Origin of the sequence: Niveibacterium sp. 24ML, from assembly GCF_026586805.1 — a bacterium.
GTDB lineage: Bacteria > Pseudomonadota > Gammaproteobacteria > Burkholderiales > Rhodocyclaceae > Niveibacterium.
This window is the reverse complement of the sequence record NZ_JAPFHA010000009.1, coordinates 57,672-115,342: the sequence shown is the minus strand read 5'-3', so window position 1 is coordinate 115,342 and position 57,671 is coordinate 57,672. Positions and strand designations below refer to the sequence as shown.

Sequence of the window (57,671 nt, the reverse complement as noted above, 5' to 3'; positions counted from 1 at the left end):
CCCTGTTCGCCCACCGGCTTGCTGGTCTTGGCATGGGCACCAAGGTCGCCATCAACGTCTCGCGCGCCCAGCTGACCGCCCCCAAATTCTCGCAAGCCCTGCATGCCGCACTGCTTTGCAGCGACGTAGCACCCGAACTGATCGAGCTCGAGTTGACCGAATCCCTCTTCATGGACGTCTCGGAGGTAGTGCAAAGCAACCTGCTGGCAGCGAAAATGGCCGGCGTGTCACTATCGATCGATGATTTCGGCACCGGGTACTCTTGCCTCGCAACGCTCAAGGACATCCCGGCCAGCAAACTCAAGATCGACCGGGCCTTCGTCAAGGTGCTCCCGCACGATTTGCGTGCGCTGGCGATTGTCCGCGCAATCACCCACATGGCACGCGAGCTGGGCATGACCGTGGTGGCAGAGGGCGTCGAAACGCGCGAGCAGCTCCAGTCACTGGAAGACGTCGGGGTCGACGCAATCCAGGGCTTTTTGCATGCGCGCCCGATGGATGGCGACTCGCTGGTAGCCTGGATGCAAAAAAGGAAGGCGACATGAGCCCCGAGCAAGCAGCAGGGATCGACGGTGTACTCGACAGTGCAATCCGCGACATCGGCATCCCGCCGCGGCCGCGCATTCTCGACAGCATCGGCGCCGAAATGCTCAAGGACGCGCCGGACTTCAACCGCCTTGCGACGCTGATCTCCAGCGATGTCAGCCTCGCGGCGGGGCTCATGAAGACCGCCAACTCGCCCTACTTCGGCTTCCGCTTCCGCGCCCGCACCGTCTCGCAAGCCTTGATGATGTTGGGGCTGGATGTCGCCAGTCGCGCTATCGCCGGCCTTGTGCTGCGCAAGGTCTTTGTGTCGGTGCCGGCACTCGAACGTTTCTGGGACGCCTCGGCCCGGCTTGCAATCGTTGCCGGGTGGCTTGCACAGGAACTGGGCACCCGCAACGGCATCCGTGCCGAAGAGGCCTACACCTTCGGGCTCTTTCGCGACTGCGGCATCCCGGTCTTGATGCGCAAATACAGCGACTACGGTGCCACGCTCAAACTGGCCAACGAAGCCCGCGAGCAACGCTTTACCGACGTCGAAGAGACGCGCCACCCCACCAACCACGCCATCGTGGGCTGCCTGCTCGCCCAGAGCTGGTGGATGCCGGAAGAGACCTGCCTTGCGATCCGCCACCACCACGACGTGATGGTCCTGTCAGGCAGCAGCGGGCTTCCCGCAGCATCGCAGCGAATGATCGCGATGGTGCATCTGGCCGAGCATCTGTATCAGGACGCAACCGGACTGAGCGTCACCTGCGAGTGGGAAAAGCTCGGCGAAGCCTCGCTACGCCTGCTTGAGGTGAGCCCGGAGGGGTTCGCCTCACTGCACGAGCGCGTCAAGCCGGTGCTGGCCGAAATCGACCCTTGAGCCGCTCAGAAAGCCCCGAGCCCCTTGAGCATCACCAGCGCAATCAACACCGGCGATACCCAGCGAACCAGCACGAACAGCGCCCCCGCAAGGGCCTGATTCGCCAGTGCGCCATCGTTGGAGAGCTCACGCAACCAGGCCCCGCGCCCCCAAGAATGGCCAACAAACAGCGCAATCAGGATGCCCCCGGCCGGTAGCAGCAGGTTCGATGAGACAAAGTCGAACAAATCAAACGGATTGAGCCCGAACAGCTTCCAATCCGCAGTCAGGCTGCCCGACAAGGCGGCCAACGACCCGACCGCGCCAATCACCCCCACGCTGATCAGCGCCGCCTGCCAGCGCTTCAGACCGAAGCGCTCGGCAATGACGGCCACCGGCACCTCAACGATCGAGAGCATCGCGCCCAGCGCCGCAAACGCCGTCAGCACAAAAAACGCCACCATGAAGAATGCGCCGCCAGGCATGCCGGCGAACACCGCCGGAATCGTGATGAAGACCAGCGAAGGCCCCGCCTCGGGCTTGAACCCAAACGCGAACACCGCCGGGAAAATCGCAATGCCCGCGAGCATCGAGACGGTAAGGTCCGCGAGCATCACCCGTGTTGCGGTCATCGGGATGTTCTGATCGGCGCGGAAGTAGCTGCCGTAGGTCACCATCGTTCCCATGCCGATCGACAATTTGAAGAAGGCCAGGCCCACCGCAACCAGCACGACCGCGGGCGTGATCTTCGAAAAATCGGGACTGAACAGGAAGGCAAGGCCGGCGCTCGCGCCTGGCAAGGTCAGCCCGCGCACACAGATCAGCACCAGCAGCAGGAACAGGATGGGCATCAGTCGCTTGGTGACCGCTTCAATTCCGCGCGACACCCCGAACGAGAGGATGCCCCCCACCAGCGCCAGCACCACCCACTGCCACATCAAGGCACTGACCGGGTCCGCAACCAGGGCACCAAACGCGTCGGAGAGCAGCTTCGGGTCACTGCTGAGCAGACCACCGGCCGCCGCCTTCGCGACATACGCGAATACCCAGCCGGCCACCTCGCTATAGAACGCCATGATCAACAATGCGGCCAGCAAGCCCATCACGCCAATCATGCCCCAGCCACGCCCGGGCCGCAGGCGTTCGAATGCGCTGACCGCGTCACCGCGCGCCGCGCGCCCGATCGCGATCTCCGCAATCATCACGGGCAGGCCCACCAGCAAGGTGGCCAGCAGATAGACCAGCAGAAAGCCCGCGCCACCGTTGCTGCCGGTCAGGTACGGGAACTTCCAGATGTTGCCAAGGCCGACCGCCGAGCCAAGGGTCGCGGCAAGAACGCCAAAGGTAGAGCTGAAACCATCTCGATTTGAGGACATCTGGGCTCGCACAACAGGGGCGTGAGGAATGAAGGCCGCAGGCTAGCATCTGCCGCCTTGGCAGGCTTTGATCCAGCCTAGGATGGGCGGCGTGCGCTGAGCAGCAGGTTTCGCGGCGTGAGGCGCCGATCGCAGAACTCACGGATGCCGACTTCAAACCCCGCCCCGAGCAAAGGCTCGGCAAGATCACAAACGAGCCAAAGCTCCATCACGCGGCGAAAGGCCAGCCGCACTGCCGATCGCCGCATCATCACGTTCAAGCGATGCAGGGCCTCACGTTCCAAGGCCGGCACCGCTGCCTCCGGTGGCGGTGAAATGCCCTCCCGCTCACACATTCGCGCCAGGAAGTCCGCCAGATCACGCCGCATCCAGGCCTCCGGCACCGGTTTGAAGCTGCGGTAGGGCTCACCCAGCGAACGCTCGCGCCAAGCCACAAAGGCAAGCTTCCAGCTTGTTTCACGATCGCGTCCACGTATCTCGCGTGCTGGCGCCGTAACCGTTTCGGTCACTGCAAGGTGCAAATCGTCACGCGTCAACCGCAGGCGAGACGCGCGAGAGAAAGGCGAATACTCGGGCGTACTCAAGCGGTAGTAGCAGCACGGTGCAATATCGACCCCCAAACTGCCCCTTGCCGCGGCGTGTTCGGCGAGTCGGCGATGCAGGTCACCGCAGGCGTGTAGCGCCAGCGCATGACGCCCCTTCAACAACAAGCCCGCATCGGGCGCCAGCGCGTCACCGCAAACGAACCGGTGCGCAGTAGCACCCGCCCGCGCCGCCAGCGCCTGCCCCTGCCTGCACAGGGTTTCATCAATTTCAAGCGAGACGACGGGCGCATGGGTTCGCAGTTGATGCAACCGCCCCAGATGCCCTTTGCCGGCGCACCATTCCAGCGCATCACCCGTCAGTTCACCAGCGCTGCTGAGAAAAGCCTCAATCTGTTGCAGTTTGCGCCCGGGAATCCCCCAGACTTGGCGTGGATCGCCGGCATCCGCCGCGGCGTGCGACACGCGCGGCACGGCAATCAGCCCCGCAAAGAGCGCAGATAACCCGGCGCGCTGCGTCAGCCAGGTCACCAACGCAAGATTGTTGTCCAGCAAGGCAGCCAGGCCTTCGCTCGACATCGCCATCAACTCGGCATCGATTTCTGGATAGCGATCAACCCAGCCCGGCCGCGATACACGAAAGGGCATCTCCCGCCAGAAAATCTCGCCGGCGAGCAACGCTGCCTCCAGCGCGACACGCCGTTCGCGCAATGCGTCTCCGCAAAGGATCTTGGTTTCTGGATTCGTTGCGCAATGGGTCACGCTTTTGCAGCCTCGGCAGAATTAAGGGTTAATGCGCGACCTCCGATATAATCGTGGGTTCGCTACAAGGAGACTGTATATGGGTTTTCTCGCCGGCAAGCGCATCCTGATCTGCGGGTTGCTCAGCAATCGTTCCATCGCCTATGGCATCGCCAAGGCAATGCACCGTGAAGGCGCCGAACTGGCCTTCACCTATCAGAACGACCGCTTTCATGATCGGCTTTCAAAATTCGCAGCCGAATTCGGCTCGGACATGGTTTTCCCATGTGACGTCAGCGAAGACGACCAGATCACCGGCCTGTTCGACGCCCTCGCCAAGCGCTGGGACGGCCTCGATGGCATCGTGCATTCACTGGCTTTCGCACCGGGAGATGCGCTCGAGGGCGACTTCCTCGACGGCTTGTCGCGCGAAGCATTCCGCATTTCGCAAGAAGTCAGCGCCTACAGCTTCCCGGCGCTGGCCAAGGCCGCTCGCCCGATGATGAAGGGCCGCAACGGATCGCTGCTAACCATGTCCTATCTGGGCGCCGTCCGCACCATGCCGAACTACAACATCATGGGCCTCGCCAAAGCCAGCCTTGAATCGTCCGTCCGCTACATGGCAACCTGCCTTGGCCCGGAAGGCACGCGCGTCAACGCAATTTCGGCAGGTCCGATCAAGACGCTGGCGGCCTCCGGCATCGGCAACTTCAGCAAGCTGCTTGGTTTCAATGAGAAGCACGCTCCGCTGCGCCGTAACGTGACGATCGAAGAAGTCGGCAACGCCGCCGCATTCATGTGCTCCGACCTGGCCTCCGGCATCACGGGCGAAGTCATGTACGTGGATGCAGGCTTCAACACCACCGCATTGGGTACCGCCGACTGACACCAGCCAGCGGCATCAATACAAATGAAAACGGGCCCGATCGGGCCCGTTTCTTTTTGACAAACGCCGGACTTACTCCTTGGCGTCGCCCGCTGACTTGCTCAACTTCACCGGATAGCGGTCCCGCAGGGCGGCCACGTAGGCACGCAAATCCTCTTCCGCCAACAGGCGCCCGTACTGCGACGCGAGATCAGCGCGACGCGGGTCGTTCGGCGCCAAGGCAGGCTTGGTCACCTTCGAGATCTTGAACACCGCGTAACCCTGCCCCGGAACTTCGATGCCAGCGAATGCAGGCAACTTGTCGACCGGCGTGCGGAACACGGCCTTCAGCGCATCCAAGGGCAAAGGCCCCGGCTTGGCGCGCGACACCTCACCCGTTTGACCGAACTTGGCTTCAACAGCCTCACCCTTGCGAAGCTTGGCGATCTGCGCCTCGCCATCCTTGGCTGCCAGCTTGATTGCCTCGTCAACCGTGAGCTTCTGCTCGATCGCAGCACGCACCTCTGCAAACGGACGGATCGCCGCTGCTTTGTGCTCCAGCACGCGAAGCGAAACCATCGAGTTGTTGCCAAGATCGATCGCCTCAGTGTTGCGGCTATTCTTGACCGAGTCAGCCGAGAACACGGCCGCCATCACCTTCTCATTGTTGAAGGGCGCCGGGAGCCCACGGCCGCCTTTGGCAATCCAGTCGCTTTGACGAAGCACAAGCTTGTACTTCTCCGCAGCAGGCTTGAGACTATCGGGTTGCTCGTAAACCGTATTACCGAAGCTGTCGGCGACTTCCGCATAGCGCTTTGCGGCAGCCGACTGCTTGAGCTCGACGGCGATCTCACCCTTGACCTGATCAAACGACTTCACACCGCCACCGCGTACCTCTTCGAGCTGAATAATGTGATAGCCATAGTCGGTCTCGACAACTGCGCTGATCTGCCCAACCTTAAGGCCGAAGGCGGCATCCTCGAAGGGTTTCACCATCGCGCCACGCGCGAAGAACCCAAGATCACCGCCATTCGCCGCCGAGCCGGGATCCTGCGAATTCGCCTTAGCCAGCACAGCAAAGGAATCGGGCTTGGCCACAACTTGCTTATGCAGCGCCTCTGCCTTGGCCTTGGCCGCAGCGCGCTTGTCGGCGCCGGCATCCTTGGCGGCCTCGATCAGGATATGCCGTGCGCGACGCTCCTCCGGCGCCGCGTAGCGCTTGGGGTCCGCATCGTACTGCTTGCGAATCTCATCGTCTGACACGCTAACCTGAGCGCCAAGCTCATCCTGCGAAAGCACCAGATACTCGACCTTCACCTGCTCCGGCGTTTCGTAGCGAGCCTTGTTCGCGTCGTAATCCTTCTGGGCAGCATCTGCAGCCAGCTTCACCTGTGGCAGATAAGTCGCCGCAGACAATGACCACATGGAAACTTCGCGCGTCTCATCCTGCAACGTGAGCCAGCGGTCAACAACCGCGGCCGGCACAATCGCAGAACGCCCCACGCCAGCAATCAGTTGCTGCTGCGCCAGATCCTGCGCAAGGCCGGCCTCAAAGCGATCGGGCGAGTACCCGCGAGCGGCAAGCATTTGCTCATAGCGCTTCTGCGAGAATTTGCCCTCTTCCTGAAACGCGGGGATGCCCGCAATCATCTGCCGGAGCGATTCAGGCGTTGCACGCATGCCGCTTGAGTCCAGCTGCAAGCGCAACAAGCGCTGATTGACCAGACCATCCACCACCGAGCGCTTGAGCTCCGGCCGCTGCATGATGGAAGGATCAAACGCCTCACCGAGCTGACTGCGCAGCCGGTCCTGCTCTTCACGCAAGGCTTGATCCAACTCTTGCGCGGTAATCTTGCTTCGACCCACCTTCGCAACGTAATCATCCTTACCCAGAAACTGCAGGTAGGACTCGATACCAAAGAACGCGAAGGTAATCGCGATGAGCGCCAGAATGACCTGGACAATGCGTTTGTTACTGCGGACGGCGTCGAACATGCTTCGAACGGGGGACCAAGAAAAGTGGATACAAAAAAGGCGAACTTCCGTTCGCCTCGTGTTGGCGGAGTGGACGGGACTCGAACCCGCGACCCCCGGCGTGACAGGCCGGTATTCTAACCGACTGAACTACCACTCCGCGCTTGATTGTCCAGCCAGCCATGGCTGGTGGGTGCTGACGGGCTCGAACCGCCGACATTCGCCTTGTAAGGGCGACGCTCTACCAACTGAGCTAAGCACCCGCCTTGCCGACCCGCAACCGATTCAGCAGCGAGCCAGTAAAGCGCATTAGTTTAGCGCATCCTTCAAAGCTTTGCCAGGGCGGAACTTTGGCACCTTGGCCGCCTTGATCTTGATTGTGGCCCCAGTGCGCGGATTGCGGCCAGTTCGCGCCGCGCGCTTGCCTACCGAGAAGGTACCAAACCCAACAAGGGTAACGTCATTACCCTTTTTCAACGATTGTTTGACGGCAGCAATGGTTGCGTCCAGCGCGCGCCCCGCCGCAGCTTTTGAAATTTCAGCCTGCTTTGCAATGACTTCGATCAGCTCGGATTTGTTCACAAAAGCCCCCTCATTTTTTCGGTAGTGGGAAATGGAATCCTGCAAGCCAATGCTGGCGCGGGTAAATGCCAATTCCCACGCATCCAAAAGCCTGTCAGGACTTTATAAACGAGCGGAAAGCGCGGTGTCAAGCCGCTTTGCGGCGGATCCGACGGGGACGGCGCAGGCCAAAAATGAGGAAGGGGCGATCCGCCGCAAAGCAGATCACCCCCTTGAATTCCGACCCGGGAACTCAGTGCTTCAGAATTACACCAGCAACGTCTTCAACCGCTTGCGGTGGCGTCGCATCCCCATCCGAAACGAGTTCTGCGATCGGCTCTGGTGCGCGCTCAAGCGCCAGTTCAAGCACCTTGTCAATCCATTTGACCGGAATGATCTCCAAGCGATCACGAATTTCAGGTGGAAGATCCTGCAGGTCCTTCACATTCTCTTCTGGAATCAGGGCCGTACGAATGCCGCCCCGCACCGCCGCAAAGAGCTTCTCCTTCAAACCGCCAATCGGGAGAACCTCGCCGCGCAAGGTGATTTCGCCAGTCATCGCAACATCCGCGCGAACCGGGATACCAGTCAAAACGGACACAAGGGCGGTCGCGATCGCGATCCCTGCTGACGGGCCATCTTTCGGGGTGGCACCCTCGGGCAGGTGAATGTGAATGTCGCTCTTCTGGTAGAAATCGTCTGAAATCCCGAGCTGCTTGGCACGCTTGCGCACCACAGACAGCGCGGCCTGGATCGACTCCTGCATGACTTCGCCAAGCTTGCCCGTTGTCTGAACCTTGCCCTTGCCGGGCAAAACAACTGACTCGATGGTCAGGAGCTCGCCGCCAACCTCGGTCCAGGCCAAACCGGTGACTTGGCCAACCTGGTTTTCCTTCTCGGCGACACCAAAGGCATAGCGACGCACGCCGAGGTATTTGTCTAGGTTTTTCGCATTAACGATGACTTTGCTCGTCCTGGCACGCAGCACGATAGCCTTGACGACCTTGCGACAGATCTTCGAGATCTCGCGCTCTAGGCTACGAACACCCGCTTCGCGCGTGTAGAAACGAACGATGTCTCGCACCGCATCTTCAGTTACAGACAACTCTTCGCGCTTGATCCCGTTGTTCTTCATCTGTTTCGGAATCAAATAGCGCTGAGCGATGCTGACCTTTTCATCTTCGGTGTAACCCGACAAGCGAATGATTTCCATCCGGTCCAGCAAGGGCGCAGGAATGTTCAGGCTGTTCGCAGTCGCCACGAACATTACATCTGACAAGTCGTACTCGACCTCGATGTAATGGTCGACAAAGGTGCTGTTCTGCTCAGGGTCCAACACTTCCAGCAGCGCCGAACTTGGATCACCACGGAAGTCCGCACCCATCTTGTCAACTTCGTCGAGCAAGAACAACGGGTTGCGAATCCCGACCTTTGTCATGTTCTGCAGGATCTTGCCGGGCATCGACCCGATGTAGGTGCGGCGATGCCCCCGGATTTCGGCCTCGTCACGAACGCCGCCAAGACTCATCCGGACAAACTTGCGGTTCGTGGCTTTGGCGATCGACTGCCCAAGCGAAGTCTTGCCAACGCCAGGCGGCCCAACCAAACACAAGATTGGCGCCTTCAATTTGTCGACGCGCTGCTGCACTGCCAAGTATTCGAGAATCCGCTCCTTGACCTTATCCAGGCCAAAGTGGTCTTTATCGAGCACCTTCTGTGCTTCGGCCAGATCCTTGCTGATCCGCGACTTCTTCTTCCACGGAAGCCCAACCAGGGTTTCAATGAAATTGCGAACGACGGTCGCCTCGGCAGACATCGGCGACATCATCTTGAGCTTCTTGAGTTCGGACTGCGCCTTCGCAGCCGCCTCTTTGCTCATACCGGAAGCCTTGATCTTCTTTTCGAGCTCTTCGAGATCCGCACCCTCTTCGCCTTCGCCAAGCTCCTTCTGGATCGCCTTGACCTGTTCGTTGAGGTAATACTCGCGCTGACTCTTCTCCATCTGGCGCTTGACGCGGCCACGGATGCGCTTTTCAACCTGAAGAATGTCAAGTTCGGTCTCAAGCTGCGAGAGCAGCTTTTCCATGCGCTCAACAACGCTCGTCAATTCAAGCACGCCCTGCTTTTGCTCTAGCTTGAGCGGAAGGTGTGCGGCAATCGTGTCGGCCAGGCGCCCAGGCTCGTCGATGCCAGACAGGGAGGTAAGGATCTCCGGCGGAATCTTCTTGTTCAGTTTCACATACTGATCGAACTGCGCAAGGATCGCGCGGCGCATTGCTTCGACTTCGTGGTTCTGAACCTCGTCGCCCCTGAGCGGCGTTACTTGGGCAACAAAAACCGAACCTTGGTCTTCTACCGCATCCAGTTGGGCACGCTGAAAGCCCTCGACAAGCACCTTCACGGTGCCATCGGGCAGCTTGAGCATCTGCAGAATATTGGCCACGCAGCCGATGTCGTAGAGATCCTCGGCGGTGGGTTCATCCTTGGCTGCTGACTTCTGAGCAACAAGCAGAATGCTCTTGCCAGCCTCCATCGCGTTCTCAAGCGCCTTGATTGACTTCGGGCGCCCGACAAACAGCGGGATGACCATATGAGGGAACACGACAACATCCCGCAGCGGCAGCAACGGGAGTTCAATCTGTTCCGGAGGGAGGTCGGGCAAGCTTGACATGTTTGTTTCCTTGTAAGCGTGTTCCGGGGATATGGGGATCCCCGGTGCGCGTTTCAAGCCGACCAGTCTGTCGGGTCAGTTTGCGCCGGAGACTTTGGGCTGATCCGCGTAAATCAGCAGCGGCTTGCCTGTCCCGTCGATCGTACTGTCGTCGACGACGACCTTCGAGACGTTCTCCATTCCCGGCAACTCGTACATGATGTCGAGCAGTGTGCTTTCAAGAATCGATCGCAAACCACGCGCGCCGGTTTTGCGCTTCAGCGCCTTGCGGGCAATCGCCTGCAAAGCGGTGGGACGCACCTCAAGCTCGACACCTTCCATCGAGAAGAGCTTCTGGTACTGCTTGACCAAGGCGTTCTTCGGTTCGACCAGAATCTGGATCAACGCCGTTTCGTCCAACTCCTGCAAGGTCGCAACGACCGGCAGGCGCCCGATGAACTCGGGAATCAGGCCGTACTTGATCAGATCCTCAGGCTCGACCGAACGCAGTGCCTCACTGACGTTACGACCGTCACGACTGGTCACAGCAGCACCGAAACCGATACTTACCGCCTCGGCACGATTACGGATGACCTTGTCGAGCCCGTCGAATGCACCACCACAAATGAACAGGATATTGGTCGTGTCGACCTGTACGAAATCCTGATTCGGGTGCTTCCGCCCGCCTTGGGGCGGCACGGCCGCGACCGTACCTTCGATCAGCTTCAACAGGGCCTGCTGAACCCCCTCACCCGATACGTCGCGGGTAATCGAAGGGTTATCCGCCTTGCGCGAAATCTTGTCGATCTCGTCGATGTAAACAATACCTTGCTGGGCCTTGTCGACATCGTAGTCGCACTTCTGAAGCAACTTCTGGATGATGTTCTCGACGTCTTCACCCACGTACCCGGCTTCGGTCAGGGTGGTTGCATCGGCCATCACGAACGGTACGTTAAGCAAACGGGCCAGCGTTTGCGCGAGCAACGTCTTGCCCGACCCGGTAGGTCCGATCAACAGGATGTTGCTCTTCGAAATCTCGACATCGTCGTTCCGGTTCTGATGCCGCAGACGCTTGTAGTGGTTGTACACCGCTACAGAGAGAATGCGCTTGGCCGGATCCTGTCCAATCACATACTGATCAAGGATGGCACCGATCTCTTTGGGAGTCGGCAAATCGGTCCGATCTGCCTTCGCGGCGGTGTCGCCACCGACCTCATCACGGATGATGTCGTTGCAAAGCTCGATGCACTCGTCGCAAATGAACACCGACGGGCCCGCGATGAGTTTGCGGACCTCGTGCTGGCTCTTGCCGCAGAACGAGCAATACAGCAGCTTCTCGCTACCGGTTTTCTTGTCAGCCATGCTCGCGCTCTCGTTCAGTTACGTACAGATTACCCGCTGACCTGCGCACGGTTCGCCAGAACCTTGTCGACCAGTCCGTAGGTCACCGCCTCATCGGCGGACATGAAGTTGTCCCGATCCGTGTCGCGCTCAATCTGCTCGACCGACTGCCCGGTGTTGCGGGCAAGGATGTCGTTGAGCTTTTCACGCAAGGAAAGGATCTCGCGTGCGTGAATCGCGATGTCCGAGGCCTGCCCCTGGAAGCCGCCCAAGGGCTGGTGAATCATGATCCGCGAATTCGGCAGAGAAATCCGCTTGCCTTTGGCGCCCGCAGACAGCAGGAATGCCCCCATGCTTGCGGCCTGCCCGACACACAAGGTGCTAACGTCCGGCTTGATGAACTGCATGGTGTCGTAAATCGCCATGCCGGCAGTAACCGAACCCCCGGGAGAGTTGATATAGAAATAGATATCCTTGTCCGGGTTGTCTGCCTCGAGGAAGAGCAACTGCGCGACCACCAGATTGGCGGTTGCATCATTGACGGGTCCAACGAGGAAGACAATGCGCTCCTTGAGCAGACGCGAATAAATGTCGTAGGCGCGTTCGCCACGACCACTTTGTTCGACGACCATCGGGACCAGACCGAGGCCCTGAGGATCCCAGTCTGACTGCCATGAAGCGTTGGTTCGGTTGCCGTTCATATAACCCTTCCGCTTAGCGGTTGGTGTTTCCCATCAATTCGTCGAAGGCCACCGGCTTGTCGGTTGCCTGCGCGGTCTTGAGAACCCACTCAACCACGTTGTCTTCAATCACGATAGCTTCCGCTTGCGCCAGGCGCTGCGGTTGCGAGTAGTACCACTTTACGACTTCTGCCGGATCTTCAAAGCTCGACGAGTAGTCATCGACCATAGCGCGAATCTGTTCCGGCTTGGCGTGCAACTGATTCTTCTTGACGACCTCAGCAAGAACCAAGCCAAGCTTCACGCGACGCACAGCCTGATCGGCGAACCATGCCGGCTCGATCGGCATCTTGGCAACGTCCATGCCACGCGATGCGAAATCCTGACGGGCATTCTCCGCCAACTGGGCGCTTTCCGTCTCGACCAGCGCCTTGGGCACTTCGATCGGATTGCTTTCCAGCAGCAGGTTCATCGCCTGCTCCTTGACCTTTGCCTGAATGCGGCGACGCACTTCGCGCTCAAGGTTGGCCTTCACTTCATCGCGCATCTTCGACACATCGCCGTCAGCAACGCCGAGCGACTTGGCAAATTCCGCATCGATTTCGGGCAGCTTTGGCGCTTCGACCTTCTTGAGCGTGATCTCGAACTGAACGGTCTTGCCCGCCAGATCCTGCGCTTGATAGTCAGTCGGGAAGGTCAAATCGAAAGACTTGCTTTCACCAACACTGACACCCTGAACCTGGGTCTCGAAGTCGGCCAGCATGCTTCCGCCACCAATGACGAAGGGGAAGTCTTCTGCCGTGCCGCCCTGGAACGGCTCACCGTCCTTCTTGCCAACAAAGTCGATCGTGACTCGATCACCAGCCGCTGCTGCGCGATCTGCTGCCTCGAACGTGGTGCGCTGCTTGCGCAGGATTTCGATCGTGCGATCGACTTCCGCATCGCTGACAGTCAGAACCGGACGCTCGATCTGCTTGCCACTGATGTCGGCCAGCTCGAACTCGGGATAGACCTCGAACACGGCGGAGAATTCCATTACATCCTTCGCATCGCCCGGCTTGGCTTCGATGCGCGGATAGCCTGCAACGCGCAGGTTTTGTTCGCGAACTTTGTCGCCGAATGCCTTCTCGACTGCGGCGCCGATGGCTTCTGAACGAGCTTGCGGACCATGCGTCTGCGAGACGATCTTGAACGGCACCTTGCCCGGCCGGAATCCAGCCATCTTGACGGTGCGGGAGAGCTTCTTCAGGCGCGCTTCGACTTCGCGTTCGATGTCAGCGACAGTCACCGACATGTCGATGCGGCGCTCGAGCGCGCCAAGCGTCACTTCGTTGGTCTGCATTCAGTGTATTCCTTGGATGACGACAGATGGACGCTTCACAAACAGCAGGCAGCCGCTCGCGCGCGCCGCTGTCAGACGAAGAGCCCGCCGGTAGGTTACGGTGGTTCTCGAAACCTTCGATTCTAACACAGCGGATTCCGCCATTCCGAGACTGAGCATGCGGCGCGCTGCTCCTGACTGGGCGCGCCGTCATGTCGGGCCACGGCGCCTTGGCTGGCGTCGGCGGCGCATGTGCTTGCAAATCCGGCTGGCGCAAATGGCGTTCGGGAACCAGACTCACATCAAGCCGGTCTTCACCCAAGACGATCTGCAAAGATGGACTCAACTTCACCCGCAGGACGTCCGTTAAGGAATGAGCGTACGGCAAACGCCCGAACAGTCGGGCTCGACGTAGAGGAGGTTCGGTCATGAGCATCTTCGCTGCCTATCAGGCCCGTTTTGACGCAACCAAGGAGGAGGAGCTCTCGATACAGGAGTACCTCAACCTCTGCCGCTCCGATCCGCTTGCCTACGCAACCGCGGCCGAGCGGATGCTGATGGCGATTGGCGAGCCGGAGATGCTGGACACCCGGCTTGATCCCCGGCTTTCGCGGATCTTCTCGAACAAGGTCATCAAGATCTACCCCGCGTTCAAAGAGTTCTACGGCATGGAAGAGGCGATCGAGAATATCGTTGCTTACTTCCGCCATGCAGCGCAGGGGCTGGAAGAAAAGAAGCAGATTCTCTATCTGTTGGGGCCGGTGGGCGGGGGCAAGTCGTCGTTGGCTGAGAAGCTCAAGAGCCTGATCGAAAAGATGCCGTTCTACGCGATCAAGGGCTCACCGGTGCATGAATCGCCGCTGGGGCTCTTCGATCTGACCGAAGACGGCAAGATTCTCGAAGACGACTATGGCATCCCGGCCCGGTATCTCAATACGATCATGTCACCGTGGGCGGTGAAGCGTTTGCAGGAGTTCAACGGCGACATCACCAAGTTCCGCGTCGTCAAGTTGCGCCCCTCGGGCTTGCACCAGACCGCGGTCGCCAAGACCGAGCCCGGCGACGAGAACAACCAGGACATTTCCTCCCTGGTGGGCAAGGTGGATATCCGCATGCTCGACCGCTACTCGCAAAGCGATCCGGACGCGTACTCGTACTCGGGCGGACTTTGCCTGGCCAACCGCGGCATGCTTGAGTTTGTCGAGATGTTCAAGGCGCCGATCAAGGTGCTGCACCCCCTGCTGACTGCAACGCAGGAAGGCAATTACAAGGGCACCGAGGGCTTCGGGGCGATCCCGTTCGACGGCGTAATCCTGGCCCACTCGAATGAGTCCGAGTGGATGCAGTTCCGCAACAACCGCAACAACGAAGCCTTCCTCGATCGGATCTACACCGTGAAGGTGCCGTACTGCCTGCGGGTATCGGAAGAGATCCGGATCTACGAGAAGCTGCTGCAGAACAGTTCGCTATCGGCAGCGCCCTGCGCGCCCGACACGCTGCGCATGCTGGGCCAGTTCGTTGCGCTCTCGCGCCTGAAAGAGCCAGAGAACTCCAGCATCTACTCGAAGATGCGCGTCTACGACGGTGAAAACCTCAAGGACACCGACCCCAAGGCCAAGTCGTATCAGGAGTATCGCGACTACGCGGGTGTCGATGAAGGCATGGCCGGGCTATCCACCCGCTTCGCCTTCAAGGTGCTCTCCCGCGTGTTCAATTTTGACCATCGCGAGGTAGCTGCAAACCCGGTACACCTCATGTACGTACTCGAACAGCAGATCGAGCAGGAGCAGTTTCCGCCCGAGGTAGAGCAGCGCTACAACGCCTTCATCAAGGAGTTTTTGGCGCCCCGCTACGCCGAGTTCATCGGCAAGGAAATCCAGACCGCCTACCTCGAAAGCTACTCGGAGTATGGTCAAAACATCTTTGACCGTTACGTGATCTACGCCGATTTCTGGATCCAGGATCAGGAGTATCGCGACCCGAACACCGGCGAGATCTTCAACCGCTCCGCGCTCAACGACGAGCTGGAGAAGATCGAAAAGCCGGCCGGCATCAGCAACCCGAAGGACTTCCGCAACGAGGTAGTCAACTTCGTGCTGCGGGCACGCGCCAAGAACAATGGCAAGAACCCGAGCTGGACGTCCTACGAGAAGCTGCGGGCGGTGATCGAGAAGAAGATGTTCTCGAACACTGAAGATCTGCTTCCGGTGATTTCCTTTACGCCCAAGGGCAGCCAGGAAGAACAGAAGAAGCATCAGGACTTCGTCAACCGCATGATTACCAAGGGCTACACCGAAAACCAGGTACGGCTGCTGTGCGACTGGTACCTGCGCGTGCGCAAGTCGTCGTAAGCGCAACGCTTCCCTGAACGATGGCGCCGCCACGCAAGTGGTGGCGCGAGGATGCCCACGATGGTTCGCATCATCGACCGGCGGTTCGATAGCAAGAACAAGAGCGCGGTTAACCGCCAGCGCTTCTTTCGCCGTTTCAAGCAACAAATCCGCAAAGCGGTTGCCGACGCGATCGACGGTCGTTCGATTCGCGACGTCGACAACGGCGAGAGTGTCTCGATTCCGACAAAAGACATCTCCGAGCCGCAGTTCGGTCTGGGCCGCAGCGGCGAATGGGAAACCGTGTTTTCCGGTAACGACCAGTTCGCAGCCGGCGACGAAGTGGACCGCCCGCTCGGTGGCGCCGGCGGATCCGGCAAAGGCAAGGCGAGCAACGAGGGCGAGAGCACCGACGACTTCGTCTTCCAGCTCTCACGCGAAGAATTCCTCGATGTGTTCTTCGACGACCTCGCGCTGCCCAACCTCGTAAAGACGCAGCTCGCCGCGATTCCGGAATACAAACTGCAGCGCGCGGGTTTCACCTCCAGCGGCACGCCCGCCAACATCAACATTGTGCGTTCGCTGCGCGGCGCACTCGGGCGGCGCCTCGCGCTGGGCTCCCCGTTTGCGGCCGAACTGCGCGATGCGCGCGAGCGGCTCGAGCAGCTCCGCCTTGAGCGCGCAGAAACCGACCCCGAAGTCGAACAGCTACTCGAAGAAATCGCCCGCCTGCGCGCCAAGATCGAAGGCATCCCTTTCATCGACAAGGTGGACCTGCGCTACAACAACCGCATCCGGATTCCCAAGCCCTCGACCCGCGCGGTGATGTTCTGCGTGATGGACGTGTCCGGCTCGATGGACGAAGACAAGAAGGCCACCGCTAAGCGCTTCTTCATGCTGCTGTATCTCTTCCTGACGCGGAACTACGAAAAGATCGAGGTGGTGTTCATCCGGCACCACACGGTTGCGAAAGAAGTCGACGAAGAAGATTTCTTCCACTCGCGCGAATCCGGCGGCACGGTGGTCTCAAGCGCACTCGAGCTAATGAAGGACATCATCCAGGAGCGCTACGCCACCAGCCTCTGGAACATCTACGGCGCGCAGGCGTCCGATGGCGACAACTGGGAGAACGATTCACCGCATTGCCGCGAGCTGCTCGCTGACAACATCCTGCCCTTCGTGCAGCACTTCGCTTACATCGAGATCACGCCGGGCGAGCCGCAGAACCTGTGGCGAGAATACGAGAAGCTGCAAGGCAGTCATGGCAACTTCGCGATGCAGCGGATCGAATCGCTCGCCAACATCTATCCGGTGTTCCGCGAACTCTTCAAGAAAACCACGGCATGAAGAAACGTCGCAGCAAGCCCCTCCCCGCGCCAGCCGAGTGGACCTTCGAGTTGATCGACGAGTATCAGCGCGAAATCGCTCGGGTCGCAGAGAGCTTTGGGCTCGACACTTACCCGAACCAGATCGAGGTGATCACATCCGAGCAGATGATGGACGCCTACGCCTCGGTCGGTATGCCGGTGAACTACCACCACTGGAGCTTCGGGAAGCATTTCCTCTCCACCGAAAAAGGCTATCGGCGCGGCCAGATGGGCCTGGCCTACGAGATCGTGATCAACTCCAACCCTTGCATCGCCTACCTCATGGAAGAGAACACCATGACGATGCAGGCCCTGGTGATCGCGCACGCAGCTTACGGCCACAACTCATTCTTCAAGGGCAACTACCTCTTCCGCACCTGGACCAATGCGGACGCCATCGTCGACTACCTGATCTTCGCGCGGAGCTACATCAGCCAGTGCGAAGAGCGCTACGGCGAAGAAGAGGTGGAACTGCTGCTCGATTCCTGCCACGCGCTGATGAATGTGGGCGTCGACCGCTACAAGCGCCCGCCGAAGTTGTCGCTCGAAAAGGAACAACTGCGCCAGCACGAGCGCGAGGAATACCTCCAAAGCCAGGTGAACGACCTGTGGCGAACCCTGCCCGCGCACGACGTGCGGCCAAGCGAAGTGCAAGCCGTGCGTTTTCCGCCCGAGCCGGAAGAGAACGTGCTGTACTTCTTCGAGAAACACGCGCCGCTGCTGGAACCCTGGCAACGCGAGGTCGTCCGCATCGTAAGAAAGATTGCGCAGTACTTTTTCCCGCAACGGCAGACGCAGGTCATGAACGAAGGCTGGGCCACGTTCTGGCACTACACCTTGCTGAACACGCTGTACGACGAAGGTCTGCTGACCGACAGCTTCATGATGGAGTTTCTGCATTCCCACACCAACGTGGTGATGCAACCGCCCTACAACGTGCCTTGGTACTCCGGCATCAACCCCTACGCGCTGGGCTTTGCAATGTGGACCGACATCCGGCGCATCTGCGAGCACCCAACCGATGAAGATCGGCAATGGTTCCCGGACATCGCTGGCGGCAACTGGTGCGAAGTGTTCGATTTCGCGATGCGCAGCTTCAAGGATGAAAGCTTCATCGCGCAGTTCCTGTCGCCCAAACTGATGCGCGATTTCAAGCTTTTCGCGGTGCTCGATGACGACCGCAAACAAAAGCTGCACATCTCGGCGATTCATGACGAAGCGGGCTACAAGCTCATTCGCCAGAAGCTTTCCGACCAGTACAACATTGGCAGCCGGGAACCGAGCATCCAGGTCTGGAATGTCGATCTGCGCGGCGATCGCTCGCTGACCCTGCGCCACCACGCTTACCATCGCCGCCCGATCGGCGAAAGCATGGACGAAGTGCTAAGGCATGTTGCGCGGCTGTGGGGTTTTAACGTGCGGCTGGAAACCCAGCACGAGGACGGCCACGTCGAAACCCTGCGCGAGTTACGGTTCGAGCGGCGCCAGCCGCGCACGCCCTGAGGCCAAGCAATGGGCCCGGTCAGCCGCCAGGCGTCTGGAATGCGCCAGGCGACCAGCGCTTGGGTGCCACTGCACGTATCTGCACCGGATGCACATATTCCGCCGTGGGCGTGAGGTCGAAACTACCGGCAAACCCCGCCTTCTCGGCCGCACCCAGTAGCTTCGAATCGTTGCGCAGTCGGTAATCGTCGCGCTGCGGGCGCACGAAATCCGGCCAATCACCCTCCACGTTGCCCAGACTCTTCTGCGCGGGCAGATCAATGCTCGCGGCACGCCCCACCAGCACATTGTTCACCGCCAACAGCGACACCCCATCCCGGGCATCAAGCATTCTGGCGCCCTGCGGCCTATCGTTAACAATCGTGTTATGCGACAGGTAGAGTGCATTCGTCGGCCAAGCCAGGCCCTCGGCACCCATGCTGATGATCTTGAAGTTCTCGCTGCTGCTCGACTGCTCGATCAGGTTGCCAATCACCACCGCGATGCCACCTGACGGAAACTCCAGCTCATAACTGGCCTTGCCGGCGATCTCGTCAGTCAGGCGGTTGTAGAGGATGCGGTTGTCGCGGGCGCGCGACTTGAGCAGATGCCCCACCTTCGCATGGTGAAAGTAGCTGCCAGAAACCTTCAGACTCGCAATCTTGCCGGCGTACAGGTTGTGACTCTGCCCGTCGCCAGCGCCGTTGTGGCCGAACTCACTGCGTTCTACCTGGAGTTCGATCTGCTCGTTGTTCGAGGTCAGGATCCCGTTCTCGTTTTCGAGAAACTTGCAGCCCACCACGGTCAGCTTGCCGGTTTCGAGACGGATGCCTGCGCCGTTCTTGTCGCGCACCTTCGCGCCGCGAAACTCCAGGTTCTCGATCCGTACCCGCTCTCCGCGCACCACGAAGATGCCCTTGCCTTCGGCCGACGCCCCCATCGCAAGCAGGCGGGGCATGCCTCCGACACCACGAATCGTGAGGTCCTTCTGGCTCCACACCGCCACGTCGCCACGGTATTCACCCGCCGTGATTTCGACGACGTCACCGTCTTTGGCCAGGCGCGCGGCATCTGCAATTGTGCGGATCGCTTCGTTCGGGCCCACGCGCAGCGTTTCGGCGAGCGCCGGGGACGCGCTGGCCAAGGCCATGAGCAGTGTCAGGATTTGAGTTTTCATGCGACAAGGATGCCGCATGCCGCGCAGATCGTGAAGCCTAGGTGTTTGCAGGCGCGACCTTCGCATCGCAGTGCGTTGCCGCCGGCATCAGATGGCGCATCCGAACCGCCGGCGCAAGACAATACCCTTGGGGCGCTTTGCGCGCCGGTCAAAACCTGTCGGCGTAGCGCTCGGTTTCCCAGCTATGCACTGCGCGTGAATACTCGATCCATTCCATTCGCTTGAAGCGACAGAACTCGGCGGTGAAAGCCGAGCCAAGGGCTTCGCCCAGCACGGTATCCGCCTCCAGCGCACTCACCGCATCGCCCAGATTGCCGGGCAACTGGCCAAGACCGCGTTCCCGCAGCACGCTCAGCGGCAACTCATACGCATCGTCGCCGAAGGGCGCGCCAGGCTCAAGCGCGCGGGCCACCCCATCAAGCCCCGCGGCAATCACCGCCGCCAGCGCGAGGTAAGGGTTCGCCGACGCGTCAGGCAGGCGCCATTCAAGCCGCGAATGCGCCACGCGGACGAGCATGGTCCGGTTGTTGTCGCCATAGCCGATATGCGCGGGCGCCCATGTCGTGCCAGAAAGGGATTCGCCCACCACCAAGCGTTTGTAGGAATTCACCGTGGGCGCACACAGCGCCGCGAGCGCCGGCGCGTGATGCAGCAGCCCCGCAAGAAAGTGATACCCCGTTCGCGACAGGCCAAGCCCTTGCGCATCACTGCGATCAGTGAACACCGCGCCCCCTGCTTCGTCTGCAATCGACAAGTGAAAATGCAGGCCGCTGCCCGGCATGTTCGCGAAGGGCTTGGGCATCATCGAGAAGACCATGCCCAGCGACTCGGCGATCGAGTGCGCCGCCATCTTGAACAGCATGAATCGGTCTGCCGCCGTCAGCGCATCGCTGTAGTGGTAGTTCAGCTCGTACTGGCCACTCGCGTCTTCATGGTCGATCTGGAAAACGTCGAGCCCACAGGCCTGCAAGGCATCAGTCAGCGCACCGAGAAACGCCTGCTGGCGTGTGAGCGACTTGTAGTCGTAAGAAGGCTTCTCGAGGTGATCGTGCGCGTCAGCCGGGCGCACACTGCCATCGGCATTACGTTGCAGCAGGAAGAACTCCGGCTCAAGGCCGGCATTCAGCGTCCAGCCGCGCGCGGCGAGGCGTTCGACCTGGCGGCGCAGGATCTGGCGCGGGCAAAGATCGAATGGCTCGCCACCGACGTAGCCATCGCACACGATGCGCGCATGGCCCGGCAGCCAGGGCAAGACCTGAGCCGTCGTGATGTCGCCACGGCCATAGTACTCAGAGCGCAGACCGTGCCGCGGCAGGCCGGTGCCCCAGATCGAAGGGCCGGAGAATCCCGCGCCCGGCAAGAACACGTCCTCCAGATGCGCGAGCGGAATCGTCTTGCCCTTGGCAACCCCCTGGATATCGGTGAACTGCGCGAAAACATAGCGCACGCCCGCTTCGCGCAAACGGGCCTTGAGCATTTCAACGCTATTGAGTTCTGCACCGTTGGCCATGGTCATGGCGATTCCCTCTCTTTGTCGTGTTTCAGCGTGGCGCGTGCATCGCGCGCCACCTCTTGTGTCAATGCAGGATCCGCCCGTCAGTGCCCAGAACGACGAGTTCGCCGGCGTTACGGTCGCGGTCCTCGCGTTGCAGGTGTAGCACCACGCCCCCCACATCCACCGTCTTGCTGCTTTCCAGCGCCTTGCGCAGCGACTCACGCGTCGGATTGGCAGCAGATTTGCGCATCGCATCGACGATCACTCGCGCAGCCATGCAGCCCTCGAACGTGAATTCGTCAGTCGTCTTTCCGGCCTTGCGCATCAACGCGTCGAGGTCGCGCGCCAGCGGCACGCTCTGATTCGCTGGCGAGGGCACAGCCAAGCCGATACCGACACCGCGCACCGTCGCACCCATCAAACGGGTGAGCGGGCGCGAACCGACATCGCCGAAAGCCAGCAACTGCCCTGCGAAGCCCGCCTTGCGCAAGCGCAGGAACAGGTCGGCCGTCGATTGATACCCCGAAAGGGCAATCACCCCTTCAGGCTTGGCGTTGAGTATTGCGGCAGCCTGCTTGTCGAGTTCGACCGAACCGAGTTCTGCCTCTGCAATTGCCACCAGCTGCACCCCGTTTGCCGCCGCTGCTGCACGCACGATCGGCACCAGTTCGACGCCTTCTGCGTCACGCGTCGCCAGCACGGCAAGGCGCTTGATGCCCAATCGTGCGCCCTGCGCAACCAGACCGCTCACGATGACCTTGTCCGGGCTGCGGATCGGGAACACCCAACCACCGCCATCGCCGATGACCGCCGCGCCACCTGACATTGGCGCGACCAGCGGAATCTTTGCCGCGTTGGCACGCTTCACCGCAGCGCTCGACGCGGGGCCGCTGAAGAAGCCTGTCAGCACGAGCACACCGTCCTTGCCGGGCGCCTCCCAGCCTTTCAGATCTTCCGCGGCCAATTCCGCTTCCGTCTCGTCGGAGACGCGCAGCGCAAGCGCTCTTCCCACCGGGTCGGCCGCCAGGCAGGCCTTGAAGCCATCCAGAAAGCTCAACCCGATTTCCGCCGAAACCCCGGACAGCGGCAGGCTGACACCTACCGCCGCCGCGGGTCGTGCGGTCTGTGCGGCACTCCCCCCGGATGCGCACAGAAATGCCAGCGCGCCGGCAATGCCGACCAGCGCGCGCAGCAGAGAGGAGCCGGGCATCAACAGCCCTGCAAAGCTTCGGCGAGGATCCCCAGGGCCTCGTCGAAGATCGCGTCGGGTGTCGTCAGCGGATACAGCAGGCGCAGCACGTTGCCGTAGACGCCGCAGGTCAGCAGTATCAAGCCCTTCTCCAGCGCCTTGGCCTGCACGCGCTTGGTGAAATCGGCATCCGGGTTGCCAGTGGCCGGGTCGTTGAACTCGACCGCAATCATCGATCCAGGCCCGCGCACATCAACGATCTGCGGCACCTTGGCGCGCAGGCCTTCGAGGAAGCCGCGCAGCTTTTCACCCAACACGTTCGCGCGCTCGATCAGGCCCTCCTCTTCGATGACTTCGATCACCGCGTGCGAAGCAGCAATCGCCATCGGGCTACCAGCATAGGTGCCGCCGAGGCCGCCGGGCAACGGCGCGTCCATGACCTCGGCACGACCACAGACGGCGGACAGCGTGGTGCCGCCGGCCATGCTCTTGGCCATGGTCATGATGTCCGGGAGCACCGGGTAGTGCTCCATCGCGAACCACTTGCCGGTGCGGCCGAAGCCGGTCTGCACTTCGTCCACAACCAGCAGGATGCCGTGTTCGTCGCACAGCTTGCGTAGCGCGACCATGAAGTCGACCGGCGCCTGATAGAAGCCGCCCTCGCCCTGCACCGGTTCGAGGATGATTGCCGCGACGCGCGCGGGTTCGATGTCGGACTTGAACAGGTGTTGGATGTAATCGAGCGAATCCTGCACGCTCACGCCGTGCAGCGGCACCGGAAACGGTGCGTGGAAGATCTCGCCCGGGAAGGGGCCGAAGCCAACCTTGTAGGGCACCACCTTGCCGGTGAGCGCCGCGGCCATCATCGAGCGGCCATGGAAAGCGCCGGAGAAGGCGATGATGCCGGAGCGCTTGGTCGCAGCGCGCGCGATCTTCACAACGTTCTCGACCGCCTCGGCACCGGTGGAGAAGAACGCGGTCTTCTTGGCGTGGGTGCCGGGCGTCAGCTGGTTGATCTTCTCTGCCAGGGTGACGTAGCTCTCGTAGGGCACGACCTGGTAGCAGCTGTGCGTGAAGCGTTCGAGCTGCTCGGCGACGGCGGCCATCACCTTCGGGTGACGGTGGCCGGTGTTGAGCACCGCGATGCCGCCGCCGAAATCGATGTAACGGCGCCCTTCGACATCCCACAGTTCCGCATTCTCGGCGCGGTCGATGAAGAACGAATTGCCGACAGCGATGCCGCGCGGCGTGGCGGCGAGACGGCGTTCGTGGAGTTCCTTGTTGCTTGGCATGTTAGTGGTCCATCAAAGTCAAAATCGTTCACCGCAGAGACGCGGAGACGCAGAGGGCCGCGGAGAAATACAACAGGGCGCTCGGATGGCGGTTCGCTCTGCGGCCCTCTGCGACTCTGCGCCTCTGCGGTCAATTCCGCCGTTCGCTCAGTCCAAGCCGATCCAAGTCGTCTTGAGTTCGGTGTATTTGTCCATCGCATGCAGCGACTTGTCGCGGCCGTTGCCGGACTGCTTGTAGCCGCCGAAGGGCACGGTGATGTCGTCTTCGTCGTACTGATTCACATGCACGGTGCCGGCACGCAGCGCACGCGCGATGCGGTGCGCTTTGTTGATGTCGCGCGTCCATACGCCGGCTTGCAGGCCGTAGATGGTCTGATTCGCCTGGCGGATCGCGTCATCGACTTCGTCGAAGGCCAGCACCGACAGCACCGGCCCGAAGATCTCCTCGCGCGCGATCGTCATGTCGTTCTTCACGCCATCGAAGATCGTTGGTGCGACGTAGAAGCCGCCGGTTTCGGCGCGGGCCTGCTCGCCGCCAACAAGCAACTTGGCACCTTCCTTGCGGCCCGAGTCGATGTAGCGCATCACCGTATCGAGCTGCGTCTTGTCGACCAGCGCACCCATCACCGTGTCGTCGGCAAGCGGATCGGCCGGCTGGTACTTGGGCATCAGCGCCAGGGCGCGTTCGAGGAAGGCATCCTTGATCGAGCGCTCGACGAAGAGGCGCGACGGCGCGTTGCAGCTCTCGCCCTGGTTGTAGAAGATCGAGCCGATCGCAGCGCCCACTGCGCGATCCAGGTCCGGGCAGTCGGCACAGACGATGTTGGGCGACTTGCCACCCAGTTCCGCCCAGGCCCGCTTGAGGTTGCTCTGCCCCGCATTGACCAGGATGAGCTTGCCGACGCGGGTGGAGCCGGTGAAGGCGATGCAGTCGACATCCATGTGAAGCGACAGCGCGTTGCCCGCTTCGTGACCAAAGCCCGGCACCACGTTGAACACACCGGGCGGGATGCCCGCTTCGAGCGCCAGCTCAGCAAGACGCAGCGCGGTCAGCGGTGACTTTTCGGAGGGCTTCAACACCACGCTGTTGCCCACTGCCAGCGCGGGGGCGATCTTCCACGAGGCCATCAGCATCGGGTAGTTCCACGGCACGATGGCACCCACCACGCCCACCGGCTCGCGCGTGATCAGCGCAAGGGCCTTGTCACCCGTCGGCGCGATCTCGTCGTAGACCTTGTCGATCGCCTCGCCATACCAGCGGATGGTGTTGGCGCAGGCGTTCACGTCGGTCGCACGGGCGTTGCGGATCGGCTTGCCCATATCGAGCGTTTCGGTGAGCGCAAGCTCGTCCTTGTGCGCGAGGATCTGGTCCGCGAAGCGGATCATGATCTGCTTGCGCGCACGCGGCGAAAGTCCGGCCCAGCGGCGGTCTTCAAAGGCAGCGCGAGCGGCCGCAACCGCCGCATCGATATCGGCTGCATCGCCCTGTGCGACTGACGCAAGGAAACGGCCATCGACCGGCGAATTGCAGTCGAAGGTCTGTCCGCTCACGGCAGCGACCCGCTCACCGTTAATCAGCGCGCGGCCATCGAAGCGCAGGCGCCCCGCCATCTCGGTCCAGGAATTCAGATTTGTCGTCATGACGCGTACCTATCTTCTTTCACCACGAAGGCACTAAGAATCGCAAAGGGCCGCCAAGGAAAGCGTTCAATCTCGCTTAGCTTCGTGGCCCTTTGTGCTTCTTTGCGTCTTTGTGGTGAACTTCATCTATCGATACCACCCAGGCAGATGTACTTGATCTCGAGGTAGTCCTCGATGCCGTATTTCGAGCCTTCACGCCCCAGCCCTGACTGCTTCACACCTCCGAATGGCGCAAGCTCGTTCGAAATCAGGCCGGTATTCACGCCGACCATGCCGTACTCCAGCGCTTCGGCAACGCGGAAGATGCGGCCGATATCGCGGCTGTAGAAGTAGCTGGCGAGGCCGAACTCGGTGTCGTTCGACATCGCGATCACGTCGGCTTCATCCTTGAACTTAATCAGCGGCGCGACCGGGCCAAATGTTTCTTCGCGGAAGATCTTCATGTCGCGGGTGACGCCGGTCAGCACGGTGGGCTCGTAGAAGGTACGGCCGAGCGCATGGCGCTTGCCGCCCGTCGCCAACGCGCCACCGGCAGCCAGCACATCGCTGACATGCTCCTCGACCTTGGCGAGCGCCTTGGTGTCGATCAGCGGCCCTTGCTGAACGCCGTCTTCCATGCCGTTGCCGACCTTCATCGCGGCAACCTTGGCAGCGAGCTTGGCGGCGAAAGCGTCGTACACGCCTTCCTGCACGAAGAGCCGGTTGGCGCACACGCAGGTCTGCCCGGTGTTGCGGAACTTGGAAATCAGCGCGCCCTCGACCGCCTGGTCGAGATCGGCGTCATCGAACACGATGAAGGGTGCGTTGCCACCGAGTTCGAGCGAGAGTTTCTTGATCGTGTCGGCCGACTGGCGCATCAGGATGCGGCCCACTTCGGTGGAGCCGGTAAAGCTCAACTTCGCGACGGTCGGGTTGCTGGTCATCTCGCCGCCGATCTCGGTCGAGGATCCGGTGATGACGCTGAAGAGCCCCGCCGGAAGCCCCGCCTCCTCGGCGAGCACCGCCAACGCGAGCGCCGAGAAGGGTGTCTGGGTTGCGGGCTTGAGCACCATTGCGCAGCCCGCCGCGAGTGCCGGCCCGGCCTTGCGGGTGATCATCGCATTCGGGAAGTTCCACGGCGTGATCGCCGCGCACACGCCGATCGGCTGCTTGATGACGATGAGCCGCTTGTCGGCCTGGTGCTGCGGAATCGTGTCGCCGTAGATGCGCTTACCCTCTTCGGCAAACCATTCAATGAAGGATGCGCCGTAGGCGATCTCCCCCTTCGCCTCGGCGAAGGGCTTGCCCTGCTCGGCGGTGAGGATGCGCGCGAGATCGTCCTGATGCTTCACCATCAAGTCGAACCAGCGGCGCAACACTGCAGCGCGCTCCTTGGCAGTCTTCGCGGCCCAGGTTTTCTGCGCGACTCGCGCGGCTTCGATTGCGCGGCGCGTTTCGGCGACACCGGCCATCGGTATCGTCCCCAGTTTCTCCCCCGTCGCCGGATTGATGACCTCGGCAGTCTTTCCACTGTCGGCGTCGCACCAGCGGCCGTCGATATAGGCCTGCTGGCGCAGCAGGTCCTTGCGTTGCAATTCCATGAGATTTTTCCGTCAGCGCTTTGGACCGCGCCGGACGCCCGCCCGGCGCGAAAATACCGGCCGCTCCGCCCCCCAGCGAAGCGGCCGGCGAAGGATCAGAACGATACGACCGTTGCGACCCCGAACAACTGGTTGGACTTCTTGTAGCTGCCGTCTTTGACGACCTCGAAGACTTGCTTGTTCGACGCGTCGTAGCGGTACTCGGCCTTGAAGGTGGTATTCAGGTTGTACAGATAGCCGAGGCCGAAGGTCAGCGCATAGCGATCGGAGCCGTCGCTGGCCGGGTCATCACACCACGACGCCCCGCACAACGTCATGTCGTCCGTTTGGAACTTCCCCGGGCCGATGCCGTTGCGGCCATCAGAGAAGTTGTAGCCAAGCAGCCCGCCGCCGTTCTTCTTGTTGCTGACATAGTCGGCACGCACGATGCCTTCGAACTGCGGTGTGAACTTGTAGGCGGCCAGGCCCGACGCGCCCCACCAGCTGGCGTCCTGCAACTCGCCGGTCTCTGCGTTGGCGTAGATGGCTGCGTCTTTCTGTGTGCCGTAAGACAACTGGCCCTGCACCGTCCAGTCGCCGCGAATGAAGTAGCCGTCGATTTCGAAGAGGTTGACCGCGGTGTCTTTCAGGTCATAGGCCTCACCGGTGATCGGGTTGCCAACGCCATCGTCTGCACGGAAGTTCGCCGCCTTGCCATGCACGCCGGCAAAGCCGAAGCCGTTGAACTCACCCTTCGCGTAGTCCACGCGGTAGGCGAACACCGGAGTCTTGTCACCGGTGTTCTTCTTGCTCGCGTTCATGTTGGCGAGCAGGCCTTTCATGATCCACTTGCCGCGGGTCAATTCCAGACCCGCGCCGGTGTAGGCGGTGGGCAAGGTGAAATCGAACAGCAGGTTATGGGTGATCAGTTTGTTCTGCGTGCCGGGCAGGTATTCGTAGCCCGACCAGTCGGGGATCTGGCCCGCGATCATGCGCGTCTGCAGGTCGCCCAAGGGGACCGAAACCGAGGCTTCGGCAATGATGTTGCCGGCGTTGAAGACTTCGCCTACACCACGGTTGGGCTGCAGCGTCAAACGCCACTTCGTGCCGCCATCCATTTCTTTCTGGATGTCGAGCTGGGCCATGCCGAAGTAGCCGTTGTCGTAGTTGTAGCCGTCGTCGCCCACCTGATTGAGGAACTGGAATCCGGCGGTGTCCTGGTTCTTGTTGTAGATGAAGGCCGGGTCCATGTAGCCGCTGATCTTCAGGCCACGCAGGCCGGAGGATTCGCGCGCGTCTTCGATTGCCTCGGTCTTGACGGCGATGCGGTTGAACTCCTGCTGCTGGTCCACCGTCATGCCGGCAGGTGCAGCCTCAACGGCCACCGGCGCGGGCTTGCTCGCCTTGGCCGCTTCATCTGCCTTGACCTTCTGCTCCAGTTCCGCAACGCGCTGCTTGAGCGCACGCAGTTCATTGAGCAGCTCTTTGTTCGACTGTGCCTGTGCAGTCGCCGGGAATACTGCTGCCAGCGCCAGCGCCAAAGACGTGACCTTCAAGGCATTCATCGGGCTCTCCTCCTGGGTGAAATCGGATCTGTGTCGGGGTTGGGGTCAGGATGCGCGTTGGGCTGCGGCCATTTCTCGGGCTCGCTGGCGCTCAGCGCGCGCAATCAGATAACTGGCGGTGACAACGGCGATGCAGACCACCACGATGATCACGGTGGCCACCGCATTCACGCTCGGGTTCAAACCCAGGCGCGCACGCGAAAAGATCACCAGCGGCATCGTCGTGGAGCCGGGGCCGGAGAGAAACGCCGAGAGCACCACATCGTCGAGTGAGAGCGTGAAGGTCAGCAGCCAGGCCGACGCCAGCGCCTGCCCGATCATCGGCATCGTCACCAGGAAGAACACCTGATGCGGCTTGGCGCCCAGATCCATCGCGGCTTCTTCGATCTGCGGATTCAGATCCTGCAAGCGCGCCTGGATGACGACGGTTGCGTAGGCCAGACCAAGCAGCAGGTGGCCCATCCAGATCGTCATCGCGCCGCGCTCCGGGAATCCAAGCCAGCGCTGCACCGACACCAGCATCAGCAGCAGCGAAAGCCCGACGATCACTTCAGGCATCACCAGCGGCGCGTTCACCATGCCGCTGAACATCGTGCGGCCGGTAAAGCGCTTGTACTTGACCAGCGTGAAGGCGGCGAACATGCCCAGCACGACCGAAGCACAGGCGGTGAAGAACGCGACTTTAAGCGAGAGCCAGAAGCCCGAGATCATCTCGGTGTCGTGCATCAGCTTGCCGTACCACTTGAGGGTGAAGCCCCCCCAGGTGGTCGGCAAGGGCGAATCGTTGAACGAGTAGATCACCAAGGCGATGATTGGCAGGTAGAGGAAAGCAAAACCTGCCGCGAGCCACGCCTTGCCAAAGCGGCGGTTGAACGCGTCGCCGAAGATCGGGGGCTTCTTGCCGTTCATGAACGGGCCTCCTGCGCTTCAGCCTGGTATTTGTTGAAGATGGCGAGCGGCACGATGATCAGCAGGATCATCACCACCGCCACGCTGGAGGCCATCGGCCAATCGTTATTGCTGAAGAACTCGTCCCACAGCACGCGGCCGATCATCAGGGTTTCCGGCCCTCCCAAGAGTTCCGGGATGACGAACTCGCCCACGCAGGGAATGAAGACCAGCATCGACCCGGCAATAATGCCGGCCTTCGACAGGGGCACCGTGACCTTCCAGAACGCCGTCCAAGGCGTCGCCCCCAGATCTGCAGCCGCTTCAAGCAAGCGCAGATCCATCTTCGCGAGGTTGGCATACAGGGGCAAGATCATGAACGGCAGGTAGGTGTAGGTCATGCCCAGCACCAGCGAGAAAGGCGAGTTCATGAACTTGCCAAGCGCCGGGATCACGCCGAGCGCGAGCAAGAGGTGATCGACATGAAGCCACTCGAGCAGGTTCGCAACCCAGCCGTTCTCGCCCAGCAAGCCCTTCCACGCATAGACACGCAGCAGGAATGAAGTCCAGAAAGGCAACATCACCATCATCAGCAGCGCAGGCTGTATCGAGGGCTTGGCGCGTGCCATGAAGTAAGAAAACGGGTAGCCGATCAGCAAGCAAAAGAGCGTGGTCGCCGCCGCGTACTTGAGGCTGGCCAGATACACCTTGAAGTACAAGGGGTCTTCGGCAATGAACTCGTAGTTGCTGAACTTGAGCGTGAGCTGAAGCAGACCATCCTTGTAGGTCAGCAGGTCTTTGAAATGGACCGTCTCCATTTCCGACACGCTGATCTTCAGAACGATCAGGAAGGGCAGCAGAAAGAACACCAGCAGCCACACGTAGGGGACGCCGATGACTGCCGAACGCCCGCTCAGCAGTTTGGAATTGCGCAGTTGCGTCAGCACAGCTTGAGGGCTCATCGCGGCGTCGCTTTCACTGCGTCAGCACAACCTGCGAGAGGGGCGTCCAGCTTGCCCACACTTCATCCCCCCAGGTGAGCGGATCATCGCGATGACGCGAGACGTTGCTCTCGCTGATCTTGAACACCAGACCGCTGCCCAGCTGGATGTGATAGACGGTATGGCTGCCGAAATACACCATGTCCTTGATCGTGCCGCGAACATGGTTGTACTCACCGTCGGGCTTCTCGCGGGTGACGTGAATCTTCTCGGGGCGGACGGCGACCGACACCGCCATGCCCTCGGTGCCGGTGATGCCGTGCCCAACATAGTGTTTGCAGTCGGCACACTCGACGATGACGTGATCGGGGTTGTCGTCGATCAGCGTGCCATCCATCAGGTTCACGTTGCCGATGAAGTCGGCCACAAACCGGTTCGCCGGTGTTTCGTAGATCTCGCTCGGCGCGCCGATCTGCAGGATGTTGCCCTCGCTCATGATCGCAATGCGCGAGGCCATCGTCATTGCCTCTTCCTGATCGTGCGTGACCATCACGACCGTCACTCCGACTTGCTCGATGATGTTGACCAGCTCGATCTGGGTTTCTTCGCGCAACTTCTTGTCGAGCGCGCCAAGCGGCTCGTCGAGCAACAGCAGCTGCGGCCGCTTGGCCAAGCTGCGCGCCAGCGCCACGCGCTGCTGCTGCCCGCCCGATAGCTGATGCGGCTTACGCTTGGCATACTTGCCCAGCTGCACCAGCTTGAGCATTTTCTCGACCCGCTCGGCAATCTGGTCTTTGGGCATGCCGTCGCGCTTGAGCCCGAATGCGATGTTTTCTTCCACGCTCAGGTGCGGAAAGAGCGCGTAGGACTGGAACATCATGTTGATCGGGCGCAGGTAGGGCGGCAGGCCCTCCAGATCCTGACCGTTAAGGATGATCTTGCCGGAGGTCGGGCTGGAAAAGCCCGCAAGCATCCGCAAGAGCGTGGTCTTGCCGCAGCCGCTCGAACCGAGCAACGCGAAGATCTCGCCCTTGGCGATATCAATGCTGACGTGATTGACTGCCTTCACGCCGCTGAAGTCTTTCACGACATCCTTGATCTGCAAGAACGCCGGTGCTTGCGAAGCCACCATTACCCTCCCTCCGTCCGCGTGACGCGGATTGGTTACAGACCGGTCTTGAACGACGTGTAGATGCGCGTCATCTGACGGCGGATATCGTTGTTGATCGAGTCGGGCATCGCCATCTTCTTCATTTCAGCTTCGGAAACGAAAACGGTGGGGTTGCTTGCCACTTCAGGCTTGACGAACTTCTTCGACTCCTTGTTCGGATTCGCGTAGAAGACCTTGTTGGTCAGCGAGGCATGCACTTCCGGGCGCAGGATGTAGTTGATGAACTTGTGCGCGTTGTTCGGGTGTGGCGCATCAGCCGGAATCACCATCACATCCATGAACACCACGCCGCCGGTCTTGGGCAGCAAGGCCTGGATGTTCTGACCGGTCTTGCCGTCGATCGCACGCTGACGCGCAATGTTGATGTCACCCGACCAGCCGAGCGATACGCAGATCGAACCATTGGCCAGATCGTTGATGTAGCCCGAAGAGCTGAACAGGGTGACCGAGGGGCGCACGCTCTTGAGCAAGGCGGGCACCTGAGCATAGTCAGACACGTTCTTGCTGTAGGCCGGCTTGCCCAGGTAATGCAAGGCGGCCGGGACTACTTCGGTTGCCGAGTCGAGGAAAGACACGCCGCAGCTCTTGAGCTTGGAGACGTATTCGGGCTTGAAGACGAGATCCCACGCGTTCTCCGGCATCGGCATATTGCCCAGCGCGGCCTTTACCTTGTCGACGTTGATGCCGACCGTGGTGTAGCCCCACAGCCAGTTCACCATGAACTGGTTGCCCGGATCGAGCTTGGCCAGAGCGGCCTGGAAGTCAGGATCCAGATTCTTCAGGTTCGGAATCTTGCTTTTGTCCAGCTTCATCAACAGGCCGCCGTCGGCCTGGATCTTCGCCCAGTAGGACGAAGGCACCACGATGTCGTAACCCGTCTTGCCGGCCACCAGCTTGGCGTGGACGATCTCGTTGTTGTCGAAATTGTCGTAACGGACCTTGATGCCGGTTTCTTTCTCGAAGTTCTTGAGCGTGTCCTCGGCGATGTAGTCAGACCAGTTGTAGACATTCAGGACGTTTTCTTCTTGCGCATGCGCAGCAAAAGAGAGCGCGGCGCACACACCCACCGCACATCGTTTGAGGGTGCGGCTCGAGAACACTTTCATTGGAAGCCTCCTGGTGGCTGGAAAACGAGTTACTGAGAAACACTTCAACATCAAGTCTGTCGCAGCCAGCCCTTCCGGCAGGGCCGCACAGACTTGGTCCATGTCACGAACTTAGCAAAAATCGGACCTGTACAACTGCCCAAAATACGACAAACGTCAGATCCAGTTCCGCTCTTTCAGATCAGCGTAGGTTTTATCGAGGCAAAGGCGGATCAGGGCAATCATCTCGTCGATCTGCGCCTTCGTAATTACTAGCGGCGGCGCGATGATCATCCGGTCGCCCACCGCACGCATGATCATGCCGTTACCGAACATGTGACCACGGCAAACCATGCCCACTTCCAGTGCAGCATCGAAGGCCTCAAGCGTGGCTTTGTCCTTCACCAGCACCAGACCGGCCACCAGGCCACAGGTTTCCGCAATCCCCACCAGCGGGTGGTCTGCCAGCGCGCCGAATTTCTCTTTGAGATAGGGGCCGGTTTCGTCGCGCACCTTTTCGACCAGGTGCTCACGGCGAATGATGTCGATGTTCTCCAGCGCCACCGCGCAGGCAACCGGGTGGCCAGAATAGGTGTAGCCGTGGTTGAATTCCCCGCCCTTTTCAAGCAAGACGGTGGCAACGCGGTCACCCACCATGACGCCGCCGAGCGGGATGTAGCCCGAAGTCACCCCCTTGGCAAAGGTCATCAGGTCGGGCTTGTAGCCAAACTTCTCGCAGCCCCACCACTCACCCAGGCGGCCAAAGCCGCAGATCACTTCGTCCGATACCAGCAAGATGCCGTACTTGTCGCAGATGCGCTGGATCTCGGGCCAGTAGGTTTTCGGCGGGATGATCACGCCGCCGGCGCCCTGCACCGGTTCGCCGATGAAGGCGGCCACCTTGTCCGGACCCAGTTCGAGAATCTTCTCCTCCAGCCAGCCGGCCGCCTTGAGGCCGAATGCATCCGGGTCCATGTCGCGGCCGTTTTCATACCAGTAGGGCTGCTCGATATGCACAATATTGGGGATCGGGAGATCCCCTTGTGCGTGCATGCCGCTCATGCCGCCGAGCGAGGCACCACACATGGTCGAGCCGTGGTAGGCGTTGTGGCGGCTGATGATGACCTTGCGCTGCGGCTGTTCAAGCAGATCCCAGTAGCGGCGCACCATGCGGACCACCGTGTCGTTACCCTCCGAGCCCGAGCCGGAAAAGAACACATGGTTGAACTGTGGCGGCGTCACCTCGGTGAGCAGCTTGGCCAGTTGCGCGGCCGGTACGTTGGTCGTCTGGAAGAAGCTGTTGTAGTACGGCATCTCGCGCAACTGCTTGTAGGCTGCGTCGGCCAGCTCCTTGCGGCCGTAGCCCACGTTCACGCACCACAGGCCCGACATGCCATCGAGGATTTTGTGCCCCTCCGAATCCCAGATGTAAATGCCCTCGCCTTTCACCATCACCCGCGCGCCCTTCTTTCCGAGCGCCTGGTTATCGGTGAAGGGGTGCAGGTAATGCGCACCATCGATTGACTGGATCGCCTTGGTGTCCAGCTTTGCGTCCTGGCCGAGCGTCATTTCGGTCATGTTCATCTTCCCTGGTTCTTTCAGATTCATTCAGCGAACGGCAAGCGCAGCGCCGGGCAACCGGTGGGCGCGCGGTCAGGCGCGCGCCTCGCCGCACGGCGCATCAGACGTGCAGCAGCAGGTGCTCACGCTCCCACGGGCTGATCACACGCATGAACTCTTCGTACTCGTGGTCTTTCACCGCCGAATACACGGTCACGAAGCGGTCGCCGAGCACCTTGCGAAGGGGCTCGCAACCGCGCAGCAGACTCAAGGCTTCGGCCAGACTGCGCGGCAACTGGAAGTCCGAATCGTAGGCGCTGCCAACCATCTCCGCGGTGGGCTCGATCTTCTCTGCAATACCCAGATAGCCGCACGCGAGGGTGGCCGCGAACGCCAGGTAGGGATTGGCATCGGCGCCGATCACGCGGTTCTCGACGCGGCGGTTGCGCGGGTCAGAATGCGGCACCCGCAAGCCCACGGTGCGGTTGTCGGCGCCCCATTGCACATTGATCGGCGCAGCGGTGTGGCGTGCCAGACGGCGATACGAATTCACATACGGGGCCATCAGCGCCATGCAGGCGGGCAGATATTTCTGCAAGCCGCCGATGTAGTGATAGAAGGCCTTCGACGCAGTACCGTCGGGGTTGCTGAAGATGTTCTCGCCAGTCTTTGCATCCACCACGCTCTGGTGCACATGCATTGCCGATCCTGGCTCGCCCGCCATCGGTTTGGCCATGAAGGTGGCGTACATGTCATGCCGCAAGGCAGTTTCGCGCAGCGTCCGCTTGAAGAAGAAAACCTTGTCGGCCAAGCCCAGGGGATCGCTGTGAAGGAAGTTGATCTCCATCTGCCCCGCGCCGATCTCGTGGATCAGCGTGTCGACATCAAGCTCCATCGCATCGCAGTAGTCGTAGATGTCCTCGAACAGCGGGTCGAACTCGTTCACCGCGTCAATCGAGTACGCCTGGCGGCTCGTCTCTGAACGGCCACTGCGGCCAATCGGCGGGCGCAGCGGGATATCCGGGTCCGGTGCGCGCGCGATGAGATAGAACTCCAGCTCCGGCGCAATCACGGGCTTCCAGCCCATCTCACCATACAGGTCGCGCACATGGCGCAACACGCTGCGTGGCGCGAAGTCCACCAGGCTGCCATTCGAGAAGTAGCAATCGTGGATGACCTGCGCGGTCGGGTCGGTCGCCCAGGGCACCAGGCGCACCGTCACCGGATCTGGCAGCAGAACCATGTCGCGGTCGTTGCTGGAGATCACCTCGCTGTAGCCCTCATCCTTGTCCGGGTACTCACCGGTCACGGTGCCGGCGACCACGGCTTCGGGCAGGCGCATGCCGCGATCCTGGGTGAACTTCTCGCGCGGCAGGATCTTGCCGCGTGCCACCCCAGTCAGGTCGGGGACCAGGCACTCCACTTCGGTGACCCGTTTTTCATCGAGCCATCGCTCCATGTCTTGATGTGAAAAGTTGTCGCGCAGTGTCATTTCGTTCTCTCTGAAGGTCTTGTCCGGTGCGGCGCAAGCCCGCGGCTAGGCAGGCCGGGCGCGCCGCGCGCCCGCAGCGGTAGTGGCAGCTAGGGCAGGCGGGCAAGCCAGATGTGGAAACGGGTTTCGCGATTCATGCTCTGCCCCGCGCTGCGGCGTACTGCCGGCATGCATTGCCGAAAGCACTGAAGATCTTCACCGACACCGGGTTCTGCGCGGCCTTCCACTCCGGGTGCCACTGCAACCCCATAGCGAAGGCGCTGGCGGCGCCAACACGGAAGGCCTCGATCAGCCCATCGTCGGCATGCGCCTCGGCCACCAGGGCATCCGCCAGCCGGCCGATGCCCTGGCCATGCACGGAATTGACGCCCACCCGATCGGCGCCAACGATCGCGCGCAACGTGCCGGACAAGTTGACCGGATGCGCCTCGCCGTACTGCACATCCAGCGGCGCGTTCTTGTCCTCGCGGTGGTCCTTGAAGCCGGCGACTTCGTGCACCGCCTGATGCAAAGTGCCGCCAAAGGCCACGTTCATTTCCTGAAAGCCGCGGCAGATCGCAAACAATGGCACGCCGCGTTCAATCGCACGGCGTATCAGCGGCAAGGTGACTGCATCGCGTGCCGGATCAAGCGGCAAGGCCGGATTGTGGATTGGCTGGTCGAAGTGCGAGGGATGCACGTTCGAGACCGAACCGGTCAGCATCACCCCGTCGGCCAGATCGAGCAGCGCATCAATGTCGGGCGTATCTCCCAGCACGGGAACCAGAAGCGGTTGGCAGAGCGCCACATCGGCAACCGCATCAAGGTATTTCTTGCCCACCGCATTGAACGGATGGGCGCCAAGCTGCTTGCTGCAAGCCGGCACCAGTACGACAGGTTTCTTCATAGGCAGCTGCGCCCTCAGAAATCAGCGTGGTACGGATAACCCAGGTCGCGCGCGACCGCCTCGTAGGTCACCTTGCCACGGTGGATATTGAGCCCGTTGCGAAGGTGGCGATTCTCTTCAAGCGCCTTGCGGTAGCCCTTGTTTGCGAGCTGAAGCACAAAGGGCAAGGTGGCATTGGTCAGCGCCAGCGTCGAGGTGCGTGCCACGCCGCCGGGCATGTTGGCCACGCAGTAATGCACGATGCCCTCGACGATGTAGGTCGGGTCCTGATGGGTGGTGGCGCGGGTGGTCTCGCAGCAGCCGCCTTGATCCACGGCCACATCCACAATGACCGAACCGGGCTTCATCAGCTTGAGCATCTCGCGGGTGATCAGGCGCGGCGCCGCCGCGCCCGGCACCAGTACCGCACCCACCACCAGGTCGGCTTCGCGCAGCGCCTCTTCAAGATTGGCGCGGTTTGAGTAGAGGGTCTGCAGGCGCGGGCCGTACAGGGCATCGAGTTCCTTCAAGCGCGGTAGCGAAAGGTCAAGAATCGTCACCTGCGCGCCAATCCCCATCGCCACGCGCGCGGCATTCACGCCCACCACGCCACCGCCCAGCACCAGCACTTTGGCCGCAGGCACACCTGGCACGCCCGGCAGCAGCACCCCCGAGCCACCCTGCGATTTTTCGAGCGCCTTCGCGCCCGCCTGAATCGCCATGCGCCCCGCAACCTCGCTCATCGGCGCCAGCAAGGGCAAACCGCCGCGGTCGTCGGTCACCGTTTCGTATGCGATCGCCACCGCATCGGATTCGATCAGCAGACGCGCCTGCTCAGGGTCCGGCGCCAGATGCAGATAGGTGAAAAGGATCTGGCCAGGGCGCAAGGCACGGCATTCCTCCGGCTGCGGCTCCTTGACCTTGACCACCATGTCCGCCTGGGCGAACACCGTGGCCGCATCGGCCGCGATCTTGGCGCCCGCGGCAATGTAGTGATCATCCAGAAACCCCACCCCGGCCCCGGCCTGACTTTGCACCAGCACCGAATGGCCATTGCGCACAAGTTCCGAAACCCCCGCAGGCGTAACGCCCACCCGGTACTCGTGGTTCTTGATCTCCTTGCATACGCCTACAAGCACGGTTTCCCCCTCGCTCGTCTGTCGCCCCGCAAGCCCATAGTTTGGTCGCGGATCCATCCAATTGGTAGGTGCAATGTAACGTGTTTTGGTATTATTAAAAGCACCACTTTTGCAACCTCAATGGTGCCACCATGAGTTCGCTCCCGATTGCAGACCTGATCCTGGCTGAAATGGACCAGCGCGCAAGCGCCGCAAACGTGCCACGACACCGTCGCCTGTATGAAGCGATTCGCAGCGCGGTGCTCGCACGACGCCTGCCGGTGGGCAGCAAACTGCCTTCAACCCGCGATCTGGCAAAGGATCTTGGGCTTTCGCGCAATACCGTGGTAACCGCCTTCGAGCAACTTCTTGCCGAAGGCTACGTCAGCGCGCGAACCGGCAGCGGCACCTTCGTTGCCGACACCCTGCCGGAGCCCGCGGGCCGCGAAGTGGCACCAGTACCATCGAGTACTTTTACGCATCAAGACGGTGCCACTGCACCGCAGCATGCACCAAACCTTGGCACCATTGCCGCCGACTTCGCCGCTTTGTCGGTGCGAGGGCGGCGGGTGGCAAAACACGCGGCCGGCCATCGCTACGAGATCCAGCCTTTTGTTCCGGGTGACGACGACTACTCGGCCTTCCCGATCAAGCTCTGGCAGCGCCTGCAGAACAAGTACTGGCGGGAAGCCCGCCCAGAGCTGCTTGACTACGGCCAGAACGGTGGCTACCTGCCGTTGCGGCGCGCCATCGCCGACTACCTGCGGGTATCGCGTTCGGTGCGGGTCACCGTGGAGCAGGTGCTGATCACCGGCGGCACGCAGCATTCGCTTGATCTGTGCGCGCAGTTGCTTGCCGACACCGGCGATACCGCCTGGGTCGAAGACCCCTGCTACTGGGGGGCTCAGCGGGTGTTCGAATCGCGCGATCTGGATCTGCACCCGGTGCGAGTCGACGACGAGGGCATGAACCCCTTGCCCGAAGACCTGCAACGTGTACCCCGTCTGATCTACCTGACACCCTCGCACCAGTACCCGAAGAGCGTGGTGATGAGCCTGGCGCGGCGCCGCTTGCTGCTCGACATCGCGGCGCGCACCGGCGCCTGGATTCTGGAGGACGACTACGACAGCGAGTTCCGCTACACCGGCCGGCCGCTTTCGTCGCTGCAGGGGCTCGATGCAAACGAACGGGTGGTCTACATGGGCACTTTCTCGAAGATCCTCTACCCGGGCATCAAGGTGGGCTACATGGTGGTGCCACCGGCCCTGGTCGCGCCCTTCCGCAGCGCGCTCTACGACTTGCAGCGGCCGGGCCAGATGATGCAGCAGGCCGCGCTGGCCGACTTTCTCGAGCAAGGGCACTTCGCCACACATGTGCGCCGGATCCGCCAGATCTACGGCCAGCGTCGCGAACTGCTGCAACGCACCCTCGCCCCGATCCTGGGCAGCACGGCGACGATCTCGAAAGAGGAATCAGGGCTGCATCTGGTCATCCAGCTACCGGCCGGGTCAGACGACGAGCGCCTCGCCGAAGAAGCCGCCGAGCAGGGGCTGCATGTCCGCGCGCTATCTTCGTACTACATCGGGCCGGAGAAGGAACGCGGCCTGGTCGTCGGCTATGCCTATGTACCAACCGACAAGATTGCCTACTACGGGCGACTGCTTGGCAATGTGGTCAAGGCCGCAGCCAGCGGGCGCCGTTGATGGGCCTTTTGATCAGCCGCAGAACAATCGCAGATCGCGGCGAATACGCTGAACCAGCACCTACACTGCTGGCCCTGACAGACTTGTGGTGTATGGTGCGCGGGCGCCGCGAACCGGCCTCAGGTACAGTAGTGCAGCTTTGTGAACGTAACCCGGCAAGTTCGCCGAGAAGTTAACGGCCCAGCGCCCCCGATTCCGTGCCAACAGGAGGAACGACCATGACCAAAACCCTCGACGTCTCGCGCACGATCCCAACGCAAGAGGAAATGCTCGCCGCTCCGGCAGACGACTACATGTCGCCGCGCCAGTTGGCCTTCTTCCGCGACTTGCTGCGCAAAGAGCGCGACGCCCTGCTTGCTGCCGCCAAGGACACCACCCTGCACCTGCAGGAGAATGAAGCCACGCCCGACCCATCAGACCGCGCCACGATGGAAGAAGACCACACCCTCGAACTGCGCGTGCGTGATCGCGAACGCAAGCTGCTGCACAAGATCGACGAAGCGCTCGACCGCATCGAAGGCGGCAACTTCGGCTGGTGCGAAGAAACCGGCGAGCCAATCGGCATCGCGCGCCTGATCGCCCGCCCCACTGCAACCTACAGTGTCGAAGCGCAAGAGCGCTACGAAAAACGCCGCAAGATGCGCGGCGGCTGACACCGGCCACGGCAAGGCCGGGCCACCCCCGCCTTGCCCAGCCAAAGCTCGCCTTCTGGCCCGGGCACGCCTGGGCACCCCCCTTCAAGGCAATCCACACCAGGTCACCATGGCAAGTTACATCGAAGGCGCGCTGACACCCGGCGAAGCGGTCATCCACGTCGGGCGCATCAGCCTCTGGTCGCAAGCGGGCACCATCGCGCTGGGATTCCTGCTGTTGCCACTGTTCGGCATCGGCTTGATCTTCTGGATCATTGCCTGGATTCGCAGCCGCTCAACCGAGCTTGCGATCACCAACAAGCGTGTCATCGCCAAGTTCGGCTTTATCAGTCGGCGCACGATCGAAATCAATCTGGGCAAGATCGAGAGCATTCAGGTGGACCAGACCGTACTTGGTCGCATGCTCAACTATGGCTCACTGGTGATCGCCGGCGCCGGCGAGGCGCAGGCCCCGATTCCGCACATTTCCAACCCCATGCGCTTCCGCCAGATGTTCATGCAGGCGCAAGAGCAACTGAACAACACCGCACGCTGAGCGCAGGGCGCGCACACCAGCTTCAGTCTGCCGCGCCCCTACCCCCGGATGCCGCTTGTACCAGCCAAGGCCACTTCGAGCGCCCTGATGCTCGCGGTGTTCGCCGCCACCTGGATCCGCCCGATCTGGCCCGCCGAGCAGACGCTGCACTGTTCGCTGACGCTGGCGGGCCTGGCCGTGCTGTGGCGCCACCTGCGACAGCATCCGATGAGCGATCGCGACTTCTTCCTGATCGCGCTGTTCATCATCACCCACACTTTTGCGGCGCGATGGCTGTACTCGAACGTGCCTTACGATCGCTGGCTGACCGACGCCCTTGGCTTTTCGTTTGAGCGTTCGTTCGGCTGGACGCGCAACAACTTCGACCGCCTGGTCCATTTCATGTACGGCGCCTGCCTGACCCCCGCCATTGCGGCACACATCGGCGGCAGGTTTGCGCTCGGCGCGCGGCAAGCGCTCACGCTAACCGTCGGCATCATCATGATCAGCAGCCTTTGCTACGAATGGTTCGAATGGCTGGTGGCAGTATGCCTATCGCCTGCGGATGCCGAGTCCTACAACGGACAGCAAGGCGACATGTGGGACGCGCACAAAGACATGCTGGCCGCGACGGCCGGCAGCCTGCTCTGGGGGTTCAGCTCGCGGCGCGCGACGCGCAGGGACAGCCCCGCCCCACCGTAGCCACGCGCACCCGCTCCCACCGCGGGCCTCATGCAATGCGGCAGATCACGTAATGCTTGCGGCAATAACGGATGGTTTCCCAGACCCCGCGGAAACCCGCCTCGATCACGAACGCATCGCCCGCATGAAATTCGCGCGCCACGCCCGCCGCGTCGGTCAAGCGGATATGGCCTTCGAGAATCTGGCAGAACTCGTACTCATCCTCGTCGTAAACCAGACGCCACGCACCGGGTTCGCAACGCCACTCGCCCGAAAGCAAACGCCCGCCCGCACCTTCGTAATGGTTGAGGGCGATCTGCTGCGGGTTGCCGCTCAGGACGCGGTCGGCGGCGGGCGCAAAGGCCTCGGGCTCGGCGGGGCTATCGCTGAAACTGATCAGACGGGGCGACATGGCAGGAAACGCTTGAACATGAACGGCATCTCACGAAGAAATCATCTGAAAAGTCCGCAGGCAGCTAGCGGGCTGCGGGGCTGAAAAACAGGCGCTGCAACAGCTTGCGCGCCTCTTCGAGCAACAAGGTGGACGAGGCCACCGCCACGGCGAGCCCCCACTCCGCCCAACTCAGGGCAACCGTATCGAAAACCACCTGTGCCGGCCCCCAGTGAACCACGACGACCTGCAGCGCAAGGACCGCGAAGAGCGCCAGCCACAGTTTGCCGTTGCTGAAGAACTGCGAGTTGAAGGCACTGCCATGCTCGGCACGGGCATTGAAGATATTGAAGAACTGGAACAACACGAAGGTGGTGAAGGCCAGGGTCATCGCCTTGGTGACGTCGCCCGTATTCATCGCCCATGCGTAAACGCCCAGCGTGCCCACCGCCATCGTCGTGCCGTACAGGCCGATCCGCCACAGCCGCGGCACTGAGAGGATTGCCGCTGCCTTGTCACGCGGGCGTTCATGCATGATCCCCGGCCGCGCAGGCTCCACGCCCAGCGTCATCGCCGGCGGCCCATCCATGATGATGTTCACCCACAGGATCTGGATCGCGGTGAAGGGGGTGGCAAACCCGAGAAACGGGGCCGCCAGCACGGTCAGGATCGCACCGATGTTGGTCGAAAGCTGGAATCGCACGAACTTGACGATGTTGTCGTAGATGGTGCGCCCCTCTTCGACCGCGCGAACAATGGACGCGAAGTTGTCATCGGTGAGCACCAGCGTGGCCGCCTCCTTGGTGACCTCAGTGCCGGTGATCCCCATGGCAACGCCGATGTCGGCGGTTTTGAGCGCTGGCGCGTCATTCACGCCGTCGCCGGTCATCGCGACAACATGCCCCTTGGCCTGCAAGGCTTCGACAATCCGCATCTTGTGTTCCGGCGAAACGCGGGCAAGGACGGCGCTCTTTTCAACCAGCGCGACCACCGCAGCCTGATCCAGCCCGTCAAGTTCGCGCCCTTCATGCGCCTCGCCCTGCAGGCCGAGTTCGCGCGCAATAGCGGCGGCGGTGATGCGGTGATCGCCGGTGATCATCTTCACGTCAATCCCCGCCGCGCGGCAGGTTGCGATCGCGGTGCGCGCCTCGGCGCGCGGCGGGTCGATGATACCCACCAAGGCATGCAGGCTCAGGCCGCTCACCCAGGGCAGCAAGTCGCCGGCCGGATCGAACTGCGCCGCCGGAATGCGGCGGCTGGCCAGCGCAAGCACGCGCAGCGCCTGTCCCGCCAAGGCCTCATTCTCCGCAGCATACGCAGCGCGAAGCTCGGCATCGATCGGCAGCGCAAGCCCCTGCATCAGGTGGTGACTGGCCAGCGCCAGCACGACGTCCGGCGCGCCCTTCACATGAAGGAGGACGTGATCGCCATCGCGATGAAAGGTCGCCATGTACTTGCGCGCCGAGTCAAACGGAATCTCGGCGATGCGCGGCCAGCGCTCGCGGCTCTGCTCGCAGTCGAGCCCCGCCTTAGCCGCAAGCGCCAGCAAAGCGCCCTCCGTCGGATCGCCGATCAACAGCCCCTGCCGGATGCTGGCATCCACGCACAACACCGCCGGCAGCAGCAATGAGCGTAGGTCGCCGCCGCCTTCAAGCTGCCCTTCCGCGCCATAGCCCTCGCCCGTGACGGCATGGCGCTGCCCGTTGCAGTAGAGCGCCCGCGCGGTCATCTGGTTAAGCGTCAAGGTGCCGGTCTTGTCCGAACAGATCACCGTCGTGCAGCCCAGGGTCTCGACCCCGGCGAGCTTCTTCACGATCGCGTTGCGGCGTGCCATCCGGTGCATGCCCAGTGCAAGCGTCACCGTCACCACCGCCGGCAAGCCCTCGGGGATCGCGGCCACCGCCAGCGCGATTGCCGTCAGCGCGGTCGCCAGCAAGGGATCGCCGCGCAGCAGGCCGAACACGAACATCAGCGCGACCACGCCACCGGCAATCAGCGCCAGGCGCTTGCCCAGACGGTCAAGTTGCTGTTGCAGCGGGGTTGCGCCCTCGGCCGTCGCCGCGAGCAAACCGGCAAGACGGCCCATCTCGGTCGCCATGCCGGTCGCCGTCACCACCGCTTCGAGCCGCCCCCGCGTGACCACCGTGTTCATGAACACCATGTTGGCCCGCTCGGCCAGAGCGGCCGCTTCATCCACGGCATCGGCGTGCTTTGCAAGCGGATGCGACTCGCCGGTGAGCGCTGCCTCGGCCAGCTCGGCGCTGCGCGCCAGGAGCACGCGGGCATCGGCCGGCACGCGATCGCCCGCTTCGAGCAGCAGAATGTCACCGGGCACCAGCGCGGCGGCGTCGATCACGCGCACATCGGCGTCGCGGCGCACGCGTGCCGTCGGCGCCAGCATGTTCTTGAGCGCCGACAGCGCGGCCTCGGCACGATGCTCCTGAAAGAAGCCCAGGCTCGCGTTGAGCAGCACCACCACCGCGATCACGATTGCATCCTTCAGGTCGCCCACCGCGCCAGCAAGCACGGCGGCCCCCAGCATGATCAGGATCAACAGGCTGGTGAACTGGTCGAGAAACTTGCGCCACGCGGCGCGGCCAGGCTGGCCAGCAAGCTCGTTACGGCCGTACTGCGTGAGCCGTTCGCGCGCGATCGCATCGCTGAGCCCGCACGCAAGGTCTGACCCGGCCCTGCGCAGCACCTCGGCAGCGGGGAGCGAATGGCTTGCGGGGAGAGGAGCTTGAGACGTCACAACCGGACCCTTTGACGCGCTACACCCTGACACAGCCAGCATAGCCTACCAAGCTGCCCTCCCCGCAAGCCAGCGGATCGGATCAATCAAAGCAGATCGCGCAAGCGGTACCACGCCATGCCCAGCACCAGGGCTGGCGTGCGCAGCATCGCACCGCCCGGGAAGGCGTGGTGCTTGAGGCGGGCATAGAGATCGAAACGCTCGGCTTGCCCTGCAATCGCCTCGGCCACCAGGCGCCCCGCCATGCCGGTCAGCGAGAGGCCATGGCCAGAGAAGCCCTGCAAGTAGTACACGTTGGGCGCAAGGCGCCCGAAGTCAGGCGCACGATTCATCGAGATATCGACAAAGCCGCCCCACGAGTAGTCCACCTTCACGCCCTCGCCCAATTGCGGGAAGGTCGCGAGCATGCGCCGCTTCATGCCGGCAACCAGATTGGGCGGCGTCATGCCGCTGTAGCTGACACGACCACCGAAGATGACACGGTGATCGGGCGATACGCGGAAGTAGTCGAGCACGAAGTTGCTGTCGCACACGGCGGCACGCTCGCGGATCAGCGAGTCTGCCAGTGCCGGCGCAAGCGGCTCCGAGGCAACAACGTAAGTCCCGACGGGCATGATGCGCGGCTGCAGTTCGGGCACCAGCGCACCGAGGTAAGAGTTGCCCGCAAGCACAACGAAGCGCGCGCTGACCTCGCCGAGCGCCGTCTTCACGCGCGCAGGCTCGCCCTTCGAGATTGCCGTTACGCGGCTGTCTTCGAAGATGCGCACGCCAAGACTTTGCGCCGCCCGCGCAAGGCCCCTGCAGTACTTGAGCGGATGCAGGTGCCCCGAGAGCGTGTCGTGCAGGCCCGAGTGGAAGCGCGGACTCGCGATGTGCTCGCCGACTTCCTTGCGGCCAACCCATTGCCAGTGCGGGTGCTGGTAGAAGCCGGTGATGTGTTCGTACCAGGCATGCAGCGCGCGGGCCTTGCGTTCGTTGACGGCCAGGTACTTGTAGCCCGGCACGAAGTCGCAATCGATGTTGAACTGCGCGATGCGCTCGCGGATCAGATGCAGCCCTTCAACCGTAACGCCCCAGGCGGTGCGCGCAGCATCATCGCCCAGCTGGTTCTCGATCGGTGCGTCCGATGCGTGGCCGACGATCGCCTGGCCACCATTGCGGCCAGAGGCGCCCCAGCCCACCTGCTCCGCTTCGAGCACCACCACCCGGTAACCACGCTGCGCCAGCTCGATGGCGGCAGAGAGGCCGGCAAAGCCGGCACCGATCACGCAGACATCGGCCTCAACGGCGCCTTCAAGGCGCGGCCATGGCCCCGCAGCCGGTGCGGTGGCAAGGTAGTAGGACTGTGTGGTGAGCGACTGTTCGCGGGGGTCTTCAGAAAAACGGCGGGCGTAAGGATTCATCGGGCTTGTCCAGAAAGCCAGGTCCACAGGAAGGTGGCGGCGGCGTTGGTGGTGAGATCAGATACGTCATACGGCGGCGAAACCTCGACACAGTCCATCCCGATCCACGGCAGATCTGCCGTTTCCTCAAGGATCGTGAGCACCTGCGCGCTCGTCATGCCGCCGGGTTCGGGGGTGCCGGTGCCGGGCGCGAAAGCGGGGTCTAGACAATCAATGTCGAGTGACAGGTAGACCGGCGGATTGCCCGCTGCCGCAACCCGGCGGCGGATCTCGTCAATAACGAACGCAAGCTGCTGCGGGCTCTCGGCGCCCCGCAACTCGCGCGCGGTGAACACCCGCCCGCCAAGCGTGTTCACATACTCGCGCGCCTCGCGCACGCCGGCAGAGCGGATCCCCACCTGGATCGTGGCTTGCGGCAACACCAGGCCTTCCTGCAAGGCTTCGTAGGTCCAGGTGCCGTGCCCGGAAGGCTCGCCAAAATGATCGGTCCAGGTGTCGCAATGCGCATCGAAGTGCAGCAAGGCAAGCGGGCGCCCCAGCAGCTTGCGATAGGCGCGCAGCAGCGGCAGGGTGATCGAATGATCACCACCGATCCACGCCATGCGGTGCGCGGCAATCAAGGCCTCTGCCTGCGGTTGCAATGCCGCGCGCATGGCCTCCAGGCTGGTGTTGGGTAGCAGCAGATCACCCGCGTCGCACACCTGCTCATGGGGCGACCGGTTGAACACGGGGTGCTCGGCATCGCACAGCATCTGGCTCGCGTGACGGATCGCGGCCGGCCCGAAGCGCGCGCCCGGGCGATTGGTCACCGAGCCGTCCCACGCAATCCCCGCAACGCACAACGGACGATCGGGCGCCTGTTGCCGCGTGGGAGCAAGCAAAAACGTGCTGGAGGATAGATACGGAAAAGCATGCTTGCTCATTGCCGCTCCCTTGATTGCCGGCGATAGAGAACCCTTGCACCAGCACGGCGCCTTGCACGCCAAACCGGCACCAGATTGGCACCATCAAAATATATCAATTCAACACATTGATCGTACCACTGAGCACCCTCTCGCCACAAATGCGGCCCCGCTGCAATGCGAGCACCCACGGCCTGCACCGCGCATGCCGAGCAAATAAGCTCGGCGTGCAATCCATCACTCAAGATTGTCTTTCGGGCGCCGTAAACCTGCCCTATAAGCAAGGGCTTGGCAGCAAAACGGAACTCATGGCTTGCAAGGCAAGCCGGAACTTACAACTACAAATCGCCCCCAGCCCCTGGCCGGAGCGCCTATCCGATGACTGAAGATCGCTTCACGGCACTTGCCGCGGGGCTTGACCTCGTGATGTGGGAAGCCGAACTGCCCTCGCGCCAGTTCAGCTCCGTTTCGCCCTACGCAGAAACCTTGCTCGGCTTCCCGCGCGACGAATGGCTCAAGCCCGGCTTCTGGCAAACGCACATCCACGAAAAAGATCTCGGGATGACGCTCGCCCTCGACACCGCGCACACCCTTGAGAGCGCCCGCTTCGAGATCGAATACCGGCTTGTGCATGCCGACGGACATGCGGTGTTCGTGCGCGACATGGTCGTGGTGGAGCACGATGCACAGGGCAAACCCTGCCGCCTGGCCGGTGTGATGATCGATGTGACCACCGATCGCGCCCTCAACCATGCCCTGCTCGACAGCGAACAACGCTTTCGCAGCGTGATGGAGCAGGTACCGAACATTTCAGTGCAGGGCTACGACGCCCATCGCCGCGTGGTGTTCTGGAACAGCGCCAGCGAAGAACTCTATGGCTTCAGCGCAGCCGAAGCGCGCGGCCAACTGCTGGAAGACCTGATCATCCCGCCGCCCATGCGCGATGCGGTGGTGATGCTGCACGGACGCTGGATCGACCACGGCGAGCCGATTCCCGCCGCAGAGCTCACGCTCCAGCGCAAAGATGGATCACCGGTTGCCGTCTACTCCGCTCATGTGATGACGCAGAATCGTCACGGTGAACCCGAGATGTATTGCCTGGATGTTGAACTGACTGACATCAAACGCACTCAGGCAGCGCTGGGTGAGAGCGAAAACCGGTTCCGCCTCACCGTCGAAAACGCCCCGGTCGGCATCGCGATCCTTTCACTCGACGAGCACTTCATCCAGGTCAATCCCAGGTTCTGCTCGATCACCGGTTACGACGAATCAGAACTCAATGCCGCCTGCTTCTCTGCCTTGCTCGACGACGAAGCACGTGAGGCCTTTGCGCTGGAGCTGGCGCCCTGCCTTGCCGGACACAAGGCCAGCTTTCAGTTCGATGCCCGTGTGCAGCACCGGCATGGCAAGGAGGTGTGGATCAGTAGCACTCTGGCGATTCTGCGCAACGCAGGCGGCGAACCGGAGCAAGTGATCTGTTCAATCGAAGATGTGACCGAGCGCCGCGCTGCGCGCGCCCGGGTGGAGTGGCTGGCCCACCACGATCCGCTGACCGACCTGCCCAACCGCACACTGCTGCGCGACCGCCTGCAACAAGCCATGGCCCGTTCGCTGCGTGCCAGCAAGCGCGCGGCCCTGATCTTCCTTGATCTTGATCGCTTCAAGAATGTGAACGATTCGCTCGGCCACGCCTTTGGCGATCACCTGCTGCGGGCGGTGGCCGCACGCTTGCGCATGTGTGTGCGCGAAAGCGATACCGTTGCCCGACTCGGCGGGGACGAGTTTCTCATCGTGCTCGACTGCATGGACGACGCCAAGGACGTCGCCCTGGTTGCCGCCAAGATCATCGAGCGCCTGTCCACCCCGATCGAAGTGCAGACTCAGACGCTTTCGACCGGCGCCAGTCTGGGAATTTCGATCTACCCGGATGACGGCATCGACGTAGACTCCCTGCTCAAGAATGCCGACGCCGCGATGTATCACGCGAAGGAGTCGGGGCGGAACATGTTCCGCTTCTTCACCGAAGAGATGAACCTCGCGACGATTGACCGCCTGCGGATGGAGCACGCGCTGCGGCAGGCGATCGACAACAACGAGCTGGCACTGCACTTCCAGCCCCAGATCGATCTTGCCAGTCGGCGCATCATCGGCGTCGAGGCCCTGCTGCGCTGGAACAGCCCGACCCTGGGCAACGTTTCGCCCGCGCGCTTCATCCCGGTGGCGGAAGAAAGCGGGCTGATCGTGCCGATCGGTGAATGGGTGCTGCAGGAAGCATGCAAGCAAGCGATGCGCTGGCACGAGCAGGGCATCGACGACATCACGGTGGCAGTAAACCTGTCCGCACTCCAGTTCCGCCGCACCGACATCGTCGCCGTTACCCGCTTGATGGTCCAACGCCATGGCATTCCCTCACGGATGCTCGAACTGGAGCTGACCGAATCGATCCTGATGCACAACGTCGAAGAACTTTTGCAAACACTCAACGATCTGCGTGCGCTGGGCGTGAAGCTATCAATCGACGACTTCGGTACCGGGTATTCGAATTTTTCGTATCTGAAGCGATTCCCGCTCGACCGGCTGAAGATCGACCGCAGCCTTGTCGCGGATGTGGCAACCGACGAAGACGATGCGGCCATCGTCCGCGCCATGCTTCAACTCGGACGCAGCCTCAAGCTCGACGTCATTGCTGAAGGCGTCGAAAACGCCGAGCAGGTGGACTTCCTCGCCAACGAAGGATGCCATTCGGTGCAGGGCTACTTCTTCGCGCGGCCGATGCCGGCGGCCCAGGTGACCCCGATGCTGCTTGCCGAACGCCCGGATGCTTGCCCCGCCAGTGCGGCAGACGCTGCCTGAGTACGCGCGGCACACGCACGAATCCAGGCCGCTGAAGCGAGGCTACGTGCGATAATTCAAGGCTTTACGTCTTTCGCGGGCGCGCGCCGCCTGCCGCCAGGTCCAACACCATGTCCGATGAATCGCCGATCGCGCGCGAAGTCGCCCGTCGCCGCACCTTTGCAATCATTTCCCACCCCGACGCGGGCAAGACCACGCTGACGGAAAAGCTGCTGCTCTTCGCGGGCGCGATCCACATCGCCGGCAGCGTGAAGGCGCGCAAAGCCAGCCGCCATGCGACCTCCGACTGGATGGAGATCGAAAAGCAGCGCGGCATCTCGGTCGCCTCGTCGGTGATGCAGATGGAGTACCGCGACTGCGTCATCAACCTGCTCGACACCCCGGGCCACCAGGACTTCTCGGAAGACACCTACCGCGTGCTGACTGCGGTGGATGCCGCGCTGATGGTGATCGACGGCGCCAACGGCGTGGAATCGCAGACGCTGCGCCTGCTGGAAGTCTGCCGCGCGCGCAACACCCCGATCATCACCTTCATCAACAAGTTCGACCGCGAGGTGCAGGAGCCGCTGGTGCTGATCGACGAGATCGAGCGCACCCTGGGCATGCCTGCGGTGCCCTTCACCTGGCCAGTCGGCATGGGCAAGGGCTTTGGCGGCGTGTTCGACATGCCGAAGAACCGCATGCGCGTGTTCCGCGCCGGCGAGGAACGCGTCTCGGGCGAGGAAGAGTCGATCGACGGTCGCGAGAACCCGGAAATCGCCAAACGCTTCGACACCCGCTGGGAACACGCCCAGCACGACATCGAACTGGTCGAAATGGCTTCGCCCGCCTTCGATCGCGAGGCCTTCCTCGCCGGCAAGCAGACGCCGGTGTTCTTCGGCTCGGCGATCAACAACTTCGGCGTACAGGAAGTACTCGATGCGCTGGTCGACATGGCGCCGCCACCGGGCGACCGCACGGCGATCCAACGCTATGTGCACGTGAATGAGTCCAAGTTTGCCGGCGTAGTTTTCAAGATCCAGGCCAACATGGACCCGGCGCACCGCGACCGCGTCGCCTTCGTGCGCATCTGCTCCGGCCGCTTCGAGCGCGGCATGAAGCTCAAGATCTCACGCAACGGCAAGGAACTGCGCACCAACAACGTGGTGAGCTTCCTCTCGCAGAGCCGCGAGATCGTGGACGAGGCCTTCCCCGGCGACATCATCGGCATCCCCAACCACGGCCTGCTGCAACTGGGCGACACGCTAACCGAAGGCGAGGTGTTGCAGTTCACCGGCCTGCCCTTCTTCGCGCCGGAACTGTTCCAGACCGTCGAAGTGAAAGACCCGCTGCGCACCAAGCAACTGCGCACCGGCCTCGGGCAGTTGGGCGAAGAAGGCGCGATCCAGGTCTTCCGGCCGCATGCGGGCACGATGATCCTGCTCGGTGCGGTCGGCACGCTGCAGTTCGAAGTGGTGCAGCACCGTCTGAAGACCGAGTACGGCGTCGAGGCGCGACTGGGCAGCACCAACTACCGCCTGGCGCGCTGGGTCACCTGCGAAGACCCGAACATCCTCAAGCGCTTCATCGACGCCAATGCGCACCGCATTGCCTACGACGTGGTCGATGCGCCGACCTTCCTCGCAAGCCATAGCGCCGAGTTGCAGGTTGCAGGCGAGCGCTACCCGGAAGTCAAGTTCCACGCGCTGCGCGAGCACGCCGGGCTGGTCTTCCAGTCGCGCATGGGTGCTTGAGACGCCGTGCACACAGTGCCGCGCCGACTCATGCTAATTTCATTTTCCGAGCGTTTGCAAAGCGGCGCTCAGGCAACCCATACCAACGAACCACTCAGGCTAGTCAGCACATGAAAAGAATCGCTTCCGTTCTTATCGCCGCAGCATTTGCGCAGAGCGCCTTCGCCGCCGACCGCGTTGTGCTGATGACGCCCGTGACCTACACGCCCGACTCAAGCATCGTGCAAAAGGTGAAGGATGAATGTCAGCCGGAGCAACAAGTCGCGCGTCAGGTTGAGAGCGCATTGAACAAGAAATTCGGCGGCGGCAGCCCCATCACCAGCCTGGCGGACGCCAACGGCGCACAGGTCATGAAGATCCAGGTCTCGCACGTTTTGGGCGTTGGCGGAGGCGCATGGAGCGGACCGAAGGCGATCACGGTTTACGTGGATCTGCTTGAGAACGGCAAAGTTGTGCGCAAGACCCGCGTCAATCGCTGGTCTACCGGTGGCATGTGGGGCGGCTTCAAGGGTACCTGCTCGATCCTCGATCGCTGCGCCGCCGCCCTGGCCAAAGACCTGACACGCTGGGCAGCAGACCCGAATGTCAAGCTCGAAGACGATGCCGTTCCGAAGGACGCTGCACCGGAAGACAAAGCCGCAGCACAATCGCCAGCGAACTAAGTCGGTATCCGCGTCGCAATCACAACCGGGGGCACATGCCCCCGGTTGTATTTCCGCAGGCCCTGCGCGGTATCGCCTCAGTGCCGATGCAACTGTGCTTCTTCGTCCTTCATGTGCTTGCGCGCGAAGTGCCACAAGTAGCCACCCATGCCAAGCACGAACACGATCGTGAACAGGCTCAGCAAACCGATGTCGGTACCGAACAGGATTTCAAGTGCCATGATGAGCGCCCCCTTTTTCAGTTGCCACGTTGTCAGGGCATCATGAAACTGGCCTTTTCGCGCAGTCTCAGTTCCTGCCCTTCATCACTGCGAATGTCGAACACGATTTTGTGCGAGCCCTTCGGCGCGGCGTCGACCGGCACACGCACATGAATCGTGACCGCCTTGTTGCCTGACGGCGCGAGGTCGAAACTCGGGCCTTCCACCAGCGTGATGCCCTCGATTCCCGAAACTTCCAGTCGAACTCGACGCCCCGCTTCGGCCATGTTCATCATCTGCAGGGTGTAGATGTTCTCGATCAGGCCACCCTCGACCTCGCGTGACAGCGTGGTGCGATCGCGGATCACATCCACGCGCAGCGTCTCGCGATGGGCAAGCGACCACGCGGCGGCGGCGATGATCGCCAGCAGCACCGACGAGTACACCAGCACGCGGGGGCGCACCACATGGCGCAGCACATCGCGCATGCCCCAGTGCTGTTTCATCGCGTTCTCGGTGGTGTAGCGGATCAGGCCGCGCGGCGAGCCCACCTTGTCCATCACCTGATCACAGGCATCAATGCACGCGGCGCAACCGATGCACTCGTACTGAAGACCGTTGCGGATATCGATGCCGGTCGGACACACCTGCACGCAGATGCCGCAGTCCACACAGTCGCCCAGTTTCTGCTCGGTGTTCTTCCGTTTGGCGCCGCGCGGCTCGCCCCGTTCCGGGTCGTAGGTGATGACCAGCGTGTCCGGGTCGAACATCACGCCCTGGAAGCGCGCGTAGGGACACATGTACTTGCACACCTGCTCGCGCATCACACCGGCCATGAGGTAGGTGAAGGTCGAGTAGAAGACGATCCAGAACATCTCCCACCCGCCCAGACCAAAAGGAATGTTCGGGATCAGCTCGCGGATCGGCGAGAAGTAGCCGACGAAGGTGATGCCGGTCCACACAGCCAGCAGCCCCCAGGCGCCGAACTTGGCCGCCTTGGTCGCGTACTTCGCGACGCTGGGGGCCGCGTTGTCCAGCTTCATCCGCTTGGCGCGGTCGCCTTCGATCTTGCGTTCGATCCAGAGGAAGAGCTCGGTGTAGACCGTCTGCGGGCAGGCATAGCCGCACCACAGCCGCCCTGCCACCGCAGTGAAGAGGAAGAGCGAGTACGCGCAGATGATCAGCAGCACGGTCAGGTAGAACACGTCCTGCGGCCAGAACACCCATCCGAACAGGTAGAACTTGCGCTCGGTGAGGTGGAACAGGACCGCCTGGCGGCCGTTCCACTGCACCCATGCCAAACCGTAGAACAAGAGCTGCGTGAACCAGACCATCGCCCAGCGCCAGCGAGCAAAGATGCCGCTCACTGCACGCGGATAGACCTTGCGTCGCACCTCGTAAAGCGCCTGCTCCTCACCCGCTTTGCCGGCCGGCGCAATCGGAACCACAACAGACTTTGCCTTGCTCATGACCGCTCGCACGTTGAAGTTTTCGCAATTCTTGCGGCGCCCGCAGCAGCGACTTTTGATATAGCCCAATAGCTATAAAGCTTTTTGGAAATTCTATCGAATCGGTGCACCGATGCTGCCTGGGCCGATCTAAAATCCGTCCATCGCTATTTAGTTATTTAGAATCCATTTAGCCTGGAGATCCCCTCATGAAGATCGTCATCATCGGAGGCGTCGCCGGTGGCGCCACGGCCGCTGCCCGCCTGCGTCGTAACGACGAGTCCGCGCAAATCGTGATGGTTGAGCGCGGCCCTTACATCAGCTTTGCCAACTGCGGCTTGCCCTACCACCTCTCCGGCGCGATCGCCGAGCGCGAACAACTGCTGGTGACCAGCGAAGAGGCCTTCGAGGCGCGCTACCGGGTGGATGTGCGCAGCCGCACCGAGGCGATCGCGATCGACCGCGCCGCCAAGTCCGTGCGCCTGCGCAACCTGGCCAGCGGCGAGGAATACGACGAAGCCTACGACCGCCTGCTGCTCTCGCCAGGCGCCGAGCCATTGCGGCCGAAGCTGCCGGGCATCGAAAGCAAACGCGTATTCGGCCTGCGCAACATCCCCGACCTCGACCGGATCATGGATCACCTCAAGGCCGCGCAGCCGCGCCGCGCGGTGGTGATCGGCGGTGGTTACATCGGCATCGAAGTGGCAGAGAACTTCCACGAACGCGGACTCTTCACCACCCTGGTCGAAGGCGCGGACCAGATCCTCGCGCCGCTCGACTATGAGATGGCGGCGATCGTGCATGCCCACATGCGCGAGAAGAACGTCGAGCTTTACCTCGCCGACAAGATCGAGCGCTTCGAAGACAAGTCCGATCACACGGTGGTCTACCTGCAAAGCGGCAAGCGGCTGCAAGCGGACGTGGTTGTGCTGGCAATCGGCGTGCGGCCGGAAACCACGCTCGCACGCGCCGCGGGGCTCGAACTTGGCGCCAGCGGCGGCATCAAGGTGAATCAATACCTGCAGACCTCGGACGAAGCGATCTACGCGGTGGGCGACGCGATCGAGGTGACGCAAACGCTCAACGGCCGCCAGGCGCTGATTCCGCTTGCCGGCCCCGCAAACCGCCAGGGCCGCATCGCGGCGGACAACATGCTGCGCGGAAACCAGCACGCCTACCGCGGCACGCTGGGTACGGCGATCCTCAAGGCCTTCGACCTCGCGGCCGCCTCGACCGGCCTCAACGAAAAGCAACTCATTGCCGCCGGCATCGACTACCGCAGCACGATCACCCACGGCGGATCGCACGCCAGCTATTACCCGGGCGCCAAACAGATCAGCCTCAAGCTGCTCTACGCACCCGACGGCAAGGTGCTGGGCGCGCAAGCGGTGGGCGCGGATGGCGCCGACAAGCGCATCGACGTGATCGCCACCGCCATCCATGCCGGCATGAGCGTGGAAGACCTGACCGAGCTGGAACTCGCCTACGCGCCGCCGTTCGGATCGGCCAAGGACCCGGTGAACATCGCCGGCTACGTCGCCAGCAACGTGCTCAACGGCTCGCACGCGGTGCTCGACTGGCGCGCGCTGCAGGCGCTCGAGCCCGCGGCGATCCAGCTCATCGACGTGCGCACCGCAGAGGAATTCGAACTCGGCACGATCCGCGGCGCCCGCCACATCGACGTCAACACCCTGCGAGAGCGCCTTGGCGAACTCGACCCGGCCAAGCCCACCGTGGTGTTCTGCCAGATCGGCCTGCGTGGCTACCTCGCCTACCGCATCCTCAAGCAGGCGGGCTTTTCCGATGTGCGCAACCTCTCCGGCGGTTACAAAACCTACGCCTGGGCGATCGACAAGCAATCAAACCCGGACATCTTCGACTACGAAGACATCAAACGCCGCGACCCGGCCGAGATCGAAGCCGAGCGCGGCGGACGCTGCGCCATCGTGGCCCAGGCCGGCAACCGCCACACGCTCAACGCGGTCGGCCTGCAATGCCCCGGCCCGATCATGAAAACCTACCGTGCAGTCGAAGCGATGGGTGCGGGCGAACTGCTTGAAGTCACCGCCTCCGACCCCGCCTTCGGCCGTGATATCCGAGCCTGGGCGAAGAAGACCGGAAATGAAGTGCTGGCGGTCGAAACCGAGAAGGGCCTGGTGACGGTACTGATCCGCAAGGGCAAGGAGGCGCCAGCCACCGCGCTCGCACCCATCGCCACGCAGCCGGTGCGCGACAAGACCACGCTGGTCGTTTTCAGCGGCGACCTCGACAAGGTCATGGCCAGTCTGATCATCGCCAACGGCGCGCTGGCGATGGGCAAGCCGGTCAGCATCTTCTTCACCTTCTGGGGCCTCAACGTCTTGCGTCGGCCGGATGCCCCCGCGCTCAGCAAGCCCTTCATGGACAAGATGTTCGGCGCCATGATGCCGGCCGGCACTGAAAAGCTGAACTCCATCTCGAAGATGAACTTCGCCGGCATGGGCGCATGGCTGATCCGCACCGTGATGCGGCAAAAGGGCGTTGAAACTCCGACCGCGCTGCTGCACAACCTGGTCGAGGGCGGCGCCCAGCTGATCGCCTGCAACATGTCGATGGACGTGATGGGCATCCGCAAGGAAGAGCTGATCGACGGTGTGGAGCTGGGCGGCGTTGCGGCCTTCCTTGGCGAAGCGGCGGAGTCGGGTACCACGCTGTTCATCTGACAAACGCCCAGCGCGCGTCGGAGCCCGCAGGCCCGACGCGCATCGCAGGCAGGAAGGGAACAATTCCCGAGTATTTCCGTCAACCATTCGGGAGGCAGACCCCGATGGAGATCGACGACCCACGCTTCACCCTTGAAACAATCACGCACATCCACGACTGGAGCGCTCGCCAGCGCACATTGCGGATCACCCGCCCGCGCGGTTTCCGTTTCACGCCCGGACAGTTCGCACGGCTGAGCATCGCAGTGCCCGGCAACGGCCGCCTCGGGCGCGCGTTTTCGATGTGCTCTGCCGCGTGGGACGATGAACTGGAGTTCCTCGTCGTCCGCATCGAAGGCGGGCCGTTCTCCAGCGCGCTCTGGCCGCTCAAACCCGGCGATACCCTGCAACTGGACAAAGCACCTCAAGGCTTCCTGACGATCGACCGTTTTGTCGATGGCACCGATCTGTGGCTGCTGGCCACCGGCACCGGGCTCGCTCCGTTTGTCTCTATCCTGCGTGACCCGGCCACCTGGGAGCGCTTCGAGCGGATTGTGCTGGTGCACGGCGTGCGCGAATCATCTGAACTCGCTTACCGCGGGGGGCTGGAACCCGCCCCCGATCACCCCTTGTTCGAAAACCGCCGTGCCGCGTTTTGCTACCTGCCCGTCGTCACCCGCGAAGCGGCATTCCCGGGCCTGCGAGATCGCATACCCGCCCTGCTCGCCACCGGCGCCCTTGAAAGCGCGGCAGGTATCGCGCTAAGCCCGAAACGCTCACGCTTCATGCTGTGCGGCAGCCCGGCAATGGTTGAAGACACCCACCGCCAATTGATGAAGATGGGCTACCGCCTGAGCCGCTTGCGCGCCCCCGCGCACATCGCTCTGGAAAATGGCTGGTAAATCGCTTTGCAGCAAGGCGCAAAAACGCAAAACGCGGCCACTGGGCCGCGTTTTGCGTTGTTCTTCGGGTGCCCGCACCCCGGCAGCAAGGTGCCGGCTCAGCCAAAACGCCCGGTGATGTAATCCTCGGTCGCCTTCTTCGTCGGGCGCATGAACACATCATCGGTCGCGCCGTATTCGATCAGCTCGCCGATGTACATGTAGGCGGTGTAGTCCGAAACCCGCGCCGCCTGCTGCATGTTGTGCGTCACGATCAGGATCGTCACGCGCTCGCGCAGTTCGGTCACCAGTTCTTCGATGTTGGCGGTTGCAATCGGGTCCAGCGCCGAAGTGGGCTCGTCGAACAGCAGCAGTTCCGGATCGGTCGCCAGGCAGCGCGCGATGCACAGCCGCTGCTGCTGACCACCGGAAAGCGCAGTCGCCGGCTGGAACAGGCGGTCCTTCACCTCGTTCCAGAGCGACGCGCCACGCAGCGCGCTTTCAACCTTGCCGTCAAGCACGCTGCGGCTCTTTTCGCCACGCACCTTCAAGCCGT

Annotated in this window: 45 protein-coding genes and 2 tRNA genes (2 of these 47 cut by a window edge); 15 read left to right on the top strand and 32 right to left on the bottom strand. The window is 62.1% G+C overall.

What is annotated here, in order from left to right; all coding sequences use genetic code 11:
* Both OPU71_RS09955 and OPU71_RS09950 read left to right on the top strand, forming a co-directional pair.
* Window positions 1–545 carry the 3' end of a putative bifunctional diguanylate cyclase/phosphodiesterase gene (locus OPU71_RS09955; protein ID WP_267727806.1) on the top strand. It extends 757 nt beyond the left edge of the window, so the window shows 545 of its 1,302 coding nt (coding positions 758–1,302); its start codon lies beyond the left edge, outside the window; it ends in the stop codon at window positions 543–545.
* Entirely contained in the window at window positions 542–1,411 is an 870-nt protein-coding gene (locus OPU71_RS09950) for an HDOD domain-containing protein (RefSeq protein WP_267727805.1), read from the top strand. Before OPU71_RS09955 ends, OPU71_RS09950 begins: the two co-directional genes overlap by 4 nt.
* A gap of 5 nt (window positions 1,412–1,416) precedes the next feature.
* Here OPU71_RS09950 and OPU71_RS09945 read toward each other — a convergent pair whose 3' ends face one another.
* Together OPU71_RS09945 and OPU71_RS09940 are read right to left on the bottom strand one after the other, a co-directional pair.
* Complete coding sequence (locus tag OPU71_RS09945) at window positions 1,417–2,766, bottom strand: sodium-dependent transporter (protein ID WP_267727804.1); 1,350 nt, start codon at window positions 2,764–2,766, stop codon at window positions 1,417–1,419.
* A gap of 77 nt (window positions 2,767–2,843) precedes the next feature.
* On the bottom strand, window positions 2,844–4,019 hold the full coding sequence (locus OPU71_RS09940; protein WP_267727803.1) for a methyltransferase: 1,176 nt from the start codon (window positions 4,017–4,019) through the stop codon (window positions 2,844–2,846).
* A gap of 130 nt (window positions 4,020–4,149) precedes the next feature.
* On the opposite strand from OPU71_RS09940, the gene fabI reads away from it, so the two are divergent.
* On the top strand, window positions 4,150–4,935 hold the full coding sequence (fabI, locus tag OPU71_RS09935) for an enoyl-ACP reductase FabI (RefSeq protein ID WP_267727802.1): 786 nt from the start codon (window positions 4,150–4,152) through the stop codon (window positions 4,933–4,935).
* A 72-nt stretch (window positions 4,936–5,007) separates the two neighbouring features.
* On the opposite strand, the gene OPU71_RS09930 is transcribed toward fabI, so the two are convergent.
* The 8 genes from OPU71_RS09930 to tig form a co-directional block, all read right to left on the bottom strand.
* Window positions 5,008–6,909 carry a SurA N-terminal domain-containing protein gene (locus OPU71_RS09930; protein WP_267727801.1) on the bottom strand — a complete coding sequence of 634 codons (1,902 nt, stop codon included), beginning with the start codon at window positions 6,907–6,909 and terminating at the stop codon, window positions 5,008–5,010.
* Window positions 6,910–6,971: 62 nt separating this feature from the next.
* A tRNA-Asp gene (locus tag OPU71_RS09925) sits at window positions 6,972–7,048 on the bottom strand.
* Between the two features lie 27 nt (window positions 7,049–7,075).
* A tRNA-Val gene (locus OPU71_RS09920) sits at window positions 7,076–7,151 on the bottom strand.
* A gap of 46 nt (window positions 7,152–7,197) precedes the next feature.
* Window positions 7,198–7,470, bottom strand: a complete 273-nt coding sequence (locus OPU71_RS09915) for an HU family DNA-binding protein (RefSeq protein ID WP_267727842.1) — start codon at window positions 7,468–7,470, stop codon at window positions 7,198–7,200.
* 232 nt (window positions 7,471–7,702) lie between these two features.
* Window positions 7,703–10,120 (bottom strand): endopeptidase La, encoded by a 2,418-nt coding sequence (gene lon / locus OPU71_RS09910; RefSeq protein ID WP_267727800.1) that lies wholly within the window; start codon window positions 10,118–10,120, stop codon window positions 7,703–7,705.
* Between the two features lie 75 nt (window positions 10,121–10,195).
* A complete protein-coding gene (clpX, locus tag OPU71_RS09905; protein WP_267727799.1) occupies window positions 10,196–11,461 on the bottom strand; it encodes an ATP-dependent Clp protease ATP-binding subunit ClpX in 1,266 nt (421 codons plus the stop codon).
* A gap of 29 nt (window positions 11,462–11,490) precedes the next feature.
* On the bottom strand, window positions 11,491–12,141 hold the full coding sequence (gene clpP / locus OPU71_RS09900; protein WP_324256053.1) for an ATP-dependent Clp endopeptidase proteolytic subunit ClpP: 651 nt from the start codon (window positions 12,139–12,141) through the stop codon (window positions 11,491–11,493).
* A 13-nt stretch (window positions 12,142–12,154) separates the two neighbouring features.
* Complete coding sequence (gene tig / locus OPU71_RS09895) at window positions 12,155–13,462, bottom strand: trigger factor (protein WP_267727798.1); 1,308 nt, start codon at window positions 13,460–13,462, stop codon at window positions 12,155–12,157.
* A gap of 407 nt (window positions 13,463–13,869) precedes the next feature.
* Here tig and OPU71_RS09890 point away from each other — a divergent pair, with 407 nt between their 5' ends.
* Genes OPU71_RS09890 through OPU71_RS09880 form a run of 3 tightly spaced genes read left to right on the top strand, consistent with a single transcriptional unit; the run spans window position 13,870 to window position 18,641 of the window.
* Window positions 13,870–15,792: a PrkA family serine protein kinase gene (locus OPU71_RS09890; RefSeq protein ID WP_267727797.1), complete on the top strand. Its 1,923-nt coding sequence runs from the start codon at window positions 13,870–13,872 to the stop codon at window positions 15,790–15,792.
* Between the two features lie 60 nt (window positions 15,793–15,852).
* The gene (locus OPU71_RS09885; protein WP_267727796.1) at window positions 15,853–17,118 is read left to right on the top strand and encodes a YeaH/YhbH family protein; all 1,266 of its coding nucleotides are present in this window, start codon (window positions 15,853–15,855) and stop codon (window positions 17,116–17,118) included.
* On the top strand, window positions 17,115–18,641 hold the full coding sequence (locus tag OPU71_RS09880) for a SpoVR family protein (protein ID WP_267727795.1): 1,527 nt from the start codon (window positions 17,115–17,117) through the stop codon (window positions 18,639–18,641). Before OPU71_RS09885 ends, OPU71_RS09880 begins: the two co-directional genes overlap by 4 nt.
* A 19-nt stretch (window positions 18,642–18,660) precedes the next feature.
* Here the strand turns inward: OPU71_RS09880 and OPU71_RS09875 are convergent, their stop codons facing one another.
* The 15 genes from OPU71_RS09875 to ald form a co-directional block, all read right to left on the bottom strand.
* Window positions 18,661–19,797: a hypothetical protein gene (locus OPU71_RS09875; protein WP_267727794.1), complete on the bottom strand. Its 1,137-nt coding sequence runs from the start codon at window positions 19,795–19,797 to the stop codon at window positions 18,661–18,663.
* Between the two features lie 148 nt (window positions 19,798–19,945).
* On the bottom strand, window positions 19,946–21,313 hold the full coding sequence (gene glnT / locus OPU71_RS09870) for a type III glutamate--ammonia ligase (protein ID WP_267727793.1): 1,368 nt from the start codon (window positions 21,311–21,313) through the stop codon (window positions 19,946–19,948).
* 61 nt (window positions 21,314–21,374) lie between these two features.
* A complete protein-coding gene (locus tag OPU71_RS09865) occupies window positions 21,375–22,502 on the bottom strand; it encodes an ABC transporter substrate-binding protein (RefSeq protein ID WP_267727792.1) in 1,128 nt (375 codons plus the stop codon).
* Window positions 22,502–23,773 (bottom strand): 4-aminobutyrate--2-oxoglutarate transaminase, encoded by a 1,272-nt coding sequence (gabT, locus tag OPU71_RS09860; protein ID WP_267727791.1) that lies wholly within the window; start codon window positions 23,771–23,773, stop codon window positions 22,502–22,504. Before gabT ends, OPU71_RS09865 begins: the two co-directional genes overlap by 1 nt.
* A 147-nt stretch (window positions 23,774–23,920) precedes the next feature.
* On the bottom strand, window positions 23,921–25,414 hold the full coding sequence (locus OPU71_RS09855) for an aldehyde dehydrogenase (protein WP_267727790.1): 1,494 nt from the start codon (window positions 25,412–25,414) through the stop codon (window positions 23,921–23,923).
* Window positions 25,415–25,536: 122 nt separating this feature from the next.
* Window positions 25,537–26,994 (bottom strand): NADP-dependent succinate-semialdehyde dehydrogenase, encoded by a 1,458-nt coding sequence (gene gabD / locus OPU71_RS09850; protein ID WP_267727789.1) that lies wholly within the window; start codon window positions 26,992–26,994, stop codon window positions 25,537–25,539.
* Between the two features lie 95 nt (window positions 26,995–27,089).
* Complete coding sequence (locus tag OPU71_RS09845) at window positions 27,090–28,538, bottom strand: DUF3138 family protein (protein WP_267727788.1); 1,449 nt, start codon at window positions 28,536–28,538, stop codon at window positions 27,090–27,092.
* 45 nt (window positions 28,539–28,583) lie between these two features.
* Window positions 28,584–29,447 (bottom strand): ABC transporter permease subunit, encoded by an 864-nt coding sequence (locus OPU71_RS09840; protein WP_267727787.1) that lies wholly within the window; start codon window positions 29,445–29,447, stop codon window positions 28,584–28,586.
* A complete protein-coding gene (locus OPU71_RS09835) occupies window positions 29,444–30,388 on the bottom strand; it encodes an ABC transporter permease subunit (protein WP_267727786.1) in 945 nt (314 codons plus the stop codon). The genes OPU71_RS09840 and OPU71_RS09835 overlap by 4 nt, the downstream gene beginning before the upstream one ends.
* Window positions 30,389–30,401: 13 nt before the next feature.
* The gene (locus OPU71_RS09830) at window positions 30,402–31,499 is read right to left on the bottom strand and encodes an ABC transporter ATP-binding protein (RefSeq protein ID WP_267727785.1); all 1,098 of its coding nucleotides are present in this window, start codon (window positions 31,497–31,499) and stop codon (window positions 30,402–30,404) included.
* Between the two features lie 32 nt (window positions 31,500–31,531).
* Complete coding sequence (locus OPU71_RS09825) at window positions 31,532–32,644, bottom strand: polyamine ABC transporter substrate-binding protein (RefSeq protein ID WP_267727784.1); 1,113 nt, start codon at window positions 32,642–32,644, stop codon at window positions 31,532–31,534.
* 156 nt (window positions 32,645–32,800) lie between these two features.
* Complete coding sequence (locus OPU71_RS09820) at window positions 32,801–34,207, bottom strand: aspartate aminotransferase family protein (protein ID WP_324256052.1); 1,407 nt, start codon at window positions 34,205–34,207, stop codon at window positions 32,801–32,803.
* A gap of 97 nt (window positions 34,208–34,304) precedes the next feature.
* Entirely contained in the window at window positions 34,305–35,675 is a 1,371-nt protein-coding gene (locus OPU71_RS09815; RefSeq protein WP_267727783.1) for a glutamine synthetase family protein, read from the bottom strand.
* Between the two features lie 133 nt (window positions 35,676–35,808).
* Window positions 35,809–36,561, bottom strand: a complete 753-nt coding sequence (locus tag OPU71_RS09810) for a gamma-glutamyl-gamma-aminobutyrate hydrolase family protein (RefSeq protein WP_267727782.1) — start codon at window positions 36,559–36,561, stop codon at window positions 35,809–35,811.
* A gap of 14 nt (window positions 36,562–36,575) precedes the next feature.
* Entirely contained in the window at window positions 36,576–37,679 is a 1,104-nt protein-coding gene (gene ald / locus OPU71_RS09805) for an alanine dehydrogenase (RefSeq protein WP_267727781.1), read from the bottom strand.
* A gap of 131 nt (window positions 37,680–37,810) precedes the next feature.
* Here ald and OPU71_RS09800 point away from each other — a divergent pair, with 131 nt between their 5' ends.
* The 4 genes from OPU71_RS09800 (at window position 37,811) to OPU71_RS09785 (ending at window position 41,230) form a co-directional block, all read left to right on the top strand.
* Entirely contained in the window at window positions 37,811–39,361 is a 1,551-nt protein-coding gene (locus OPU71_RS09800) for a PLP-dependent aminotransferase family protein (protein ID WP_267727780.1), read from the top strand.
* Between the two features lie 218 nt (window positions 39,362–39,579).
* A complete protein-coding gene (dksA, locus tag OPU71_RS09795) occupies window positions 39,580–40,014 on the top strand; it encodes an RNA polymerase-binding protein DksA (protein WP_267727779.1) in 435 nt (144 codons plus the stop codon).
* Window positions 40,015–40,123: 109 nt separating this feature from the next.
* Complete coding sequence (locus OPU71_RS09790) at window positions 40,124–40,549, top strand: PH domain-containing protein (protein WP_267727778.1); 426 nt, start codon at window positions 40,124–40,126, stop codon at window positions 40,547–40,549.
* 87 nt (window positions 40,550–40,636) lie between these two features.
* Window positions 40,637–41,230 (top strand): DUF2238 domain-containing protein, encoded by a 594-nt coding sequence (locus tag OPU71_RS09785; RefSeq protein WP_267727777.1) that lies wholly within the window; start codon window positions 40,637–40,639, stop codon window positions 41,228–41,230.
* Between the two features lie 28 nt (window positions 41,231–41,258).
* On the opposite strand, the gene OPU71_RS09780 is transcribed toward OPU71_RS09785, so the two are convergent.
* The 4 genes from OPU71_RS09780 to speB form a co-directional block, all read right to left on the bottom strand.
* Window positions 41,259–41,621, bottom strand: coding sequence for a cupin domain-containing protein (locus OPU71_RS09780; RefSeq protein WP_267727776.1), 363 nt, complete (start codon window positions 41,619–41,621; stop codon window positions 41,259–41,261).
* Between the two features lie 64 nt (window positions 41,622–41,685).
* Window positions 41,686–44,352 carry a cation-translocating P-type ATPase gene (locus OPU71_RS09775; RefSeq protein ID WP_267727775.1) on the bottom strand — a complete coding sequence of 889 codons (2,667 nt, stop codon included), beginning with the start codon at window positions 44,350–44,352 and terminating at the stop codon, window positions 41,686–41,688.
* An 86-nt stretch (window positions 44,353–44,438) separates the two neighbouring features.
* The gene (locus OPU71_RS09770; RefSeq protein WP_267727774.1) at window positions 44,439–45,755 is read right to left on the bottom strand and encodes an NAD(P)/FAD-dependent oxidoreductase; all 1,317 of its coding nucleotides are present in this window, start codon (window positions 45,753–45,755) and stop codon (window positions 44,439–44,441) included.
* Window positions 45,752–46,678 (bottom strand): agmatinase, encoded by a 927-nt coding sequence (speB, locus tag OPU71_RS09765; RefSeq protein WP_267727773.1) that lies wholly within the window; start codon window positions 46,676–46,678, stop codon window positions 45,752–45,754. The genes OPU71_RS09770 and speB overlap by 4 nt, the downstream gene beginning before the upstream one ends.
* A 357-nt stretch (window positions 46,679–47,035) precedes the next feature.
* Here speB and OPU71_RS09760 point away from each other — a divergent pair, with 357 nt between their 5' ends.
* The 3 genes from OPU71_RS09760 to OPU71_RS09750 all read left to right on the top strand — a co-directional run bounded on the left by OPU71_RS09760 (window position 47,036) and on the right by OPU71_RS09750 (window position 51,905).
* A complete protein-coding gene (locus OPU71_RS09760; RefSeq protein ID WP_267727772.1) occupies window positions 47,036–49,510 on the top strand; it encodes an EAL and GGDEF domain-containing protein in 2,475 nt (824 codons plus the stop codon).
* A 110-nt stretch (window positions 49,511–49,620) separates the two neighbouring features.
* Window positions 49,621–51,243 carry a peptide chain release factor 3 gene (locus tag OPU71_RS09755; RefSeq protein WP_267727771.1) on the top strand — a complete coding sequence of 541 codons (1,623 nt, stop codon included), beginning with the start codon at window positions 49,621–49,623 and terminating at the stop codon, window positions 51,241–51,243.
* Window positions 51,244–51,353: 110 nt separating this feature from the next.
* Window positions 51,354–51,905 (top strand): hypothetical protein, encoded by a 552-nt coding sequence (locus OPU71_RS09750; RefSeq protein ID WP_267727770.1) that lies wholly within the window; start codon window positions 51,354–51,356, stop codon window positions 51,903–51,905.
* A gap of 77 nt (window positions 51,906–51,982) precedes the next feature.
* On the opposite strand, the gene OPU71_RS09745 is transcribed toward OPU71_RS09750, so the two are convergent.
* Complete coding sequence (locus tag OPU71_RS09745; protein ID WP_267727769.1) at window positions 51,983–52,126, bottom strand: DUF3149 domain-containing protein; 144 nt, start codon at window positions 52,124–52,126, stop codon at window positions 51,983–51,985.
* A 32-nt stretch (window positions 52,127–52,158) separates the two neighbouring features.
* On the bottom strand, window positions 52,159–53,574 hold the full coding sequence (gene ccoG / locus OPU71_RS09740) for a cytochrome c oxidase accessory protein CcoG (protein ID WP_267727768.1): 1,416 nt from the start codon (window positions 53,572–53,574) through the stop codon (window positions 52,159–52,161).
* A gap of 188 nt (window positions 53,575–53,762) precedes the next feature.
* Between ccoG and OPU71_RS09735 the strand changes: the two genes are divergently transcribed.
* Together OPU71_RS09735 and OPU71_RS09730 are read left to right on the top strand one after the other, a co-directional pair.
* Window positions 53,763–56,255, top strand: a complete 2,493-nt coding sequence (locus OPU71_RS09735; RefSeq protein WP_267727767.1) for an FAD-dependent oxidoreductase — start codon at window positions 53,763–53,765, stop codon at window positions 56,253–56,255.
* A 104-nt stretch (window positions 56,256–56,359) separates the two neighbouring features.
* The gene (locus OPU71_RS09730) at window positions 56,360–57,136 is read left to right on the top strand and encodes a ferredoxin--NADP reductase (RefSeq protein WP_267727766.1); all 777 of its coding nucleotides are present in this window, start codon (window positions 56,360–56,362) and stop codon (window positions 57,134–57,136) included.
* Window positions 57,137–57,234: 98 nt separating this feature from the next.
* Here the strand turns inward: OPU71_RS09730 and pstB are convergent, their stop codons facing one another.
* On the bottom strand, window positions 57,235–57,671 hold the 3' portion of the coding sequence (pstB, locus tag OPU71_RS09725) for a phosphate ABC transporter ATP-binding protein PstB (protein WP_267727765.1). Its footprint extends 346 nt past the window's final position; the window shows 437 of its 783 coding nt (coding positions 347–783); its start codon lies beyond the right edge, outside the window — the gene reads right to left on this strand; the stop codon is at window positions 57,235–57,237.

Coding starts and splice junctions, on each gene's coding strand:
- OPU71_RS09950 (WP_267727805.1), top strand. CDS start 542: ATGAGCCCCGAGCAAGCAGCAGGGATCGACGGTGTACTCGACAGTGCA.
- OPU71_RS09945 (WP_267727804.1), bottom strand. CDS start 2,766: ATGTCCTCAAATCGAGATGGTTTCAGCTCTACCTTTGGCGTTCTTGCC.
- fabI (WP_267727802.1), top strand. CDS start 4,150: ATGGGTTTTCTCGCCGGCAAGCGCATCCTGATCTGCGGGTTGCTCAGC.
- OPU71_RS09930 (WP_267727801.1), bottom strand. CDS start 6,909: ATGTTCGACGCCGTCCGCAGTAACAAACGCATTGTCCAGGTCATTCTG.
- lon (WP_267727800.1), bottom strand. CDS start 10,120: ATGTCAAGCTTGCCCGACCTCCCTCCGGAACAGATTGAACTCCCGTTG.
- clpX (WP_267727799.1), bottom strand. CDS start 11,461: ATGGCTGACAAGAAAACCGGTAGCGAGAAGCTGCTGTATTGCTCGTTC.
- clpP (WP_324256053.1), bottom strand. CDS start 12,141: ATGAACGGCAACCGAACCAACGCTTCATGGCAGTCAGACTGGGATCCT.
- tig (WP_267727798.1), bottom strand. CDS start 13,462: ATGCAGACCAACGAAGTGACGCTTGGCGCGCTCGAGCGCCGCATCGAC.
- OPU71_RS09890 (WP_267727797.1), top strand. CDS start 13,870: ATGAGCATCTTCGCTGCCTATCAGGCCCGTTTTGACGCAACCAAGGAG.
- OPU71_RS09885 (WP_267727796.1), top strand. CDS start 15,853: ATGGTTCGCATCATCGACCGGCGGTTCGATAGCAAGAACAAGAGCGCG.
- OPU71_RS09880 (WP_267727795.1), top strand. CDS start 17,115: ATGAAGAAACGTCGCAGCAAGCCCCTCCCCGCGCCAGCCGAGTGGACC.
- OPU71_RS09875 (WP_267727794.1), bottom strand. CDS start 19,797: ATGAAAACTCAAATCCTGACACTGCTCATGGCCTTGGCCAGCGCGTCC.
- glnT (WP_267727793.1), bottom strand. CDS start 21,313: ATGACCATGGCCAACGGTGCAGAACTCAATAGCGTTGAAATGCTCAAG.
- OPU71_RS09865 (WP_267727792.1), bottom strand. CDS start 22,502: ATGCCCGGCTCCTCTCTGCTGCGCGCGCTGGTCGGCATTGCCGGCGCG.
- gabT (WP_267727791.1), bottom strand. CDS start 23,773: ATGCCAAGCAACAAGGAACTCCACGAACGCCGTCTCGCCGCCACGCCG.
- OPU71_RS09855 (WP_267727790.1), bottom strand. CDS start 25,414: ATGACGACAAATCTGAATTCCTGGACCGAGATGGCGGGGCGCCTGCGC.
- gabD (WP_267727789.1), bottom strand. CDS start 26,994: ATGGAATTGCAACGCAAGGACCTGCTGCGCCAGCAGGCCTATATCGAC.
- OPU71_RS09845 (WP_267727788.1), bottom strand. CDS start 28,538: ATGAATGCCTTGAAGGTCACGTCTTTGGCGCTGGCGCTGGCAGCAGTA.
- OPU71_RS09840 (WP_267727787.1), bottom strand. CDS start 29,447: ATGAACGGCAAGAAGCCCCCGATCTTCGGCGACGCGTTCAACCGCCGC.
- OPU71_RS09835 (WP_267727786.1), bottom strand. CDS start 30,388: ATGAGCCCTCAAGCTGTGCTGACGCAACTGCGCAATTCCAAACTGCTG.
- OPU71_RS09830 (WP_267727785.1), bottom strand. CDS start 31,499: ATGGTGGCTTCGCAAGCACCGGCGTTCTTGCAGATCAAGGATGTCGTG.
- OPU71_RS09825 (WP_267727784.1), bottom strand. CDS start 32,644: ATGAAAGTGTTCTCGAGCCGCACCCTCAAACGATGTGCGGTGGGTGTG.
- OPU71_RS09820 (WP_324256052.1), bottom strand. CDS start 34,207: ATGAACATGACCGAAATGACGCTCGGCCAGGACGCAAAGCTGGACACC.
- OPU71_RS09815 (WP_267727783.1), bottom strand. CDS start 35,675: ATGACACTGCGCGACAACTTTTCACATCAAGACATGGAGCGATGGCTC.
- OPU71_RS09810 (WP_267727782.1), bottom strand. CDS start 36,561: ATGAAGAAACCTGTCGTACTGGTGCCGGCTTGCAGCAAGCAGCTTGGC.
- OPU71_RS09800 (WP_267727780.1), top strand. CDS start 37,811: ATGAGTTCGCTCCCGATTGCAGACCTGATCCTGGCTGAAATGGACCAG.
- dksA (WP_267727779.1), top strand. CDS start 39,580: ATGACCAAAACCCTCGACGTCTCGCGCACGATCCCAACGCAAGAGGAA.
- OPU71_RS09790 (WP_267727778.1), top strand. CDS start 40,124: ATGGCAAGTTACATCGAAGGCGCGCTGACACCCGGCGAAGCGGTCATC.
- OPU71_RS09785 (WP_267727777.1), top strand. CDS start 40,637: ATGCTCGCGGTGTTCGCCGCCACCTGGATCCGCCCGATCTGGCCCGCC.
- OPU71_RS09780 (WP_267727776.1), bottom strand. CDS start 41,621: ATGTCGCCCCGTCTGATCAGTTTCAGCGATAGCCCCGCCGAGCCCGAG.
- OPU71_RS09770 (WP_267727774.1), bottom strand. CDS start 45,755: ATGAATCCTTACGCCCGCCGTTTTTCTGAAGACCCCCGCGAACAGTCG.
- speB (WP_267727773.1), bottom strand. CDS start 46,678: ATGAGCAAGCATGCTTTTCCGTATCTATCCTCCAGCACGTTTTTGCTT.
- OPU71_RS09760 (WP_267727772.1), top strand. CDS start 47,036: ATGACTGAAGATCGCTTCACGGCACTTGCCGCGGGGCTTGACCTCGTG.
- OPU71_RS09755 (WP_267727771.1), top strand. CDS start 49,621: ATGTCCGATGAATCGCCGATCGCGCGCGAAGTCGCCCGTCGCCGCACC.
- OPU71_RS09750 (WP_267727770.1), top strand. CDS start 51,354: ATGAAAAGAATCGCTTCCGTTCTTATCGCCGCAGCATTTGCGCAGAGC.
- OPU71_RS09745 (WP_267727769.1), bottom strand. CDS start 52,126: ATGGCACTTGAAATCCTGTTCGGTACCGACATCGGTTTGCTGAGCCTG.
- ccoG (WP_267727768.1), bottom strand. CDS start 53,574: ATGAGCAAGGCAAAGTCTGTTGTGGTTCCGATTGCGCCGGCCGGCAAA.
- OPU71_RS09735 (WP_267727767.1), top strand. CDS start 53,763: ATGAAGATCGTCATCATCGGAGGCGTCGCCGGTGGCGCCACGGCCGCT.
- OPU71_RS09730 (WP_267727766.1), top strand. CDS start 56,360: ATGGAGATCGACGACCCACGCTTCACCCTTGAAACAATCACGCACATC.